This is a genomic window from Peribacillus simplex (assembly GCF_001542915.1).
In the GTDB taxonomy this organism is placed as follows: Bacteria; Bacillota; Bacilli; order Bacillales; family DSM-1321; genus Peribacillus; species Peribacillus simplex_B.
Genome location: NZ_LNNH01000051.1, coordinates 1 through 57671, shown reverse-complemented (window position 1 = coordinate 57671; position 57671 = coordinate 1). Strand labels below are relative to the sequence as shown.

The 57671-nt window shown below is 42.9% G+C and carries 63 protein-coding genes and 2 other annotated features (1 of these 65 running past the window's edge); of the genes, 46 read left to right on the top strand and 17 right to left on the bottom strand.

The genetic code is table 11. The annotated features are described in order from the left end of the window. The 4 genes from AS888_RS21395 to AS888_RS21375 form a co-directional block, all read left to right on the top strand. On the top strand, positions 1-595 hold the 3' portion of the coding sequence (locus AS888_RS21395; RefSeq protein WP_061144111.1) for an alpha-ketoacid dehydrogenase subunit beta. The gene continues 383 nt to the left of window position 1, outside the view; the window shows 595 of its 978 coding nt (coding positions 384-978); the start codon falls outside the window, past its left edge; its stop codon occupies positions 593-595. Between the two features lie 121 nt (positions 596-716). After that, a complete protein-coding gene (locus AS888_RS21390; RefSeq protein WP_061144110.1) occupies positions 717-2078 on the top strand; it encodes a dihydrolipoamide acetyltransferase family protein in 1362 nt (453 codons plus the stop codon). 3 nt (positions 2079-2081) lie between these two features. Next, positions 2082-3494: a dihydrolipoyl dehydrogenase gene (gene lpdA / locus AS888_RS21385; RefSeq protein ID WP_061144109.1), complete on the top strand. Its 1413-nt coding sequence runs from the start codon at positions 2082-2084 to the stop codon at positions 3492-3494. A 574-nt stretch (positions 3495-4068) separates the two neighbouring features. Further along, the gene (locus AS888_RS21375) at positions 4069-4896 is read left to right on the top strand and encodes a polysaccharide deacetylase family protein (protein ID WP_061144108.1); all 828 of its coding nucleotides are present in this window, start codon (positions 4069-4071) and stop codon (positions 4894-4896) included. Positions 4897-4923: 27 nt separating this feature from the next. On the opposite strand, the gene AS888_RS21370 is transcribed toward AS888_RS21375, so the two are convergent. Continuing rightward, positions 4924-5358, bottom strand: a complete 435-nt coding sequence (locus AS888_RS21370) for a DUF1885 family protein (RefSeq protein ID WP_061144107.1) — start codon at positions 5356-5358, stop codon at positions 4924-4926. 335 nt (positions 5359-5693) lie between these two features. Here AS888_RS21370 and AS888_RS25330 point away from each other — a divergent pair, with 335 nt between their 5' ends. After that, positions 5694-5819 carry a GapA-binding peptide SR1P gene (locus tag AS888_RS25330; protein WP_081092558.1) on the top strand — a complete coding sequence of 42 codons (126 nt, stop codon included), beginning with the start codon at positions 5694-5696 and terminating at the stop codon, positions 5817-5819. A 159-nt stretch (positions 5820-5978) separates the two neighbouring features. Here the strand turns inward: AS888_RS25330 and AS888_RS21365 are convergent, their stop codons facing one another. Then, a complete protein-coding gene (locus tag AS888_RS21365; protein WP_061144106.1) occupies positions 5979-7436 on the bottom strand; it encodes an aminotransferase class I/II-fold pyridoxal phosphate-dependent enzyme in 1458 nt (485 codons plus the stop codon). A 363-nt stretch (positions 7437-7799) separates the two neighbouring features. Between AS888_RS21365 and AS888_RS21360 the strand changes: the two genes are divergently transcribed. The 9 genes from AS888_RS21360 (at position 7800) to trpA (ending at position 16220) form a co-directional block, all read left to right on the top strand. Continuing rightward, positions 7800-8759 carry an NAD(P)H-dependent flavin oxidoreductase gene (locus tag AS888_RS21360; RefSeq protein ID WP_061144105.1) on the top strand — a complete coding sequence of 320 codons (960 nt, stop codon included), beginning with the start codon at positions 7800-7802 and terminating at the stop codon, positions 8757-8759. Positions 8760-8818: 59 nt separating this feature from the next. Beyond that, a complete protein-coding gene (locus AS888_RS21355; RefSeq protein ID WP_061144104.1) occupies positions 8819-9091 on the top strand; it encodes a UPF0223 family protein in 273 nt (90 codons plus the stop codon). A gap of 61 nt (positions 9092-9152) precedes the next feature. Beyond that, positions 9153-9389 (top strand) — a binding site (T-box leader). Positions 9390-9426: 37 nt separating this feature from the next. Then, positions 9427-9659 (top strand) — a binding site (T-box leader). Between the two features lie 130 nt (positions 9660-9789). Further along, the gene (gene trpE / locus AS888_RS21350; RefSeq protein ID WP_081092557.1) at positions 9790-11184 is read left to right on the top strand and encodes an anthranilate synthase component I; all 1395 of its coding nucleotides are present in this window, start codon (positions 9790-9792) and stop codon (positions 11182-11184) included. Further along, on the top strand, positions 11181-11786 hold the full coding sequence (locus AS888_RS21345; protein ID WP_061144103.1) for an anthranilate synthase component II: 606 nt from the start codon (positions 11181-11183) through the stop codon (positions 11784-11786). The genes trpE and AS888_RS21345 overlap by 4 nt, the downstream gene beginning before the upstream one ends. Positions 11787-11814: 28 nt before the next feature. After that, the gene (gene trpD, locus AS888_RS21340) at positions 11815-12837 is read left to right on the top strand and encodes an anthranilate phosphoribosyltransferase (protein ID WP_061144102.1); all 1023 of its coding nucleotides are present in this window, start codon (positions 11815-11817) and stop codon (positions 12835-12837) included. Next, entirely contained in the window at positions 12837-13613 is a 777-nt protein-coding gene (gene trpC / locus AS888_RS26010) for an indole-3-glycerol phosphate synthase TrpC (RefSeq protein WP_061144101.1), read from the top strand. The genes trpD and trpC overlap by 1 nt, the downstream gene beginning before the upstream one ends. A gap of 10 nt (positions 13614-13623) precedes the next feature. Then, positions 13624-14238, top strand: a complete 615-nt coding sequence (locus AS888_RS26005) for a phosphoribosylanthranilate isomerase (RefSeq protein ID WP_061144100.1) — start codon at positions 13624-13626, stop codon at positions 14236-14238. Positions 14239-14242: 4 nt separating this feature from the next. Beyond that, positions 14243-15448 (top strand): tryptophan synthase subunit beta, encoded by a 1206-nt coding sequence (gene trpB / locus AS888_RS21325; protein WP_061144099.1) that lies wholly within the window; start codon positions 14243-14245, stop codon positions 15446-15448. Then, on the top strand, positions 15435-16220 hold the full coding sequence (gene trpA, locus AS888_RS21320; protein WP_397252321.1) for a tryptophan synthase subunit alpha: 786 nt from the start codon (positions 15435-15437) through the stop codon (positions 16218-16220). The genes trpB and trpA overlap by 14 nt, the downstream gene beginning before the upstream one ends. Before the next feature lie 321 nt (positions 16221-16541). On the opposite strand, the gene AS888_RS21315 is transcribed toward trpA, so the two are convergent. Then, positions 16542-17162, bottom strand: a complete 621-nt coding sequence (locus AS888_RS21315) for a YktB family protein (protein ID WP_061144097.1) — start codon at positions 17160-17162, stop codon at positions 16542-16544. A 198-nt stretch (positions 17163-17360) separates the two neighbouring features. Between AS888_RS21315 and AS888_RS21310 the strand changes: the two genes are divergently transcribed. Together AS888_RS21310 and AS888_RS21305 are read left to right on the top strand one after the other, a co-directional pair. Beyond that, positions 17361-17558: a hypothetical protein gene (locus AS888_RS21310; protein ID WP_061144096.1), complete on the top strand. Its 198-nt coding sequence runs from the start codon at positions 17361-17363 to the stop codon at positions 17556-17558. 292 nt (positions 17559-17850) lie between these two features. Beyond that, entirely contained in the window at positions 17851-18654 is an 804-nt protein-coding gene (locus tag AS888_RS21305) for an inositol monophosphatase family protein (RefSeq protein WP_061144095.1), read from the top strand. Positions 18655-18718: 64 nt separating this feature from the next. Here AS888_RS21305 and AS888_RS21300 read toward each other — a convergent pair whose 3' ends face one another. Further along, entirely contained in the window at positions 18719-18901 is a 183-nt protein-coding gene (locus AS888_RS21300; protein WP_061144094.1) for a YlaF family protein, read from the bottom strand. 123 nt (positions 18902-19024) lie between these two features. Between AS888_RS21300 and typA the strand changes: the two genes are divergently transcribed. From typA to AS888_RS21285, 3 genes are read left to right on the top strand one after another with little or no spacing between them, the layout of a single operon-like run. Then, the gene (gene typA / locus AS888_RS21295) at positions 19025-20872 is read left to right on the top strand and encodes a translational GTPase TypA (RefSeq protein WP_061144093.1); all 1848 of its coding nucleotides are present in this window, start codon (positions 19025-19027) and stop codon (positions 20870-20872) included. Between the two features lie 22 nt (positions 20873-20894). Continuing rightward, positions 20895-21203 carry a YlaH-like family protein gene (locus AS888_RS21290; protein WP_061144092.1) on the top strand — a complete coding sequence of 103 codons (309 nt, stop codon included), beginning with the start codon at positions 20895-20897 and terminating at the stop codon, positions 21201-21203. A gap of 4 nt (positions 21204-21207) precedes the next feature. Further along, entirely contained in the window at positions 21208-21492 is a 285-nt protein-coding gene (locus AS888_RS21285; protein WP_061144091.1) for a hypothetical protein, read from the top strand. Between the two features lie 37 nt (positions 21493-21529). Here the strand turns inward: AS888_RS21285 and AS888_RS21280 are convergent, their stop codons facing one another. The 3 genes from AS888_RS21280 to AS888_RS21275 all read right to left on the bottom strand — a co-directional run bounded on the left by AS888_RS21280 (position 21530) and on the right by AS888_RS21275 (position 22906). Then, complete coding sequence (locus tag AS888_RS21280) at positions 21530-22009, bottom strand: hypothetical protein (protein ID WP_061144090.1); 480 nt, start codon at positions 22007-22009, stop codon at positions 21530-21532. After that, positions 21945-22145 (bottom strand): YlaI family protein, encoded by a 201-nt coding sequence (locus tag AS888_RS25320; RefSeq protein ID WP_081092555.1) that lies wholly within the window; start codon positions 22143-22145, stop codon positions 21945-21947. The genes AS888_RS21280 and AS888_RS25320 overlap by 65 nt, the downstream gene beginning before the upstream one ends. A 161-nt stretch (positions 22146-22306) precedes the next feature. Next, complete coding sequence (locus AS888_RS21275; RefSeq protein ID WP_081092554.1) at positions 22307-22906, bottom strand: YhcN/YlaJ family sporulation lipoprotein; 600 nt, start codon at positions 22904-22906, stop codon at positions 22307-22309. Between the two features lie 267 nt (positions 22907-23173). Here AS888_RS21275 and AS888_RS21270 point away from each other — a divergent pair, with 267 nt between their 5' ends. Further along, on the top strand, positions 23174-24505 hold the full coding sequence (locus AS888_RS21270) for a PhoH family protein (RefSeq protein ID WP_061144089.1): 1332 nt from the start codon (positions 23174-23176) through the stop codon (positions 24503-24505). A 66-nt stretch (positions 24506-24571) separates the two neighbouring features. Here the strand turns inward: AS888_RS21270 and AS888_RS21265 are convergent, their stop codons facing one another. After that, entirely contained in the window at positions 24572-25075 is a 504-nt protein-coding gene (locus AS888_RS21265; protein ID WP_155645580.1) for a peptidyl-prolyl cis-trans isomerase, read from the bottom strand. A gap of 222 nt (positions 25076-25297) precedes the next feature. Here AS888_RS21265 and AS888_RS21260 point away from each other — a divergent pair, with 222 nt between their 5' ends. Then, positions 25298-25579: an Fpa/YlaN family protein gene (locus AS888_RS21260; RefSeq protein ID WP_061144087.1), complete on the top strand. Its 282-nt coding sequence runs from the start codon at positions 25298-25300 to the stop codon at positions 25577-25579. A gap of 592 nt (positions 25580-26171) precedes the next feature. Next, the gene (gene pyc / locus AS888_RS21255; RefSeq protein WP_061144086.1) at positions 26172-29609 is read left to right on the top strand and encodes a pyruvate carboxylase; all 3438 of its coding nucleotides are present in this window, start codon (positions 26172-26174) and stop codon (positions 29607-29609) included. 429 nt (positions 29610-30038) lie between these two features. On the opposite strand, the gene AS888_RS21250 is transcribed toward pyc, so the two are convergent. Further along, a complete protein-coding gene (locus AS888_RS21250) occupies positions 30039-31025 on the bottom strand; it encodes a COX15/CtaA family protein (protein WP_081092553.1) in 987 nt (328 codons plus the stop codon). 618 nt (positions 31026-31643) lie between these two features. On the opposite strand from AS888_RS21250, the gene cyoE reads away from it, so the two are divergent. From cyoE to AS888_RS21215, 7 genes are all read left to right on the top strand, one after another. Further along, positions 31644-32582, top strand: coding sequence for a heme o synthase (gene cyoE, locus AS888_RS21245; RefSeq protein ID WP_061144084.1), 939 nt, complete (start codon positions 31644-31646; stop codon positions 32580-32582). 258 nt (positions 32583-32840) lie between these two features. Then, positions 32841-33923, top strand: a complete 1083-nt coding sequence (gene coxB, locus AS888_RS21240) for a cytochrome c oxidase subunit II (protein WP_061144083.1) — start codon at positions 32841-32843, stop codon at positions 33921-33923. A 24-nt stretch (positions 33924-33947) separates the two neighbouring features. Further along, on the top strand, positions 33948-35819 hold the full coding sequence (gene ctaD, locus AS888_RS21235; protein WP_061144082.1) for a cytochrome c oxidase subunit I: 1872 nt from the start codon (positions 33948-33950) through the stop codon (positions 35817-35819). Further along, a complete protein-coding gene (locus AS888_RS21230; RefSeq protein ID WP_061144081.1) occupies positions 35819-36448 on the top strand; it encodes a cytochrome (ubi)quinol oxidase subunit III in 630 nt (209 codons plus the stop codon). Before ctaD ends, AS888_RS21230 begins: the two co-directional genes overlap by 1 nt. A 3-nt stretch (positions 36449-36451) precedes the next feature. Next, complete coding sequence (ctaF, locus tag AS888_RS21225; protein ID WP_061144080.1) at positions 36452-36787, top strand: cytochrome c oxidase subunit IVB; 336 nt, start codon at positions 36452-36454, stop codon at positions 36785-36787. Positions 36788-36938: 151 nt separating this feature from the next. Continuing rightward, complete coding sequence (gene ctaG, locus AS888_RS21220; RefSeq protein WP_061144158.1) at positions 36939-37841, top strand: cytochrome c oxidase assembly factor CtaG; 903 nt, start codon at positions 36939-36941, stop codon at positions 37839-37841. Positions 37842-38074: 233 nt separating this feature from the next. Beyond that, a complete protein-coding gene (locus AS888_RS21215) occupies positions 38075-38536 on the top strand; it encodes a DUF420 domain-containing protein (protein WP_061144079.1) in 462 nt (153 codons plus the stop codon). A gap of 90 nt (positions 38537-38626) precedes the next feature. Here AS888_RS21215 and AS888_RS21210 read toward each other — a convergent pair whose 3' ends face one another. Next, positions 38627-38989, bottom strand: a complete 363-nt coding sequence (locus tag AS888_RS21210; protein WP_061144078.1) for a YugN family protein — start codon at positions 38987-38989, stop codon at positions 38627-38629. 350 nt (positions 38990-39339) lie between these two features. On the opposite strand from AS888_RS21210, the gene AS888_RS21205 reads away from it, so the two are divergent. Beyond that, on the top strand, positions 39340-40374 hold the full coding sequence (locus AS888_RS21205) for a CAP domain-containing protein (RefSeq protein WP_260320326.1): 1035 nt from the start codon (positions 39340-39342) through the stop codon (positions 40372-40374). Between the two features lie 28 nt (positions 40375-40402). Here AS888_RS21205 and AS888_RS21200 read toward each other — a convergent pair whose 3' ends face one another. Then, the gene (locus AS888_RS21200; RefSeq protein ID WP_061144077.1) at positions 40403-40912 is read right to left on the bottom strand and encodes a PaaI family thioesterase; all 510 of its coding nucleotides are present in this window, start codon (positions 40910-40912) and stop codon (positions 40403-40405) included. Between the two features lie 136 nt (positions 40913-41048). On the opposite strand from AS888_RS21200, the gene AS888_RS21195 reads away from it, so the two are divergent. The 4 genes from AS888_RS21195 to AS888_RS21180 are packed head-to-tail and all read left to right on the top strand — an operon-like array spanning position 41049 to position 42731. Continuing rightward, positions 41049-41480: a YlbD family protein gene (locus AS888_RS21195; protein WP_061144076.1), complete on the top strand. Its 432-nt coding sequence runs from the start codon at positions 41049-41051 to the stop codon at positions 41478-41480. Positions 41481-41492: 12 nt separating this feature from the next. Beyond that, positions 41493-41735: a YlbE-like family protein gene (locus tag AS888_RS21190; RefSeq protein WP_061144075.1), complete on the top strand. Its 243-nt coding sequence runs from the start codon at positions 41493-41495 to the stop codon at positions 41733-41735. Positions 41736-41795: 60 nt separating this feature from the next. Further along, positions 41796-42221 carry a hypothetical protein gene (locus AS888_RS21185; protein WP_061144074.1) on the top strand — a complete coding sequence of 142 codons (426 nt, stop codon included), beginning with the start codon at positions 41796-41798 and terminating at the stop codon, positions 42219-42221. 60 nt (positions 42222-42281) lie between these two features. Beyond that, positions 42282-42731 carry a YlbF/YmcA family competence regulator gene (locus tag AS888_RS21180; protein WP_061144156.1) on the top strand — a complete coding sequence of 150 codons (450 nt, stop codon included), beginning with the start codon at positions 42282-42284 and terminating at the stop codon, positions 42729-42731. A 121-nt stretch (positions 42732-42852) separates the two neighbouring features. Here the strand turns inward: AS888_RS21180 and AS888_RS21175 are convergent, their stop codons facing one another. After that, positions 42853-43176, bottom strand: coding sequence for a hypothetical protein (locus AS888_RS21175; RefSeq protein WP_061144073.1), 324 nt, complete (start codon positions 43174-43176; stop codon positions 42853-42855). A gap of 136 nt (positions 43177-43312) precedes the next feature. Between AS888_RS21175 and AS888_RS21170 the strand changes: the two genes are divergently transcribed. After that, entirely contained in the window at positions 43313-43588 is a 276-nt protein-coding gene (locus tag AS888_RS21170; protein ID WP_034313951.1) for a YlbG family protein, read from the top strand. Positions 43589-43619: 31 nt separating this feature from the next. On the opposite strand, the gene AS888_RS21165 is transcribed toward AS888_RS21170, so the two are convergent. Next, complete coding sequence (locus AS888_RS21165) at positions 43620-44009, bottom strand: DUF7147 family protein (protein ID WP_061144072.1); 390 nt, start codon at positions 44007-44009, stop codon at positions 43620-43622. Positions 44010-44456: 447 nt separating this feature from the next. Here AS888_RS21165 and rsmD point away from each other — a divergent pair, with 447 nt between their 5' ends. Beyond that, positions 44457-45032: a 16S rRNA (guanine(966)-N(2))-methyltransferase RsmD gene (gene rsmD / locus AS888_RS21155; protein ID WP_061144070.1), complete on the top strand. Its 576-nt coding sequence runs from the start codon at positions 44457-44459 to the stop codon at positions 45030-45032. After that, positions 45033-45518, top strand: a complete 486-nt coding sequence (gene coaD / locus AS888_RS21150) for a pantetheine-phosphate adenylyltransferase (protein WP_061144069.1) — start codon at positions 45033-45035, stop codon at positions 45516-45518. Between the two features lie 48 nt (positions 45519-45566). Here coaD and ylbJ read toward each other — a convergent pair whose 3' ends face one another. Continuing rightward, positions 45567-46784 carry a sporulation integral membrane protein YlbJ gene (gene ylbJ, locus AS888_RS21145; RefSeq protein ID WP_061144068.1) on the bottom strand — a complete coding sequence of 406 codons (1218 nt, stop codon included), beginning with the start codon at positions 46782-46784 and terminating at the stop codon, positions 45567-45569. Positions 46785-47080: 296 nt separating this feature from the next. On the opposite strand from ylbJ, the gene AS888_RS21140 reads away from it, so the two are divergent. Then, positions 47081-47878, top strand: a complete 798-nt coding sequence (locus AS888_RS21140) for a patatin-like phospholipase family protein (RefSeq protein ID WP_061144067.1) — start codon at positions 47081-47083, stop codon at positions 47876-47878. After that, positions 47868-48887, top strand: a complete 1020-nt coding sequence (locus tag AS888_RS21135; protein WP_061144066.1) for a SepM family pheromone-processing serine protease — start codon at positions 47868-47870, stop codon at positions 48885-48887. Before AS888_RS21140 ends, AS888_RS21135 begins: the two co-directional genes overlap by 11 nt. 79 nt (positions 48888-48966) lie before the next feature. Here the strand turns inward: AS888_RS21135 and AS888_RS21130 are convergent, their stop codons facing one another. After that, positions 48967-50178: a nucleotidyltransferase gene (locus tag AS888_RS21130; RefSeq protein WP_061144065.1), complete on the bottom strand. Its 1212-nt coding sequence runs from the start codon at positions 50176-50178 to the stop codon at positions 48967-48969. A 218-nt stretch (positions 50179-50396) separates the two neighbouring features. On the opposite strand from AS888_RS21130, the gene AS888_RS21125 reads away from it, so the two are divergent. The 4 genes from AS888_RS21125 to AS888_RS21110 all read left to right on the top strand — a co-directional run bounded on the left by AS888_RS21125 (position 50397) and on the right by AS888_RS21110 (position 52766). Continuing rightward, a complete protein-coding gene (locus AS888_RS21125) occupies positions 50397-50918 on the top strand; it encodes a YceD family protein (RefSeq protein ID WP_048684570.1) in 522 nt (173 codons plus the stop codon). Between the two features lie 65 nt (positions 50919-50983). Next, positions 50984-51157, top strand: a complete 174-nt coding sequence (gene rpmF, locus AS888_RS21120) for a 50S ribosomal protein L32 (protein ID WP_034313929.1) — start codon at positions 50984-50986, stop codon at positions 51155-51157. Positions 51158-51306: 149 nt separating this feature from the next. After that, the gene (locus AS888_RS21115) at positions 51307-52065 is read left to right on the top strand and encodes an enoyl-CoA hydratase/isomerase family protein (protein WP_061144064.1); all 759 of its coding nucleotides are present in this window, start codon (positions 51307-51309) and stop codon (positions 52063-52065) included. 80 nt (positions 52066-52145) lie between these two features. Continuing rightward, positions 52146-52766 (top strand): RsfA family transcriptional regulator, encoded by a 621-nt coding sequence (locus AS888_RS21110; RefSeq protein ID WP_061144063.1) that lies wholly within the window; start codon positions 52146-52148, stop codon positions 52764-52766. 33 nt (positions 52767-52799) lie between these two features. Here the strand turns inward: AS888_RS21110 and AS888_RS21105 are convergent, their stop codons facing one another. Further along, positions 52800-53288, bottom strand: a complete 489-nt coding sequence (locus AS888_RS21105) for an N-acetyltransferase (RefSeq protein ID WP_061144062.1) — start codon at positions 53286-53288, stop codon at positions 52800-52802. A gap of 463 nt (positions 53289-53751) precedes the next feature. Here AS888_RS21105 and AS888_RS21100 point away from each other — a divergent pair, with 463 nt between their 5' ends. From AS888_RS21100 to bshC, 3 genes are all read left to right on the top strand, one after another. After that, complete coding sequence (locus tag AS888_RS21100) at positions 53752-54636, top strand: 2-dehydropantoate 2-reductase (RefSeq protein ID WP_061144061.1); 885 nt, start codon at positions 53752-53754, stop codon at positions 54634-54636. Positions 54637-54640: 4 nt separating this feature from the next. Continuing rightward, on the top strand, positions 54641-55033 hold the full coding sequence (locus tag AS888_RS21095; RefSeq protein ID WP_061144060.1) for a DUF3397 domain-containing protein: 393 nt from the start codon (positions 54641-54643) through the stop codon (positions 55031-55033). A 109-nt stretch (positions 55034-55142) separates the two neighbouring features. Continuing rightward, positions 55143-56771 carry a bacillithiol biosynthesis cysteine-adding enzyme BshC gene (gene bshC / locus AS888_RS21090; protein WP_061144059.1) on the top strand — a complete coding sequence of 543 codons (1629 nt, stop codon included), beginning with the start codon at positions 55143-55145 and terminating at the stop codon, positions 56769-56771. 743 nt (positions 56772-57514) lie between these two features. On the opposite strand, the gene AS888_RS25315 is transcribed toward bshC, so the two are convergent. Further along, the coding region (locus AS888_RS25315; RefSeq protein WP_081092552.1) for a transposase at positions 57515-57671 on the bottom strand (157 nt) is incomplete at its 5' end.

Sequence of the window (57671 nt, the reverse complement as noted above, 5' to 3'; positions counted from 1 at the left end):
GCATGCGGATAGCTTAGAAGGTTTAATGGCCCAGCAACCAGGGTTAAAGGTAGTTATCCCTTCAACTCCTTACGATGCAAAAGGCTTATTGATTTCGGCAATTCGTGATAACGATCCTGTCATTTTCCTTGAGCACATGAAATTGTACCGCTCGTTCCGTCAGGAAGTGCCTGAAGAAGAGTATACAATTCCGTTAGGAAAAGCGGATGTGAAAAGAGAAGGAACGGATTTATCCATCATAACTTACGGTGCGATGGTACAAGAATCCATCAAGGCAGCGGAAGAATTGGCCAAGGATGGTCATTCTGTCGAGGTTGTCGACTTAAGGACTGTATCTCCACTTGATATTGACACGATCATTGCTTCTGTAGAAAAAACGGGACGCGCCATCGTTGTTCAAGAAGCACAAAAACAAGCTGGTATAGCAGCGAATGTTGTTGCAGAGATTAACGAACGTGCCATCTTAAGCTTGGATGCTCCTGTATTGCGAGTGGCAGCTGCTGATACGGTATTCCCGTTCTCTCAAGCTGAAACAGTATGGCTCCCTAATTATAAAGACATTATGGAAACGGCGACTAAAGTCTTAACGTTTTAACTTAATCTTGAGTAACGCGAATGAAAGTGCTTGCTTGAGAAAGAATTAGCATGAATGAAATGCAAGATAAAGGACTTTATTCGAAGCACTAAGTATGATTTAATATAGGAGGTTGAACTCAGTGGCATTCCAATTTAGACTCCCAGATATCGGAGAAGGTATACACGAAGGTGAAATAGTGAAATGGTTTGTAAAACCAGGAGATAAGATTCAAGAAGATGACGTGCTTTGCGAGGTTCAAAACGATAAAGCCGTTGTAGAAATTCCATCACCTGTTGAAGGTACCGTGGAAGAAATCCTTGTTGAAGAAGGAACGGTTGCCGTTGTTGGTGATGTTCTTGTAAAATTCGATGCTCCAGGATATGAAAATCTTCAGTTCAAAGGGGATCATGGAGACGAAGAGAAGGCTGAAGGCGATAAGGATACGGAGGCTCAGGTTCAAGCTACTGCTGAAGCTGGACAAGAAGTCAAGAAAGAGGCTGCACCGGATCAAGCCAATAGTGCAGAAACGGGCGCAGGAGCACAGCCACAGGTTGAGGTGGATCCTTCACGTCGTATCATCGCCATGCCTTCTGTTAGGAAATATGCACGCGAACAAGGGGTAAACATTCGTGAGGTTGCTGGTTCCGGGGATAACGGCCGTATCATGAAAGAAGACATCGATGCGTTCAAAAATGGCAAATCCGCTCCACAGCAGCCAGCAGCTGAAAGTGAAGCTTCACAACAACAAGGTGAAAAGGAAACGACTGAAAAAGCTAAAGTGTCCATTCCAGAAGGTCAATATCCTGAAACTCGCGAGAAAATGAGCGGCATGAGAAAAGCGATCGCTAAAGCGATGGTTAAATCCAAGCAGACAGCTCCACATGTAACATTGATGGATGAAGTCGATGTGACGTTACTCGTCGCTCACCGCAAGAAATTCAAGGATGTTGCCGCTGCAAAAGGAATTAAGCTTACATTCCTTCCTTATGTTGTTAAAGCGTTAACAAGTGCATTGCGTGAATTCCCTATGCTTAACACATCATTTGATGATGAGGCTAGTGAGATTATCCATAAACACTATTACAATATCGGAATTGCGGCAGATACAGACAAAGGCTTGCTCGTTCCGGTTGTTAAAGATGCAGATCGTAAATCACCTTTTGCTATTTCACAAGAAATCAATGAATTAGCCACAAAAGCTCGTGATGGAAAATTGGCACCTAACGAAATGAAAGGTGCATCATGCTCGATCACGAATATCGGTTCAGCAGGCGGCCAATGGTTCACACCTGTAATCAATCACCCAGAAGTTGCCATTCTAGGTATTGGACGCATTGCCGAAAAAGCAATTGTACGCGACGGGGAAATTATCGCCGCTCCAGTTCTGGCATTATCACTGAGCTTTGATCACCGCATGATTGATGGAGCAACTGCTCAAAATGCATTGAATCATATCAAAAAGTTATTGAACGACCCAGAATTATTGTTAATGGAGGCGTAAATAATGGTTGTAGGAGATTTTCCAATCGAAACAGATACTTTAGTGATCGGTTCAGGCCCAGGGGGATATGTTGCAGCAATTCGTGCAGCACAGCTTGGACAAAAAGTTACGGTCGTTGAAAAAGGAACAATCGGCGGAGTTTGTTTGAATGTAGGCTGTATTCCATCGAAAGCTTTAATTTCGGCGGGACACCGTTTCCATGAAGCTCAGCATTCAGAAGACATGGGGATCTTTGCAGAAAAAGTTTCTGTTGATTTTTCTAAAGTACAAGCTTGGAAAGGTACTGTTGTCAAAAAATTAACGGGCGGCGTCAGCGGCCTGCTAAAAGGAAATAACGTGGAAGTTGTAACAGGCGAAGCGTATTTCGTTGATGAAAACAGCATCCGTGTTATGAATGAAGACTCAGCCCAAACATATACATTTAAAAACGCGATCATCGCCACTGGTTCATCACCAATCGAGATTCCGTCATTTAAATATACGAAACGCGTAATTAACTCTACTGGTGCCCTTGCTTTGGATGAAGTTCCAAAATCAATGGTAGTAATCGGCGGAGGTTACATCGGTACGGAGCTTGGCGGAGCATTCGCAAGCTTTGGCACTAAAGTGACGATTCTTGAAGGCACGGAAGAAATTCTTTCAGCTGGTTTCGAAAAACAAATGGCAGCACTTGTTAAACGTAACCTTAAAAACAAAGGTGCTGAAATTGTTACGAAAGCAAATGCCAAAGGCGTGGAAGAAACCGAAACAGGCGTAACCGTTACTTATGAAGCAAAAGGCGAAGAGAAAAAAGTCGAAGCTGATTACGTATTGGTTACTGTGGGACGTCGTCCTAATACTGCCGAAATCGGTCTTGAGCAAGTCGGAATCAAAATGACGGATCGCGGTTTGATCGAAACGGATAAACAATGCCGTACAAGCGTGAAAAACATCTATGCGATCGGTGATATCGTTTCTGGACCTCAATTGGCTCATAAAGCTTCTTATGAAGGTAAAATTGCAGCCGAAGCCATTGCTGGACATTCATCAGAAATCGACTACCTTGCCATTCCGGCTGTTGTATTCTCTGAACCGGAACTTGCATCTGTCGGCTATAATGAAAAAGAAGCGAAGGAAGCTGGAATTGAAGCGCTTGCTTCCAAGTTCCCATTCGCTGCAAATGGACGTGCTCTATCTTTAAACAATACTGATGGATTTGTGAAGCTTATCACTCGCAAAGAAGATGGATTGGTTATTGGAGCACAAATCGCAGGGCCGAACGCATCTGATATGATCGCGGAACTTGGCTTGGCCATCGAAGCAGGCATGACTGCCGAAGATATCGCGATGACGATCCACGCGCACCCAACTTTAGGGGAAATTACAATGGAAGCTGCGGAAGTGGCCCTTGGAACTCCTATTCATATCATTAAGTAATTTTATCCGATAGTAGCGTGCTGCCCTTGCAGCACGCTTTTTTCATTGGATTCGGCCATGAAAAAGGAATGTACCCGCCAATTCGAGATTTTCTTTACACTATTTAAATGAAAAGGACAAAATGGGCATAAGCTATATAAAGGGCTTTTTACTTTTTTTCTCCAAAAGGTTTGAATATGGTAAAAGAGGATAAAAAATAAGATGGGCAATGTGCGAATATAAAGTTATTGCTCATGACATGAGTAGGCCTGATGTATTCATTTGAAAATGGGGTGGATCACTTGAAAAATTATCTGGTAATCCTCTTTCAACTAATCGTATGGAGCGGCTATACACTGGTTGAATGGCTTTCTGTTAATGATCGGTTTGTCTTCAAGGTATTCATGTTTTTGGTCTTTTCATATTTGGCCATTTACATTGGTAAAATGATTTTGAAATCCAATAAGCGAACCATGCTTATAACTGTGATCAGCCTATTATGCTACGGGCTGTTACAAATCCTTTTGGAGACCTTAGTACCCGTTTATTGAATTTTCGCAGGGCCTGCAAAGACACAAAAAAACACGGAGGTATCATGTTCAACAAAGTTTTAGTTTTGTTAGCGAGTGTAGCCATTTTATTGATCGCTTGTACTGGCCAAGATCCCGATCACGCGGAAAAAGAAAAGAATAAAAGCGTGGAAACGGCAGCGTCCGTCCGAGATGAAAGCCAGCAAGAGAAAAAAGAACAAGAAGAAGCACCCAAGACGAATGCGGAAGAGAAAGTTAAGGCAGAATACCGGGTCAATAAAGATACTTGGTCATTTGAACCGATAGGGGACGCAGATCCGAAGGTTGTCTTGTTAACGTTTGATGATGCTCCTGATAAATATTCGCTAGAAATAGCCAAAACCCTTCATCGACTTAAGGTTCCAGCGATATTTTTCGTCAATGGCCATTTTCTTGAAAATGATCAAAATAAAGCGATGCTGAAAGAAATTCATGATCTAGGTTTTCCCATCGGCAACCATACATATTCCCATGTGAATTTGAAAGAATTGACCGAAAAGGAACAAGAGAGGGAAATCGTTAAACTGAATAATTTGGTTGAGGGCATTATCGGGGAACGCCCTAAGTATTTCAGGGCGCCGTTTGGTTCGAATACCGATCATTCAAGAAAAGTTGCTGAGGAAGAAAAAATGTTGGTGATGAATTGGACATATGGATATGATTGGGAAAAGGAATATCAGGACAAAAAGGCTTTAACAGAAATCATGTTGAATAGTCCTTATTTAGGAAATGGTGCGAACCTTCTAATGCATGACCGAAAATGGACGAGTGAAGCGATTGAGGAGATCGTGAAAGGTTTTCAAAAGAAAGGCTATAAGATGCTTGATCCTGACTCGATTGAGACACCTGCATGAGCTGGCTTTCAGCTTTTGCAGGTTTTTTCATTTTCTTGGATAGAAGTACATCACGCGATTATTAAAGAGGTGAAGCTGCGCCTTTAATTTTTTTGCGAGGAACTTGCATAATTCATTTGCTTTCCCTTTATCCCCGAAGGTTGCTGTTTCCGGAAGGGTGAATTGGATATAAGATTGGATTCGTTCCAGTCCGTCATCATCCTTAATCACTTCCTGGTCTACACCGATCAAGATCATATGGTAACGATCTTCTTTGGCTTGGAGATATATGGCTTTGTCTTTCATTTTTTCAGGTTCCCTCATTTCATAAGGAAAAGCTTTCTTATCGTAGTCCCAATCCAGTTGCTTTCCTGTTTTTGCCGTGATCATTTGATAATAGGTCAGCAATTCCTTTACATCCTCGATGGTAACGGTCGCTTTGACTGATTCGGGAACTAGCTTGATATACGCATTTTCTGCCATTTGGATCCCCCTTATTCGATCGGTTTTACTATTATATTAGCATTTTTTGGTTGATTTATATACTTATCTATATGTATATTTAAAAGTAAAATTACTTCCCCCCTTTTTTTGGAAAGAAAGGGAGGGCGAATCTTTCAATGGTATGAACTGCTGCTCATGCGATGCTCATTGCTTTACCAGCAGGATTGGCATACCCGTATAAACATTCCCTGATCCAATAAAATGATTAGGTCATACTTTTTAGCTTGATATTATAAATGTGTTATATTATAATTCATTTAAAGCGGTTACATTAATGGAATGTTGCATACAATATAGAGGAAGGGGTTGTAAAAATGGGAACTATCGTATGTCAAACTTGCAATAGCACGATTGAACATTTTGAAGATGAAAAAGTAAGTGTACTTTATACACACAATCACAACTGCCAAAGCTGTGATACAGCTGCCTCTCAGGAATAATACCGAAAACCTTCGATGAGATTAATAGAATTCAAGAGTGCTCCACGACTTTATGGTCTGGAGCACTTTTTTTGAACAACCGATAGGCTGCTGCGCCATTTTAATGCTGACTATATGAAAAAAACCAGGGCGGTCACCCGCTCTGGTTTGTGTATGCAATCAGTTCTTTATGATGCGTAAATATTTTATTTCTGGATCCTCTGGACCTTGAACAGGCAGGCCCGCCTCGATGTTTTTTTGGATATAACTGATATTATCTTCCGTAATCAGTTCACCAGGAATAAAGATCGGGATGCCCGGCGGATATACCATGATGAATTCAGCACTGATTTTTCCGACGGATTCCTCGATCGGCACCACTACGGTTTCGGCATAAAATGCCTCCCTTGGCGATAGGGCAAGCGGTGGTGTATCAGGAAGGAGCACTTCGATTTTTTCATGTTCAGCCGCCATTTCCTTAAACTCATCCGAAAGGTCCTTCAAGGCAGCGATCAGAAGATCCGCTTCCGTTTTGGAGTCTCCTGGTGTAATCAGGCAAAGGATATTATACAAATCGGAAAGCTCCACTTCGATATTATGCTTCTCACGCAGCCATTTCTCGACGTCGTATCCGGTAATGTTCAATTCCTTGATGGAAATGATCAGTTTTGTAGGGTCATAGCTAAAGGCAGCCTTGCTTCCGAGAATTTCGCTGCCGACACAGTATAGATAAGGGATCTCATTTACGGCCTCCCTGATGTACCCTGCAAGATTGATGGCCTCTTCGATCATTTGCCTGCCTACGGTCGCCAGCTGCCTCCTAGCCGTGTCCAGGGAAGCTAGAAGGATGTAGGAGGTTGAGGTGGTAGTGAGCATGCTTAAAATCGCTTGAACCCGATTTGCTGAAACCAATCCATCTCTCACATTTAAAATCGAACTTCCTGTCAGCGAGCCACCAAGTTTATGGACACTCGTTGCGGCCATATCCGCTCCAGCCTGCATGGCTGACATGGGCAAGTCCTCATGGAAGTGGATATGGACTCCGTGTGCTTCATCAACGAGGACAGGGATTTCGTAGGAATGGGCGATTTCGACGATTTTTTGCAAGTCAGCTGAAATGCCGAAATAGGTAGGATTGATTACAAGCAATCCTTTTGCATCACTATGCTCTTTTAACGTTTTTTCAACGGCATCGAGGGTGATACCGTGTGAAATGCCCAGATCTTTATCTATTTCAGGGTTGATGAAAACGGGAACGGCTCCGGAAAAGACAATCGCAGACATGACGGATTTATGTACGTTCCTTGGTACGATGATTTTATCCCCAGGGCCGCATACCGTCATGACCATCGTCATGATAGCTCCGCTTGTTCCTTGAACGGAAAAGAACGTATGATCGGCCCCGAAAGCTTGGGCAGCCAGATCTTGTGCTTGTTTAATGATCCCTTTTGGCTGATGGAGATCATCGAGCGGAGCGATATTGATTAAATCTATGGATAATGCATTTTCTCCAATGAATTCACGGAAATCGGCGTCCATTCCTTTTCCTTTTTTATGACCTGGAATATGGAATTGAACGGGATTTTTTTTGGCATGCTGCAATAAGGCAGTGTATAAGGGTGTTTCATTCTGTGACAAATCTTTGTGGCCCCTTTTCAATATAGTAGGTACAAATATGGGGGAGAAAGACTCCCTGTCTATAATGATCGAATGTTTCTCCGATTTTGCAACCATATGAATGGTCAGGTAGCTATGGAAAAACATAAAACAAATGAATTATAGCACGTCTTATAATAATTGCCTAGCATGAGTTTACCGTTCTGACATGAAAAATCATCTTGTTCCTCGAATGACCGGGGAAGAAATAATGGCGAATATCGTTAATGAACCAGTCTTTCCCATGAAGCTGGATTGTGTCGAATGTAAAAATTGAATGGTTAAACAATATTTGCCATAATGAACATGTACGTTCATATCATACATAAAAAGGGAGTGGGGAGTTTGAATTGGAAGACGCGTGTGACAGATTTGCTAGGAATACAATACCCGATTGTACAAGGAGGGTTGGCTCATTTAGCTTATGCGGAACTGGCAGCGGCCGTTTCAAATGCAGGGGGGCTGGGGCAGGTAACGGCGATGTCCTTGGACAGCCCAAAGCAATTGGTCGATGAAATAAGGAGAACGAAGGAATTGACCGATAAACCGTTTGGCGTGAATTTTGCAATTGGGCAGCATGGAAGACCTTATGAGCATATGCTTGAAGCAGCCATGGAGCAAGGAATTGCAGCTGTTTCCGTAACGGGCGGCAACCCTGGGCCCTTTCTTGATTGCGTCAAGGACACTTCGGTGAAAAAACTTGTGCTTGTTGCAGCGACAAGGCAAGCGGTGAAGGCGGAACAGCTTGGTGCAGATGCAGTTATGGTGGTTGGCCAGGAGGGGGGCGGACATTTAGGACGGACGGATATCGGTACCGCTGTTTTGATTCCTCAAGTTGTGGATGCCGTGAAGATTCCGGTCATTGCTTCTGGCGGCTTTGGTGATGGACGAGGTTTGATGGCAGCGATGGCACTTGGGGCGGAAGGGATCGAGATGGGAACCAGGTTCATTGCAGTCAAGGAGTGTATACATGCACATGAATTATATAAAAAAGCCTTGGTTTCCGGTACGGAAAATGATACCGTTGTCATTAAGCGGTCCATCGGTGCACCGGCCCGGGTGATAGCAAATGGTTGGACGAGTAAAATTCTTGAAATTGAAAAAGAAAACGGTGGATATGAGCAATTGAAGGATTACATAAGCGGAAAAGCGAATCAGCGCTATATCCATGATGGTATGGAAGAAGAAGGATATGCTTGGGCAGGACAAGTGATGGGTCTGATCCATGATGTTCCGGCGACAGCTGAGCTGTTCAGCCGGATCATCGGCCAAGCTGAGGAAATTCGCTCGAAATGGGCATACTGAAGGTGGATGGTCTCCCCCGACAACATGAAAAAACGATCTAGAAGGAGCGTGTTTAAGGTATGGATTATCAGTATCCAATGGACCTTGATTGGTCAACGGACGAAATCGTCGATGTAATTAAATTTTTCGAAGCGGTGGAAAAAGCTTATGAGAGCAAAATCCAGAAGGAAGCGTTCATGAAGGCTTACCGAAGATTCAAGGAAATCGTTCCAGGTAAGGCGGATGAAAAGAACTATACGGATGAGTTCGAGGCGGTCAGTACCTATTCTGCGTATCAAGTCATTAAGAAGGCTAAGGGACTTGAGGACGGCGACTGGGTTAAAATGAAATAATAATTTGAAAACTTTATTGACTTACTGAAAAGATTGTTTTAACATAATAACCAAGAAAAAGATAAAGGCAGTGACGAAGAAAAGTACCTTAATGCAGTTCCGCAGAGAGCCAGTGGTTGCTGAAAACTGGTGAACGAATTTAAGCGAATGGACTTCCGAGCCCCAAACCGAAACGGATGGACGGAGTAGGCTTTGGCGATTATCTCATCGTTAATGGAGATAGGCATGGAATGAATCATGCCGTAAAGTGAGCTAATTTAGCTAATTAAGGTGGTACCACGGGTTCCTCGTCCTTTGGATGAAGGGCCTTTTTGCGTTTTTTCGAAAAAATGATACTTAAATCTATGATTAAGAGTAGTAATCTTTTTAGATTCGTCACAGAGAGCCGGCATAGGTGGAAACCGGTACGATATAAAAGGATGAATGGACTTATGAGTGGTTTCTTGAAATAAGTAGGGAAACCCGGCTTCCGCCGTTAAAGGGTTTGGCAGGAAATATTTCCTGCTTGAGAGGGAAAAATGATTTGTTTTTCCAACTTGAGGTGGCACCGCGGTATCCCGTCCTCTGCAGACACATTTTTGTGTTTGCAGGGGATTTTTTTGTGGATTTTAATTCGGTTGAGGCAGAAGCGCCCTATACCGAAAAGGTCACGGCAATCGAATTCACATGATCGAATAAGAATTTGGAGGGGATTTTTGATGAAAGATTTGAATGAAAAGAAGATGCTTCGCTTCAAAATGGAAACCATTGAAGGCGATATTCATACACCCATTGCCATATTTCAGAAATTAGCAGGGAAACAAAGGTTTTTATTGGAGAGTTCGAATTCCCATCATGATGATGGACGTTACTCGTACTTAGGCTCGAATCCATATTTGGAGGTAACGTCACTTGCTGGCCGCGTTCATGTGAACGATTTTGAGACGGGTGGTCAAAGCGTCAAGAACATCAACATCATCGAGTTTCTGAAAAGGGAATTGTTGGTGGAGATAGGGGACGCCCCGGTTAACATTCCGCCATTTAATGGGGGAGCGATCGGATATATGGGGTATGATGTCATTCGCCTATTTGAAAATATAGGTCCTGTGCCTCCCGATTCTCTGCAAATGCCGGATGCCCATTTTCTTTTTTATAAGGAATTATATATATTCGATCATGTGCTTCAGAAGATACACCTGTTGACTGCGGAGGAAGAAAGTGAAAAAAGTCTGTTGCGGATGAAGGATACAATCAACCAGGCAAACCTACCATCAAAGGAAATATCGTCGGAATATTTGGAATTCGACTCGAATTTCACCCAGGAAGAATTCGAGCAGATGGTACGCGAAGTGAAAGAGGCGATTGTGGCAGGTGAGGTGTTTCAAGTGGTTCTATCGCAAAGGTTTAAAGCGGACTTCGATGGAAAGCCTTTCGATGCATACCGCCGTCTGCGTTTAGCCAACCCCTCCCCATATATGTTTTATATAGAATTTGGTGATTATACCATCATAGGATCTTCTCCGGAAAGCTTGATCAGTGTTTCATCTGGAGTCGTCCATGTTAACCCGATTGCCGGCACACGTCCAAGAGGAAAAACGGATGAAGAAGATAAAGGCTTTGAAAGAAGCCTGCTGATGGATGAAAAGGAACTTGCCGAACATAGGATGCTTGTTGATTTGGGAAGGAATGATCTTGGGCGGGTATGTGAAATAGGATCGATCCACCTTACCGAGGAAATGGAAATTCAAAGATATCAGCACGTGATGCATATTGCTTCGAAGGTCAGCGGAAAGCTTAGAGAAGGATTTACGAGTTTGGATGCATTGTCTGTCTGCCTTCCTGCCGGGACTGTTTCAGGCGCCCCTAAGATTCGGGCAATGGAGCTGATCAATGAACTGGAGAATTGTAAACGCGGGGTGTATTCCGGCTCCATAGGTTACATGGGCTTCGGAGGGGATCTGGATATGGCTTTGGCGATTAGAACGATGATCATTAAAGGCGGTAAGGCCTATGTACAGGCAGGTGCAGGAATCGTCTATGATTCAGATCCAAAAACGGAATATGAAGAAACACAAAATAAGGCACGCGCGCTAATGGAGGTACATGGAAAATGATTTTACTAATTGATAACTACGACTCGTTCACCTATAACCTTTATCAATATTTAGGGGAAGTGGAGAAAGACATCATCGTAAAAAGGAATGACGAAATAACCATAGCCGAAATCGAGGAACTGAACCCAATGGCAATCGTTATTTCCCCTGGCCCTGGACGGCCGGAAGATGCAGGTATCAGCATCGAAATCATCCTTCATTTTTATAAGAAGGTTCCGCTTTTGGGTATTTGTCTCGGGCACCAGGCGATTGGTGCAGCTTTTGGTGCGAATGTGGTTGGGGCACAACATATCATGCACGGGAAAACATCGGTTATCGAGCATGATGGATCAGGGGTATTTGCCAATCAGGATGTGCATTTTCCGGTCATGCGTTACCACTCCCTAGTGGTGGAGAGAGGAAGCCTGCCAAAAGAATTGAACGTTACGGCAGCAGCACTGGATGATGGGGAGGTCATGGCATTGCAGCATGATGAGTTCCCATTATACGGTCTGCAGTTCCATCCTGAGTCCATCGGGACGAAAATCGGCAAGGAATTATTGCATGAATTTTACGAGATTGCCGGGAATTTTCAGTTGGAAAAGAAACAATCCATTTTATAAATTCAAAAAACGACTGGGGGAGTTAGCGGTGAAGGAATATTTAGCAAAGTTAGCAGAGCGTCAGACATTGACGGAAGATGAGATGAGCAGAGCAGCCCAAGCGTTATTTTCTAAAGATATCACCGAAAGCGAAATGGCAGCTTTCATCATTGCCCTGAAAGCGAAAGGGGAAACGGCAGGAGAAATAGCAAGCCTTGTTAAAGTCATGAGAAAGGAAGCAAGGAGCGTCCAAACAAGCTCGGCTAATGTAATGGATAATTGCGGTACTGGGGGGGATGGGTCTAAAAGCTTCAATATAAGTACGGCATCGGCCTTCGTAATTGCTGGAGCAGGAGTCAAGGTTGCCAAACATGGCAACCGCAGCATTTCAAGCAGAACGGGCAGTGCGGATGTACTGGAAGAGCTGGGAGTTAATTTGTCCTTGGAGCCTGAGATGCTGAAGGAGGTGTTGGAGGAAAACGGGATAGCGTTTCTGTTCGCTCCATCCGTCCACCCTAATATTGCACGGATCATGAAAGTGCGAAAAGAATTGAAAATCCCGACAATCTTCAATCTAATCGGGCCCTTGACCAATCCAGTCCAACTTGAAACCCAATTATTGGGGATCAATCGTCGCGATATGCTCGAGCTATTTGCAGATGTGCTCCATAAATTAGGCAGAACACGCGCTATTGTCATAAATGGCGCCGGATTCATGGATGAAGCAAGTCTTCAGGGAGAGAATTCGCTCGTGCTGTTGGAGCGAGGGGATATCATTCCGTTTACCCTTCATCCCGAGGAGGTGGATCTGCCCGTATACGATAACGAAAAGATCAGGGGCGGCGATGCCAAACAGAATGCCGATATCATGCTGCGCTTGTTGAAAGGGGAAAAAGGGGCCTACCGTGATACCGTTTTATTGAATGCCGGCCTGGGTTTATACGCACATGGCACGGCAGCAACGATCAAGAAAGGAATTTCCTTGGCCAAGGAAAGCCTGGATAGTGGCTCCGCTCTTTCGAAATTGGAAAATTTGATTGCTTACGGCAATAGAAATAAGGTGGTCTTGTAATGGAAAATATCTTAACGGAAATCATCGAACAGAAAAAAGTCGAAGTCGCAAAATTAAAGGAAACAGGTTTAGATGAATCAGTCATGATCGACGTGGTCAGGCCGTCTCTCGTGCAAACGTTGAAAACTGCGAAGACCATCGCTGTCATTGCCGAAATCAAACGGGCCTCCCCTTCGAAAGGGAATATTAAGATGGATGTAAATCCGATCGAGCAGGCGCTGTCCTATGAAAGTGGCGGTGCGGCAGCGATATCCGTATTAACGGATGAAGCATTCTTCAAAGGGTCGATCGCGGATTTAAGGTCGGTGAGCGAAGCCATAAAAATTCCAAGGCTGTGCAAAGATTTCATCATCGATGAGATTCAGATCGATCGTGCCTATCGGGCTGGTGCGACCATCATTCTATTAATTGTGGCAGCACTTTCCCAAGATCGGCTTCATGAGTTATATCAATATGCAAAAAATAAAGGGCTGGATGTGTTAACCGAAATTCATGATGAAGCTGAATTGGAACGAGCTCTTGAAATGAATGCAGAACTTATCGGGATCAACAATCGGAACTTGAAAACATTCAAAGTGGATTTGGCTGTCACGGAGCGATTGGCGAAACGGCTTGATCCAAAGCGCCACCTCATCATCAGCGAAAGTGGAATCAAGACAAAAGAAGACGTATTGCGAGTGAAGAAGGCTGGTGCGGTGGGGATTCTGGTCGGCGAAACACTGATGACCTCAGCGAATCTTCCCAATACCATGGCAGAACTGCAAATGAGCCTATAAGGAGATTGCTATGTTAGTAAAAATATGTGGGATAAAGACATTGGCTGCTGCCCAAGAAGCCGTAAAATACGGAGCGGATTTAATTGGGTTCATTTTTGCAGAAAGCAGCAGGAAAGTAGCTCCTGAATTGGTCGGTGAATTCGGATTGAAGCTGCCGGGTCATGTTAAAAAAGTCGGAGTGTTTGCCAACCAGACCGAGCAAGAAGTAATAAGGATTGCTGAAGTGGCAGGGTTGGATTTTATTCAGCTGCATGGCGATGAGTCGGCCAGCTTCGCTCGCAGGATGCCGCTCCCGGTAATCAAGGCTTTTGCCATCCGCTCAGAAACAGATCTTGAAAAGCTTCAGGAGTACCCAGCTGAATTTTTATTGGTGGATCTTCCTAAGGGATCTTCTGGCAAGGGTCTGACTTTGGATTGGGATATGATCGGCGAAGCGATGTTACCTCGCAGGAAACTGATCCTTGCAGGCGGTCTGACTCCTGAAAATGTGGGGAACGCAATTAGTGCCGTTTCACCAATCGCCGTGGATGTGGCAAGCGGAGTTGAAACAAATGGATTAAAAGATTCGCTGAAAATGAAAGCATTTATTAATGAGGCGAAATATACAGCCGGAAAAGGGGAATGAATAGATGACTACTTATACACAGCCTGATCGAACTGGGCATTTTGGAGCTTACGGGGGCAGGTTCGTTCCGGAAACGTTAATGGCCGCGATAACGGAACTTGAGGAAGTATATGATCGATCCAAAAAAGATCCCGAATTCCAAAAGCAGCTGAGCTATTACTTGAAGCAGTATATCGGTCGCGAAACTCCTCTCTATTATGCGGAGAATCTTACGAAACTGGCTGGCGGTGCCGATATTTATCTGAAGCGTGAGGACTTGAACCATACCGGAGCACACAAAATCAATAATACGATCGGCCAGGCGTTACTGACTCAGAAAATGGGCAAGAAAAAAGTGATTGCCGAGACGGGTGCAGGGCAGCATGGAGTGGCGACTGCGACAGTTTGCGCTTTGCTGAAGCTGGAGTGCATCATCTTCATGGGAGAAGAAGATATCAGGAGGCAGAAACTGAATGTGTTTCGGATGGAGCTATTAGGCGCCAAGGTCGTATCCGTATCACAAGGAAGCGGGACACTGAAGGATGCAGTTAATGAAGCCCTGCGTTATTGGGTAGCTAATGTGGACGACACCCATTACATAATGGGGTCCGTTCTTGGTCCGCACCCTTTTCCGGTAATTGTTCGCGATTTTCAAAGTGTGATAGGCAAGGAAACGAAGCGCCAATATTTGGAGGAAAACCACACCCTGCCAGATGCCGTAGTCGCATGCATAGGCGGGGGCAGCAATGCGATGGGAATGTTTTATCCGTTCATTGAAGATGAAACGGTCGAATTATATGGAGTGGAAGCGGCAGGTCATGGACTTGATACACATTTACATGCTTCCAGCCTGACGAAAGGGAAGCCAGGTGTGCTGCACGGTGCATTCATGTATGTTTTACAGAACGAAGACGGGCAGATCCAGGAGGCGCATTCGATTTCAGCAGGGCTGGATTATCCGGGAGTGGGTCCGGAACATAGTTTCCTAAAAGATACCAAGCGAGTGGAATATACCTCTGTTACAGATGATGAAGCCTTGGAAGCGCTGATGCTGCTATCAAGGGAAGAAGGGATAATTCCTGCTTTGGAAAGTTCACATGCCATTTCCTATGGTTTGAAACTTGCCAAGGAAATGGGTAAAGGTACAGGATTGGTGATTTGCTTATCTGGCCGTGGCGATAAGGATGTAGAAACGGTTCAATCGTTAATAGGGGGCAGTGAACATGAATAAATTAACAAAGGCGCTTGAAGAATGTAGGATTAAGCAGGAAAAAGCGTTCATTCCTTATATAATGGCAGGCGATGGCGGTCTAGAACGTTTGAAGAGCCAGCTTCTTTTCCTTGAAAATAGCGGAGCGACAGCCGTGGAGCTAGGTATACCATTCTCTGACCCTGTTGCGGATGGACCGGTCATCCAGCAGGCTGGCATCCGTTCCTTGGAGAATGGCACCACTTTAAGGGATGTACTGAAAAAAGTGAAGGAAATCAAAAATGAGGTGAAGATCCCCATCATCTTAATGGGCTATTCCAATTCGCTCATGGCCTATGGTCTTAAAGAATTTACCGAAGATTGCCTTAGTGCGGGAATTTCCGGATGTATCATTCCGGATGTGCCAATTGAAGAAGAAGCGGTGTTTTCCTCTATCAAAATGGCAGGAATCGTGCTTATCAGGCTCGTGACACTCACCTCCTCGAAAGAGCGCATCACAGAGATTACAGCAGGGGCAGAGGGCTTTATTTATGCAGTTACAGTCAAAGGCATCACTGGTACCCGTGACACTTTTGCAGGTGAACTGGGGGACTACCTCAAGAAGGTGAAGGAGCTTAGTCCCGTTCCTGTTCTTGCTGGTTTTGGCATTTCGACCCCAGAACATGTCCGGGATACGATCAAGTCCTGCGATGGGGTCATTGTCGGCAGCAAGATCATAGAATGCTTCGAATCAGGTAAGCAAGATCAAATTAATGAACTGATACAAGCGAGCAAAGATTTAGTTCGAAAATAAAGAAAAAGGGTTCCGGAATTAAAAATTTTGGAACCCTTTTGGATTTTCGAGAATAACCCTACGGCCCGCTATGTAAGGCCAAACAAGGACCGTGTGTTTGGGCTAGGGAGATGAATGCTTAGACTGTTGCTTTTCCAAAGCGGGCATAAAAAAAATACCCCCTTAATTGTTAGTTTGGTACCTAACAGTTACGGGGCAGTTCAACTCATTTTTCATCGGGTTCGCATACAGACTGGTGAAGCAAGCGACCGCTCTCCTTTTCATTTGCAGCAAGATTGGCGAGTGTTCCATAATCCCATGTCGAATGATGATTCATCGTGTTTAATTTAATTTATATAAGGGTAAAAGATGTTCAAACGCATCTTGAATGGTCTTCATGAAATCATCTTCATTCATTTTAATGGCATCATCACGTGAAATTCTTATGCCGCATAGGATTTCAGCTTTCTTTACAGTTTGCAGCCGGTGGAACATAGAGTTCAAATCTTCTATGTCTAAACCTTCATGAGGAATGACATCAGGTTTTGTATGATCCATCGACCAAACATAATGAGATGGAATGCTTTTGATCAAACGGTCCGCCTGTTGCTCCAGTTTCTTTCCGATTTCCATTTTATTCGGGGCTTCATAAATGACGGCGTACCAAATGAACATATGGGTTTCCCACAGCCCAATTTGAAAATGCGGCATCATTTTATATCCTCTGCTGTTTGCAGCGAAAGCTACCCATGTATCTTTAGGAGGATTCACAGTCCGTCTAGCATGCTTTGCCACATGAGGGTACATTTCATCCCCCGTCATCACGGAAAGCTGTTGGGAAAAATGCTCGCCAAGAGCTTGTAGTTTTGGTTGGATTCGATCTTTTAAAGCATCCATGCGTTGTTCCAATCCATCAATCGTGAAAACGTTAAAATCATCTGCCGTGAATCTTGCTCTATTCATTATCATCTCTCCTACTGTGTCATTTGCACATATTGTAGCATAATTAAAAGTGAAAATTAATTAATACGATTATGGGGCGTCACCGCAAAATTCCTTCTAGGTTAAAACACAAATTAGTTGCTATTTGTTGTAGGAAGACATATGATAAACTATAAATAAATTCAGAAAATTAGGTTAATTGAAGGGAGAATGTTAATTATGAAACAAGTCATGAACCAAGCATTAAAGGCTAAAGAAGTTGAAAGACATAGAGCTGCAGTGTTAAGAATGGAAATGGACTATGAATTAGCAACCCTTTTTGAAGCGATTGGTGAAGAGAATGATCAAATGCGGTCACAATGCAAGCAAAGGCTTGAACGGATCCGGTTGGAATTGTTGAAGTTAAAAGCATTGTAAGAAGCTTGTCCGCAAGGATCATGAAGGAGAATGACTGAAGGAAATGAATCAATTTCAATACAAGGAATTTCATTATAGATGAACGGACACTTATTTTATTTAAAAAATAATGTGTCCGTTTTTCATTCGAAGTCCAAACTAAAAAATGGGGGCGCCCGACGTTTCCCTGCTTTCGTTAGGATTATCAAAAATGTAAGATGTTAAAAACTTGAAGACAAACTATATTTGCTTTAATCTTTATAGGAGGATCATTCTAATGTAGTTTCTGATCATAAAGGACGGGGATATTATAATGGCATCGGTAAAGGAAATGGATACATATGCAAAATTATGGATGAAGGAAGCGGGAGCGAGGCTAAGGGCTTCCTTTAATACCAAATTGGATATTGAAATGAAAACGAACCCTAATGATTTGGTTACAAATATGGATAAGGGGATCGAAAAGTTTTTTTGCGACAAGATTGGTGAGGTCTTCCCTGATCACCGGATTTTTGGGGAAGAGGGAATGGGCAATGATATAAAGGATTTAAAGGGGACAGTGTGGATTATTGACCCGATTGACGGGACATTGAACTTCATTCATCAACAGAGGGATTTTGCCATTTCTCTTGGGGTTTATGTGGATGGCATCGGAAAAATCGGCATGGTCTATGACGTCGTTAGTGATGAATTATATCATGTGATCAAGGGACAGGGAGCATACATGGATGATCAACGCCTTCCTTCGCTCGAGCCGGCAACGGTAAATAGGTCCATAGTTTCCATTAATGCAAGCTGGGTGACGGAAAACCGCAGGATAGACCCGCGTCTTTTAGCGCCGCTCGTCCGGGATGCACGAGGAACCCGTTCGTATGGTTCGGCAGCATTGGAGCTTGCCTTCGTGGCTGCTGGAAGGATTGATGCCTATATAACGATGAGGCTCATGCCATGGGATTTTGCCGGAGGAGTGTTACTTATAGAGGAAGTGGGCGGAGAAGTAAGCAATATCAAGGGCGGCAAGTTGAATTATATAGAAGGTGATTCCCTTTTCGTTTCCAAGCCGGGACTGCACAAAGAAGTATTCGATAAATACTTATCAGGTAACTCCGGTCTTTGATGTCGGATTGGCCTTATTGTAATAATTAACAAAAAAAACTCGCTGTTTCAGCGAGTTTTTTATATTATAACTTTCCTGCTTCGCGTAATTTTTTCTTCTGAGTGAATCCAAACCCCATTAAACCGCAAAGGACAACGATTGCAGCCAATATCCCAATCAAGCTTTTTTCAGCAATGAAGATGCCGATGGAGCCAATACTGGATGTTGCCAATATCGCTAATATTAAGAAATTCCATTTAATATTCATACTATCACCCCTAATATGTCTATTGTACATAATTTCTGTATTTGTTTCTAGTATGTTTGTGATATAATATGTAAGTTAATACTAGTGATACGTTATACACAAACTTTTTTAGGAGTGAATTTTTTGAAATTAAGAGAAAATATTCGTAATATAGCCATCATTGCCCACGTTGACCATGGTAAAACAACGTTAGTGGATCAGTTGCTTAAGCAATCTGGTACTTTCCGTGAAAACGAACATGTGGAAGAGCGTGCGATGGACTCTAATGCGATTGAAAAAGAACGCGGAATTACGATTCTTGCGAAAAATACAGCAGTACAATACCAAGATACACGGATTAACATTTTGGATACACCGGGTCATGCCGACTTCGGCGGTGAAGTGGAACGGATCATGAAAATGGTCGATGGCGTTTTGCTTGTCGTTGACGCCTATGAAGGTTGCATGCCGCAAACTCGTTTTGTTTTGAAAAAAGCTTTGGAGCAAAAAATCACGCCAATCGTTGTCGTGAACAAAATCGATAAAGATTCTGCACGTCCAGATGAAGTGGTTGATGAAGTAATCGACTTATTCATTGAATTGGGAGCCGAAGAAGAACAGTTGGAATTCCCGGTTGTCTTCACTTCAGGTATTGCTGGTACAGCAAGCTTGGATTCCGATCCTGCCAAACAAGAAAAAGACATGACACCACTATTCGAAACGATCGTTGAAACGATCCCTGCACCAATCGATAACTCAGAGGAACCGCTTCAATTCCAAGTGGCTTTACTTGACTATAATGATTATGTAGGCCGTATCGGTGTTGGCCGTGTATTCCGCGGTAAAATGCATGTAGGACAGCAAGTTTCATTAATGAAGCTTGATGGGAAGGTTAAACAATTCCGTGTAACGAAAATCTTTGGTTATATCGGCTTGAAGAAAGTTGAGATCCAAGAAGCTGTTGCCGGTGACTTGATTGCCGTTTCTGGTATGGAAGATATTAACGTAGGGGAAACGGTTTGTCCGGTCGAACATCCTGACGCGCTTCCAATCCTACGTATTGACGAGCCAACATTACAAATGACATTCCTTGTCAATAACAGCCCATTCGCAGGACGCGAAGGGAAATTCGTTACAGCGCGTAAAATCGAAGAGCGCTTGAAAAGCCAATTGCAAACGGACGTCAGCTTAAGAGTCGAAAACACCGATTCTCCGGATGTTTGGGTTGTTTCAGGCCGTGGAGAGCTTCACCTTTCCATCTTGATTGAAAACATGAGACGTGAAGGATACGAGCTGCAAGTTTCTAAACCGGAAGTTATCGTTCGCTTGATTGATGGTGTCCGTTGTGAACCGGTTGAACGCGTTCAGATTGATGTACCTGAAGAACACACAGGTTCTATCATGGAATCCATGGGAGCACGTAAAGGTGAATTGTTGGATATGATCAATAGCGGAAGCGGTCAAGTCCGTTTACTGTTCACGATTCCAGCTCGCGGATTGATCGGTTATTCAACCGAGTTCTTAACGATCACTCGCGGATATGGCATCATGAACCACTCGTTTGACAGCTACCAGCCAATGGCACAAGGCCAAGTCGGCGGAAGACGTCAAGGTGTACTTGTTTCCATGGAATCAGGAAAAACTACACAATATGGTACGATGCAAGTAGAAGACCGCGGTGTTATTTTCGTTGAGCCGGGTACGGATATTTATGAAGGCATGATCGTCGGGGAACATAACCGTGATAGCGATTTGACTGTAAATATCGTTAAAGCGAAACAAATGACGAATATGCGTTCAGCGAATAAAGACCAAACTTCTTCCATGAAAAAACCGAGAATCCTGTCTCTTGAGGAAGCTTTGGAATACTTGAACGATGATGAGTACTGTGAGGTAACTCCGGAATCCATCCGCCTTCGTAAAAAGATCCTTGATAAAAACGAGCGTGAAAGAGCGGCTAAAAGGAAAAAAGTTGCTGTTGAAGAAAAATAAATAGCAAGAGGAGGAGAATAGATTGGATATCCAAGAGCGATTATCATTTTTTGCAGCATTGTACAGAGTGGATGAGAATCCTGAAGCAGGAATGTGGTATTTGTATTTAACGGTCTTAGGATTGTGCATCCTTGTCTATCAGTTAGGTTTTGCCAAAAAGTTACCTTTGCTAAAAAATGTGGTCATTTATGCAGTAATGGCACTTGGATGTACCCTTCTTTCTTTCTTTGCGGTGTTTCTTCCTATGGGGGAAGCCTTGGTCATCGCATCTCTTGTTCTTGGGATTTATAGAATCCGTCTTCATAATTCCAAAAAAGAAGAACGGGCATAACCTGATGAAATCATTACAGGATGCTTTATACAATTGGTTGACAATAAAAGTTGTCTGTGATGCAAGACCTGATGATACTGCTGCGCGCGAAACCGAAATGTTTTTCATGCAGTTGTTGAAAGACGATCATCGAGTGAACATTGATTCGGTTTCACGATCAGAGCCTTTTTACTTCGTCGAGTATACAATGGATGAAGAAACGAAAAAGCAGCGTTTCCCAATCGAATTGATTGATATCATGTTAGATCAAATTCAGCTCGAACCAGAAAAGTATAAAAATATCGAGTAATGATAAAAAGAACCGTGCGAATTTCGTACGGTTCTTTTTATATGGCTTTTGGGAGGGAAAGTGCGTAAAACAGGTGCAGGAATGCCCACAAACTGAAGGCGGTCATATCAGAAGGCAGGACAGCGCCTGTCAAGGACCATGCCGCTAATGGAAAGTACAGAATGACCGCAGGGATGATCGTCAGGAATGCAAGCAGGTATGTATTCCAGCCCCTGAAGAGTTTTAACGGAACGACGATTTGGACATAACCATAAGTAATCGCTAACGAGAATAGCAGATGGAATAAGAACAATGACTCCTCACCCCAGGGAACGGTGCCGATGACAGGAAGGAAATCCACATTCAGTAAAAGCGTATACACTTTTATTCCAGAAAGCATTTCAACCCACTTCATAACCAATCCAAGGACAATCCCATTAAGGAGACCGATCACAACGGTTCTATACCTGCGATTACCATTCATCTTCCGTTTTGATTGTACGGTAAAGCCTGAAGTTCCCCGTTGCAATCCGTTCATTCGTACGCTTTTCTATGCGTTGATTGCATGTATTGCACATATAGGTATGTATAGGCCGATTACGGAGTTTCTTTGCTTCTGGACTATCGTCAGGGATTGATTCGATTTGATCGCATATTACACATTTAACCTTCATATCATTTGAACCTCACTTCAATTCGAATATGCTTTTAAGTATACCAATATTTTAATGGTAAAACGAGGATAAAGTGCAAGCGTATCTTGAACGTGAAACGTTTTTTGGCGCAAGGCCAGCCATAAAACAAAAACCCGAAGAATTGCTTCGGGTTAGTAAACTCATTCCATATGGTGATTGGATTGATCATTTTGCTCTTTATCCAGCTCTTTTCTTTCCTGATTATCATTCAGCTTATTCTTTTCCCTGTCAATCGTTTTTGATGGTATGGGTGTCAAAATATCACCCGGAACCTCAGGGATTACTCTGCTTGTGATGTCAGCCAGTTCATTCAAGATCCCTCTTACTGGTTTACCGTTTTTAATATCCTTTGCTACTTCCCGGATCCGTTCGTTTAAATCCGGATCGGCGACGATGATGGCACTTGCACCGTCAGGATCATGCTTTAACGTTTCACCGACCGAATATTTAATCGACCCTACCTGTGAACGCTCAATGTCCTGATCAATATCTATCCCTACTATCGCATATTTGCCGAGAACCACTGCAGTGGCATCATTCACTTCAGGAATGGACTTAGCCAAACCAGTGAGCCTTTTTGCCGTTTGCTGCCCGGTATCTCTGTCCGCTTCCTGGATGGTCGAGTTATTGACTTTCGTTATATGGTTTTTTGCAGGATCTTCCGACGCTTGATTTTTATTATCCATTGAACACCCCGCCATCAAGAGCATGGCAGAAAGCGATAAAATGATTTTTTGCAAGATATGGCCCCCCTTAAAGTATTTCGTTAGTTACAGCCTGTCCACACCGGCTATTTCTAATGCATATAGGCATAAATTTCAGCAGACAATGATATGTTCCGCGTTATGTGATGATATCTTTACAGGAAGTTTTCTTTATAGTCTGTAAATGTTCTTCTATCTTTATGCAAAGGAACATATATTTTATCAACAGTCTCGTCCGCTACATAACTGCTGAGTGTAGTAAATGGTAAGGCATATCCTAAAGAGCAGGCAGGAGGCGTCATATTGGGAAATAAAATCTATGTTTTAGATACGAATGTCCTGTTGCAGGATCCGTATTCGATTTATTCATTTCAAGATAATGAAGTGGTCATTCCAGCAGTCGTCTTGGAAGAATTGGATTCGAAAAAAAGGTATATGGATGAAATAGGAAGAAATGCCAGACAAGTATCGAAGCTGATCGATAGCTTCCGCGAAAAAGGGAAGCTTCATCTGAGCATCCCCCTTCATAATGGAGGAAGCTTAAGAATTGAACTCAATCACCGATCATTCCATGAGCTTCAGGAAATTTTTGTCGAGAAAACGAACGATAACAGAATATTGGCCGTTGCCAAAAATTTATCATTGGAAGAGGAGACGAAAGAAGACGGCAAAACCGTCATCCTTGTAAGCAAAGATACCCTTGTAAGGGTGAAAGCCGATGCGATCGGGCTTGAAGCAGAGGATTTTTTAAATGATCGCGTCGTTGAATTGGACCATATATACGGTGGGCATAAAGAAGTGTTCGTCGCGATTGATAATCTGAATAAGTTTTATGAAAAAAGTTTTCTGCCACTTGAAGAACTGACAAAAGATACGTATCATCCCAATCAGTTCCTGTTGATGAAGGACACGCTGGGGAGTTCAGCTTCCGCGATTGGCATAGTGGATGAGAACTGCAGGTTCGTTAAGAAATTGGTATATGAAGGTGAGCATATTTGGGGAATCAAGCCAAGGAATGTCCAGCAGACGATGGCCCTTGATTTGTTGCTTCGTTCCGATATCCAGCTGGTGACGCTGATAGGGAAAGCGGGAACAGGGAAAACATTATTGGCATTGGCGACAGGCTTGATGCAGACGGAGGATCTGTCACAATATAAGAAACTTTTGGTTGCCAGGCCGATCGTCCCCGTAGGCAAGGATATTGGATATCTCCCTGGAGAAAAAGAAGAGAAGCTACGACCTTGGATGCAGCCTATTTTTGATAATCTGCAATATTTGTTCAATACGAAAAAACCGGGTGAATTGGATGCCATTTTAGCGGGCATGAGTTCGATTGAGGTCGAGGCATTGACGTATATAAGGGGGAGGAGCATCCCTGATCAATTCATCATCATCGATGAAGCGCAAAATCTAACGAAGCATGAGGTTAAGACAATCTTGACGAGAGTAGGGGAGCGGAGCAAAATTGTCTTGATGGGGGATCCCGAGCAAATAGATCATCCTTATTTAGATGAATACAATAATGGCTTGACCTATGTGGTGGAAAAATTCAAGACAGAGCGCATAGCCGGACATGTTAAATTAATTAAAGGGGAACGGTCAGGATTGGCCCAACTCGCCGCCACGCTATTATAAAGGAATAGGCAAGCGGGGGAAGCCCCCCCTTGCCTATTCCTTTAAGGCTTTATGACCATTCAGCCACTATTTTATGGTGAAAGACCGAACATTCTTAATCGGATCTTCGAGATTGGAGGCATCCCCAAAATAAATTTCCATCGGGCCGCCCTCTGTTACTTTAAGGGGCTTGCCATCCTTGGAAAAACCAAGGAAAAATTGAAGAGCCGTTTCCAGAGGGAACGTAAATTCTTTATCTGCAGTTGTAACCATGACTTCCGTTACCCCGTTTTCAGGTTCGGCATTTTTCAAAAAAGGTTCGAACGGGATGCCAAAAGTCCCTTCCATCAGTCTTTGCTTTTCGAATTTCCGTTCCGTCTTCAATGTAGGAGGCATGGTTGCTCCTTCTTGTATTTCTTTTTGCCAATGCTTGGAGGCATTGATCGTATACTCTTCCAATTCATTGACTTCTGCTCTGTCAGCGTGGAAATATGTATCGATTTCAACTTTACGGTCATCAAAAATCCAGACACCGGGATCTAGCGTTATAGGATATTTCACTTTTCCATTTATAAACACGATGGGTTCCAAATATCTCATTCCTTTCTGTTGCTCTTAAGTAATTATAATCAATATTAAATGAAATGTCACATCATCAAGGATGTCGATTATTATCGTTGGCTTCGTATAAGTAACGGAGAGATGGATGTGACGTTCAGGCGGGAAATTGTTTGTCAATGTCCTTGCTTTTTCACAAAACTAAAGGTAGAATTTAAAGATAAGATATAATCGCTCTGAGCGGGGGGATTTAACATGGCATCTGATATGCTTGTCAATCATCGAGAAAAAGCTTATGCTTTATTAAAAGCAGATGCTGACAAGATTCTAAAACTGATTAAAGTTCAAATGGAGAATCTCACTATGCCTCAATGTCCTTTATATGAAGAGGTACTGGATACTCAAATGTTCGGCCTATCACGGGAAATCGATTTTGCCGTCCGTTTGGGCTTGGTAGAGGATACCGAGGGTAAATCCCTTTTGGAAACACTCGAACAGGAATTGTCAGTTTTGCATGAAGCATCATTGAAAAAATAATAGATAAAACATACTAACTCAAACAAATCTCGATGATTGTTTGAGTTTTTTATTTGTGTACAATCGGGTTTAATAGTGCTGTACTTTTTTTGAATGTTACATACTAATTACCGAAATAGCTCAATAGGGGGGCTTTTTTTTACGACCAGAATACGTAGGTTACGTGCATTTTTATGTAAAGCAAAAATTCCCGATTGGCACTCCTTCGAAATGGCTTCCACGAAAAAAGCATGCTTAATTCCTTGTTTTTGCATATGAATATACATAATTTTTTATTTTTTTATTGTATTCAGTTTATTTTAGTATTATGGTTATATTAATTGATTCCAAGTCCAACTGATTCTTTTTGATAATATATTATAATAGCTTAATATTCTGTTACTAAATGCTAGGGGTTATTTATCATTTGTGATAAGATACGTGAAAATAAAATCTAAAAATATATCGAAATAATTACAACGGCGATAGAATAGGTGTTATCTGATCGTTCTCCCCGCAGTGAGGGAATAACTTTGTGAATAAAAAGTGGTGTATTCATCACGCTTTTTTTCTATATATTCTATAAAAATACATATTGATTAGGGTGGTAGCAATGGGTAAACGTATAGAAAAAGTACTGGCGGCAAACCGTGGAGAAATTGCGATTCGGATTTTCAGGGCATGTACGGAACTGGATATTCATACAGTTGCAATCTATTCAAAGGAAGATTATGGTTCTTATCACCGTTATAAAGCGGATGAAGCCTACCTGGTCGGAGAAGGCAAAAAGCCGATTGATGCATACTTGGATATTGAAGGCATCATCGAAATCGCCAAAATGAGCGGTGTCGACGCGATTCATCCTGGTTATGGTTTCCTGTCTGAAAATATTGAATTTGCCAAACGGTGTGAAGAAGAGGGCATAATCTTCATAGGGCCGGAATCAAGACATCTTGATATGTTTGGTGACAAAGTTAAAGCAAGAACACAAGCGGAACTAGCCAATATACCGGTCATTCCTGGCAGCGAGGGCCCAGTGTCCAGCGTGGAAGAAGTCAAGGCATTTGGTGAACAATACGGTTTTCCCATTATTATCAAAGCTTCTTTAGGCGGCGGCGGGCGCGGAATGCGGATTGTCGGGAAAATCGAAGAAGTGGAAGAAGCATATGATCGTGCAAAATCAGAAGCCAAGGCAGCCTTTGGCAATGATGAAGTGTATGTAGAACGATTCATCCAAAATCCAAAACACATCGAGGTTCAGATCCTCGCTGATACGCATGGAAATATCGTCCATCTATATGAACGTGACTGTTCGGTCCAGAGGAGGCATCAAAAAGTTGTCGAAGTGGCACCTTCCGTTTCCCTCACGGATCAATTAAGGGAAGAGATTTGCGAGGCAGCAGTCAAATTGGCGAAAAATATTGACTATGTGAATGCCGGTACGGTCGAATTTCTTGTCGCCAATGGAGAATTCTACTTCATTGAAGTGAATCCAAGGGTTCAGGTTGAACATACGATCACGGAAATGATTACCGGTATCGATATCGTCCAATCGCAAATCATGATTGCCGAAGGACATGATCTTCACGGCAAAAAGATCGGAATTCCCGAACAAGCAGGAATAAAAACTCATGGGTACGCCATCCAATCACGGGTGACGACTGAGGATCCTTTGAATAACTTCATGCCCGATACCGGCAAGATGATGGTATACCGTTCAGGTGGGGGCTTTGGTGTTCGACTGGATGCGGGGAATGGATTCCAGGGAGCGGTTATCACGCCTTACTACGATTCCCTTCTTGTTAAACTCTCAACACATGCGCTTTCATTCGAGCAGGCAGCCTCTAAAATGGTACGTAACCTTAAGGAGTTCAGGATCCGCGGGATTAAAACGAATATTCCCTTCCTTGAAAATGTTGTAAAACATGAAAAATTCATAACTGGCGAATACGATACATCCTTCATTGATTCAACTCCGGAGCTTTTCAGCTTCCCGGTCAGGAAAGACCGCGGGACAAAAATGCTTTCGTATATCGGAAATGTCACCGTAAATGGTTTCCCAGGCGTCGAGAAGAAGAAAAAGCCTGTTTTCGACCCAGCCCCAATTCCTAATGTTGCTGGTTTGCCGCTTCTTTCCGGCACAAAAAGCATCCTTGAACAAAAAGGCGCAGATGGGCTCGTTAACTGGATTAAAGAGCAAAATGAGGTATTGATCACTGATACCACGTTCCGTGATGCCCATCAATCCTTATTGGCGACGAGAGTCAGGTCGAAAGATATCCTTGATATCGCCGAACCAACAGCAAAACTCCTTCCCGAACTATTTTCAATGGAAATGTGGGGCGGGGCAACGTTTGATGTAGCCTATCGATTCCTGAAAGAAGATCCATGGGACAGGCTGTTAAGCTTCAGGAAAAAGGCGCCGAATGTCCTTTTGCAAATGCTATTGCGGGCTTCGAATGCAGTAGGTTATAAAAACTACCCTGATAATGTCATTCGTGAATTCGTGGAAAAATCAGCGGATGCAGGGATCGATGTTTTCCGGATCTTCGATAGCTTAAATTGGGTCAAGGGTATGGAAGTGGCGATCGATGCAGTCCGTCAATCAGGTAAAATTGCGGAAGCGGCCATTTGTTATACAGGTGATTTGAATGACCCATCGAGAAGTAAATACAATATCGACTACTATAAAAACATGGCAATGGAATTGGAGCATGCCGGTGCCCATATTCTTGCGATCAAGGACATGGCCGGTCTCCTGAAGCCGGATGCCGCGTACCGTCTTGTTTCGGAATTGAAAGCAACGACATCGCTGCCGATTCACCTTCACACACATGATACAAGCGGAAATGGGATATACATGTATGCCAAAGCGATTGAAGCGGGTGTGGATATCGTTGATACGGCGATTGGCTCTTTAGCCGGGCTGACATCACAGCCAAGCGTGCAAACCCTTCATTATGCACTGGAAGGATCAAGCAGGCAGCCTAAATTGGAAGTAGATGCACTAGAGCGTTTAGGAGAATACTGGGGAGAAGTCCGGAAATTCTATAATGACTTCGAGAGCGGCATGAATGCCCCTCATACGGAAGTGTACAAACACGAGATGCCAGGAGGCCAATACAGTAATCTGCAGCAACAGGCTAAAGCTGTGGGACTAGGAGAACGCTGGCATGAAGTGAAAGAGATGTATCAGCGAGTGAATGCGATGTTCGGTGATATCGTTAAAGTTACTCCTTCTTCCAAAGTGGTGGGGGACATGGCTTTATTCATGGTGCAAAATAACCTATCCGAAGAAGATGTCCTGACGAAAGGCAAATCCATTGATTTCCCTGATTCGGTTATCGAGTTATTCGAGGGTTACTTGGGGCAGCCGGTTGGCGGTTTTCCGAAAGAGCTTCAGGAAGTTATCCTAAAAGGTAAGAAACCGATAACCGTAAGACCTGGAGAATTGTTGGAGGAAGTGGACTTCGGTGCCCTTAAAGAAGAACTATTCAAGGAATTGGGCCGGGCTGTCACGGATTTCGACGTGCTCGCATATGCCTTATATCCAAAAGTGTTCTTGGATTATAATAAAACCATCGAGCTGTTTGGCGATGTTTCCAATCTTGATACCGCGACTTTCTTGTATGGAATGCGATTGGGAGAAGAAATCGAGGTCGAAATTGAAAAGGGAAAAACCCTTATCGTTAAATTGGTATCAATCGGCCAACCATTGGCTGATGGAACACGGGTTGTGTACTTCGAGTTGAACGGTCAATCGCGTGAAGTGATCATAAAGGATGAAAACATAAAATCATCCGTTATCTCAAAAATGAAGGCTGATCCAAAAAATAAAGAACAAATCGGTGCGACGATGCCAGGTACGGTCATTCGTGCCGTCGTAGAAAAAGGCGATCAAGTCAAGCAGGGTGATCACCTAATCATTACCGAAGCGATGAAAATGGAAACCACCGTCCAAGCACCATTCTCTGGAACCATTAAAAATATCTATGTGAAGGATGGAGAAGCGATCAGCACAGGGGATTTATTGATTGAAATAACCAGGTAGTACCGCTGGCTGTGGCTCTGCAAATGAATGGGGGCATTAATGGGTAGGCTTGAGCCTTCAAGCTTCCCTATGCCCCTATATAGGCAAATTAGGGCCATCATATGCATGGATGAAATAGAAAACCACCAATCTAAAATGATTGGTGGTTTTTAAGTCTGTAGATACTCTGGTGAATAATGGAGAGTATCTCTTTTTTTTGCTTTGCCTTTCGAACGCTCCCTTTACATTTCAGGCCTTGTTTTGAGCCAAGTTCGCCCCAATGCCTCCAATAGAACCACATACCCATTCCAATCTTAGGGGGAGCATGACTATGTATACGATGCACCTTCTTCTAATGCTTCAAATCCAATGAAAAAAGGAAGGCAATGATGTCGCATTCCCTTCCTTTTTTTGCTTTGCACACTATATTATTGATTGAACAATCAGATATTAACGAGCGGGTAACGTCGGCGTTATATCGTGTTCATTATGCACGTTGACTGTGTTTGGGGAGCTCCCTTTCAGCTTGGCTAAAGCATTTTTCTTGCTTCTGGATGTCAGCAGCATCAAATAGCTCATGACACCAAAAAAGCAGGCGATAAACAAGGCGTGCGATAATGCGATGTATAGGTTCTGCCTTGAGAAAATGATGAATGCACCGGCGGTAACTTGCAGAAAAACAAGAATGAATGCAGCAATCCATCCGCCGTATATCACTTTTTGATTTTTGTAATATTTATGTGCAATATAAGTCACATAAGATACCCACAGGAATATCGTGCCGGCAATTGCGCGGTGCCCCATTTGAACCCATTCATATAGATTGGAGGGGAGCGCGGGGCTGTCATTAATGCATAAAGGCCAATCCTTACAAATCAGGCTGGATTCCGTATGCCTTACAAGGGCCCCCGTATACACGACAAATAGACTGAAAGCCAATACTCCGGTGATATGAAATTTCATCCGTTTATCAACGATAAGTTTTTCGGCTTCGAACTTCTTGTCCACTTCAAAAATCAACAGCGTCAATAAAAAGACGGATGCGAAGGAAATCAGCGATATGCCAAAATGGAGGGCGAGAACAAAATCGGATTGCGACCAAAGGACGGCAGCGGCTCCTATCAACCCTTGCAGCAACAGGAAGCTAAAAGAAAGGACGGATAAAAAACGCGCTTCCCGAATATGGCCAATTTCCCGCCAAGACATATACGACAATAATAAAACCAAGAAACCTCCTGCACCTGAAACGAGGCGATGGGAAAGCTCAATGACCAATTCAAGCGTGATTTTGTCAGGAATCAGCTGGCCGTTGCACAATGGCCAGGACCTGCCGCATCCCATTCCGGAATCCGTCTTGGTGACTAGAGCTCCACCCAGTAAGATGAATAGCATTACAATCGTAGTTAAAACAGCAAACCATTTAAGAGACGATTTCACTAGTAGTCCCACCTTCTTCTCTGTAGCCAAGTTATTTTGTTCCATAGTATCAATAATAGCATAAAATATTTCACAAATATTTGTCGAACTTCCTCGATCTTACACAAAATAGTATGATTTTACAAGTTCGGTTAATATTATGGTCCGTGAATTAAAATGCCCGAAATAGTTGAAAGTTACATAAGACTTTGATAGAAATAAAGGGAGTGTAAACCTTCAAGTAGGTGCAAAATAGAGATAGAGCCTAGGGGATGATGATAATGACGTACGATCCAAGTTCTGATGGAAAATCTGGCAGCTGCTTACGAAAGCAGTGAAAGGTATGGAGACACAAATTGGTCAAAAAATATCCAAAAATTTTTCACAAAAGCTTCCAAAAATGTGTTTTAATATATTGGAGAAATGATTTTACTAAATTTTACTGTTGATAAGCATGATATGAAGAATAATAGCTCTCGATGCATTCCATTGACTACAGTCATTGGTAAATAATTTACTTTTTGTTTTACGCTTCCTTGGTTACAAATATCGAAAAGTATGAAATAATGTTCCTATAGCATATGTAAGTATTTTTTTTGCATTTGCGTCTGTGTTTAATGATTTAAAGGAGGAAAACAAATGTCAGAAACAAGGGGTTTGTCAGAAGCTGTCATGAAGGACAGTAAAGCCGCCCTTCAATCGGATATACCGGAAACAACAGCTTGGAAGGACTTTCTCGCTCTTATAAAAGTGGGGATTGTCAATTCAAATATAATAACAGCTTTTACCGGTGTATGGTTAGCCCTTCATTTTTCGGGGCTAAGCTTTTTAAGCAATCTTGATGTAGTATTTTATACACTTGCCGGATCCGCGCTCATCATGGCGGGATCGTGCAGTTTCAATAATTATTATGACCGGGATATAGATCATTTAATGGAAAGAACGAAAAACCGGCCAACGGTAACCGGAAAAGTTCAGCCTTCGAAGGTTTTGGCGTTAAGCTTCGGCTTAATCGCTGCAGGGTTGATTTTACTGGCCTTGACTAATATGACCACGGCCTTGCTTGGTGCATTTGGCGTCTTCGCCTATGTTGTTTTATATACCATGGTATTTAAACGGAGATTCGTATCCAATACGATCATAGGCAGCATATCGGGAGCGGTTCCTCCGCTTATTGGCTGGGCTGCCGTCGATCCGGGCCTTGATACGATCGCTTGGGTTTTGTTTGCGATCATGTTCCTATGGCAGCCGCCCCATTTCTATGCACTTGCGATGAGGCGTGTCGAAGAGTATCGTGCAGCGGGTGTTCCAATGCTTCCGGTCGTAAAGGGGTTCAAGGCTGCAAAACGATCAATTATGTTATGGATCATCTGTTTAATGTTCATTCCTTTCTTCCTGATTCCATTAGGAATTCCTCTAGTCATTTTGGCAGCTTTATTAAGTACAGGCTGGCTTATTTTGGGAATTAACGGGTATAGAAAGAAAGATGATGTTAAATGGGCAACATCCATGTTTGTATATTCTCTAAATTATATGACCATTTTATTTGTAGCGATGGTTATTGTCACACTTATCTAGTTTGGTTAAATGAGCTGTGGCCTGTTCCTATACAGGCCGCAGCTCACCAATACATATTGCATTAACCGCCATACATACATATTAACGGAAAAGTTTTTCAGCAGGGTCTTCATAAGAGCGGTTACATGAATCATCGTAAAAAAATCCTTAGATTAGGGATTCTTTCTTTTTTAGAAATTGACATAGAGAGAATATTCGCAATTGCGCCCATTTTTTATTTTGTTAGAAAATTTTGACGAAAGAGGGGGTTCTGAAGCTATGAAAAAAAGGCTGCACAAATGGCGCCTGTTTGCTCTGCTGGGTATTGTAGGGCTTGTCCTTTCGGGCTGCGGCGAACCATATCTATCCGCACTGAGGCCAGCTGGCGATGTTGCACAATCTCAGTTTGACTTACTGATATTGAGTACACTAATCATGGTATTGGTTATTATTGTAGTGATTGTTTTGTTCGTTGTAGTTTTACTGCGCTTCCGTCGGAAGAAAGGCGACGAAACAATACCGAAACAAATTGAAGGAAGTCATAAACTCGAAATCATCTGGACTGTCATTCCTATCCTTCTTTTAATTGTTCTGGCTGTACCAACCGTCGTCACGACCTTCGACCTGGCTGACACAAAGGCGATGGATAAGAAAGATAAGGATGGAAAAACGAAGGATGCGCTCGTGGTGAATGTTAGGGCTAACCTTTATTGGTGGGAGTTTGAATATCCAGACCTAGGCGTTGTAACAAGTCAGGATTTGGTTGTCCCAACCGATCAAAAAGTCTATTTCAATCTGACTGCTTCGGATGTCAAGCATTCATTCTGGATACCGGCCGCCGGCGGGAAAATGGATACGAATACGGATGGAGTCAATAAGTTTTACTTAGAATTCGATAGTAAAAAAGCAGAAGATTCGAATAATTTATTTTACGGGAAATGTGCTGAGCTTTGCGGTCCTTCCCACGCATTGATGGATTTCAAGGTTGTCCCGAAGTCAAAAAGCGACTTTGAAGCATGGGCAAAAGATATGAAATCCGTAAAGGAACCTGTCGTGGAAGGGGATGCAGCCAAGCAGGGAGAAGCTGTGTTCAACAAAAGCTGCATTGGTTGCCATGCAGTGACTCCAAATGATAGCAGACCTGAAGCTGCTCGTCAGGCACCTAATCTGGCTACGTTCGGTGAACGTCAAAAAATAGCGGGCGTTTTGGATCACACGGAAGCAAATGTGAAGAATTGGATCAAAGACCCTGAGAAGTATAAACCGGGCAACACGATGACCGGTACTTACGGTGAACTTTCAGATTCAGATATTGATGCGCTGGCAGCTTATCTATTACAGCTTAAGGTGGAAGAAAAATAGAAGTTTGATCAAGGAGGTTAAATCGTGAGTACGTACGCTAATAAAAAAGGATTTGGCGCTACGATTTGGGATTATTTGACGACGGTGGACCATAAGAAAATCGCCATATTATATCTTATCTCTGGCGGGCTATTCTTTGTAATCGGCGGTTTGGAAGCGATGTTTATCCGTATCCAGCTTGCAATCCCAAATAATGATTTCGTAAGTGCCGGTTTTTATAATGAAATTTTGACGATGCACGGTACTACCATGATATTTCTGGCGGCGATGCCATTGGTATTCGCTCTTATGAATGCGGTCGTACCGTTACAGATAGGGGCTCGTGATGTCGCGTTCCCATTTTTGAACTCGTTAGGCTTTTGGTTATTCTTCTTCGGAGGAGTCTTTTTGAACCTTTCCTGGTTTTTAGGAGGGGCGCCTGATGCAGGCTGGACGTCATATGCATCGCTATCCATGCACTCTGCGGGGCATGGCATTGATTTTTATGTCCTCGGGTTACAGTTATCGGGTTTTGGATCACTAATAGCGGGGATCAATTTCCTTGTTACCATCATTAACATGCGTACACCAGGTATGACCTATATGCGTATGCCGCTGTTTACGTGGTCAACTTTCGTCGTTTCTGCATTGATATTATTCGCTTTTCCTCCGCTTACAGTTGGATTGGTGCTAATGATGTTCGATCGGATGTTCGGCTCGAATTTCTTCGATGTCGCAGCAGGAGGAAATACCATCATTTGGGAGCATTTATTTTGGATATTCGGTCACCCTGAGGTATATATCCTGATCCTCCCTGCATTCGGGATTTTTTCGGAAATATTTGCCACGTTCTCCAGAAAAAGATTGTTCGGTTACTCTTCGATGGTATTTGCAACCGTTTTAATCGGCTTCCTTGGTTTCATGGTATGGGCCCACCATATGTTCACCACTGGTTTGGGACCTATCGCAAACGCGATCTTTGCTGTGGCTACCATGGCCATCGCGGTACCGACCGGTATCAAGATTTTCAACTGGATCTTTACGATGTGGGGCGGAAGTGTCAGGTTCACGGTACCGATGCTATATGCGGTTGCCTTTATTCCTACTTTCACAATGGGTGGCGTGACAGGTATCATGCTCGCATCAGCTCCAGCCGATTATCAATACCATGATAGCTATTTCGTTGTTGCCCATTTCCACTATGTCATTGTCGGTGGGGTAGTCTTGGGTTTACTGGCAGGAATCAATTTTTATTGGCCGAAAATGTTTGGAACGATGTTAAGTGAAAAATTGGGGCAAATCACATTTTGGACATTCTTGATCGGATTCCACTTAACATTCTTCATTCAACATTTCCTAGGTCTTATGGGTATGCCTCGTCGCGTATTTACGTTCTTGGACAATCAAGGCCTCAATACAGGCAATATGATCAGTACCGTCGGAGCCTTCTTGATGGCATTTGGTGTTTTGGTCATGGTCATCAATATCATCATCACCGCCGTGAAAAATGAAAAAGTTGGCAATGATCCTTGGGGAGATGGGCGGACGCTCGAGTGGGCGATTCCTTCACCGCCGCCGTTTTACAATTTCAAGCAACTGCCGCTTGTTCGCGGTTTAGATGCTTACTGGGTTGAAAAGATGGAAGGCAAAAAGGAAATGACACCTGCAGAACCTCTAGGGGATATCCATATGCCGAATTCGTCCTTTCTGCCGGTGACGATTGCATTCGGTTTATTTGTAGCCGCCTTCGGAGCTTTATATCATATGGATGACAAGTCTTGGACATTGCCGATTATCATTGTCGGACTTTTGATCACATTCGGTTCAATGTTGATCCGTTCCGTTAAAGATGATCATGGATACCATATTCATAAAGAAGACCTGATGGACGATTCTGACAAGGGAGGTAAGGCATAATGCACACAGATGAAAGATTCACGGATGCCACTTGGCCTGCCTCTCCCGAGAAAGCAACTCTCGAAGGGAAAAATAAGTATTTGGGATTCTGGTTGTTTCTCGGTGGAGAGACGGTGTTATTCGCCTCACTATTTGCAACTTACCTTGCCTTAAAGGATAAGGTACCGAATGGTGAAGCAGCCTTGGCAAAAGATTTGTTTGAATTGCCACTCACTTTTGTGGCGACGATGCTGCTATTGACCAGTTCGTTAACAAGTGTATATGCGATGTACCATATGAAAAACAACCATTTCAAACAAATGCAAGCCTGGCTTGTCATAACGATTGCGCTTGGTTTCGGCTTTCTAGGCCTTGAAATTTATGAATTTAATCACTATGTTCATGAGTTTCATCATACATTCACAAGTAGCGCATTCGGCTCGGCTTTCTATACGTTGGTCGGATTTCACGGGGGGCACGTTGCGTTTGGTCTGATGTGGTTCATAACCCTTATGGTGCGAAATGCAAGGAGGGGCCTTAATTTGTACAATGCCCCTAAATTTTATATTGCGAGTCTTTATTGGCATTTCATTGACGTGGTCTGGGTATTTATCTTTACAGTCGTATACTTAATGGGAATGGTGGGATAACTGATGGCGAATGAACAATCAAATTCAGCGAACCCGAATGTCGATTTAAAATATCGCCGAAAGAAAAACGCTGAAGAGATGAAACATCAAGTGATTACATTTGTATTAATGATTTTCTTTACAGTCATTGCCTTCATCGCAGTGGGAATGGAAGAGTTTTCACATTGGTTCATCAAACCGGTCATTTTACTGCTAGCGGTCATCCAAGTGGTGTTCCAATTGTATTATTTCATGCATATGAAGCACAAAGGTCATGGGACGATCTCTTTGTTTTTATTCTCTGGCCTGGCGGTCGGCTTAATTACGGTCCTCGTTTTCACAACGATCGTTTGGTTATAAACCTTAAAGGGAATCGGCTATTGCAAGATAGCCGGTTTTTCTTTTTGTGCCGATCATCAAGAATGAAAATCCAGGATTATCTATATTTGTTACTATGTTTCATTTTAGGTATAATGAAAGCAAGGAAAAAGTTGATGAACGAGGTGATATTTTGTCTATTGATATTTTTGGATTTCGTGCATTATGGAGTCCTTACTATTTTGCGGCCCTCGTACTTATAACCGTAGGCTATTTTTGGCTGATGACAAAGAAAAGGGGACGGTTTTCGGGCGGTACATCGCTTACCGGCAGGCAAATCACCTATTTTTTAGTGGCCATGATTCTTTTATATGCTGTGAAGGGGTCGCCGCTAGATTTGTTGAGCCATATCATGTTCAGCGCCCATATGTTCCAGATGGCTTTGCTCTATCTTGTGATTCCCCCTTTATTCATCATTGCAATCCCGGATTGGGTTTGGAGATCTTTCATAGATTCAAGGGGAGTGCATGGGTTTTTTCATTTTTTTACTAGGCCTCTATTTGCCCTTTTACTATTCAATGTTCTGTTCTCGTTATACCATATTCCATTAGTGTTCGATTTCATTAAAACGGGAATGTGGATACATGCGGGGTACACGGTGCTTTTGTTTGCGACTGCCATTCTGATGTGGTTCCCGCTTGTCAATCAATTAGCAGAACACGAGAGCCTCTCAGGTGTGAAAAAGGTGGCTTATATTTTCGGGAGTGGGATCTTAATGACCCCGGCTTGTGCATTGATCATTTTTGCTAACGCACCTTTGTATGATACGTTTACGAACGCGGAATCTTGGGCGAGCGCGATGGAGCTTTGCGTACCTGCATCAGCACTGTCCAACTTAACGCTCAGTGGTCCGGAAATGTTCAATGGATTGCCCTTGCTTGAGGATCAGCAGCTTGGCGGAGTTCTGATGAAGGTGATTCAGGAAATCGTGTTGGGCTATGTTTTAGGTGTCATTTTCTTTGCTTGGTTCAAAAAAGAGAATGGCGGGCAAAACGATATCGATCCGATCCCGGTGGATTTTCAGACGGTCAAATAGCTGCTTCATAAAGAACTTGTCTAAAGACAGACAAGTTTTTTATCTGTTTGCCGCCCCATCCCCATACGAATATAAAGAGATGAATAAAGATTCAGCCTAAATAGCCAGTGATTTGTCTTGGTTTTTCTGTAAAAGTGAGCATTCTGTTAATAATGCTTGATTTTATTGAATTTTATGATTGCCTCTTATAAAATGAAAGGTGATTAATAAATATAGAGAGGAATACAATTCTTATGTCTTTACCAATCCTTCCAACGATAAGTACAGCCTTCATTGTATTAAGTGCCATCACTGTTGCAATAGGCTGGTATCAAATTAAACAACGTAAAATCGAGACCCATAAAAAAACGATGATGGTAGCTGCCGTCTTTGCGGTGATCTTTTTCGCCATCTATCTCTCTAGAACGGTGTTCATCGGCAGTACGTCATTTGGCGGACCGGATGACATTAAAATTTACTATACGATCTTTTTGATCTTTCACATCACGCTTGCCACAACCGGAGCTGTCTTGGGAATCATCATGCTTACCACTGGATTTAAAGGGAATTTTGCCATTCATAAAAAAATTGGGCCTACGACAAGCATCATCTGGTTTTTCACCGGGATTACGGGAGTGGCCGTTTACATCCTGCTTTATGTCATTTATCATGGCGGAGAGACGACCTCTTTAATAAAGGCGATCCTAGGATTTTAAAATCATCAAAAAGCCTGGTGCAAAAAGCATCAGGCTTTCGTATTAAATTGCTCGAACCTCTTATTTGCAACGCGCTTTTGTTGAAGGCTATTACAGGCCGTTGAATTGTGTAAGTTCCTCTTTCACCTGTGCGAGGATTTTTTCACATTGTTTAACTAGAGATGCAGGGAAATCCTCACCTTCGCCATATTCTACTCCATGTGGATAATAGTGTTTTCCCAATAGCGGAACCATCAGTTTGATGACCGCCCTGTGGGCCCCGACATCGCCTTCTGTGGCATAGCCAAGTATTCGCAAGTAAAAGGTGCCTTCTTTCAATTCGAATTTACGATCGTAACTGACTCTTTCATAATCCCATTGTTCGGCACGAATCAACCCATATTGCGGCATTAGGTCATCTAATCGGTTTAGGTCGGCTGAGATATTTTCAATTTCAAAGCTTTCAAATTTCACGAGTAGTACCCCCTATGTTCAGTATTTAAGAATGAAAATGACATACCGGAAAATATTATGTACAAGAATATATTAAAAATCTCCAAGTATGTTTATAATATACCATTTTATCCTATATTTTATAATAGTACGAATTGCTGGAAGTTGCAATGAACTAAAACCACCGTATTTTAATCATTCGCAAAAGTATCGCTAGTGAATAAATTTATTGAAGCGGCAGTTTATCGTAAATTAGAAAATTATGATTGAACAATGATATAATCAGGTAAGGTAAGCAAGGCTTTTGCATTGGATACATAAAATAGATAGAGAGAGGGTGTGTTCCTCTGCGCAGATTAGGTAAGGTTTTCGTGTTGATCATTATTTTTTTCGTTATTGGTATTTATCTTAATATCGGCAATGAAGATGAAGGGAACCCTCTTATTGATGGTAATAAAGGTGTTAATCCCAATGAACATATAAATGAAAAGTCCAATTCCCCCGAAAAGGGAAGGGCGCCTAAAGCAACGGAAGGGTTGGCCGTGACAATCGGGAAAAATGCAAAAGAGATCGAAGAGGAGTTCGGTGAGCCAGATCGGATTGATCTGTCGGCCTACGGATATGAATGGTGGGTTTATAAAAAGGACTATAGCCACTACATTCAACTAGCCATTGAATCTGGAAAAGTGGTATCGGCTTACGGAATCGGTGAGAAGGTTAATGTCGCGCCATTCAAGATCGGGCAAACCCTTGATGGCATCTATTCCAGCTTATATGTAGAACCTACGGTCGATATTGAGGTTGACGATAGTTCCTATCGTTTTGAATTGTCTGAGGAAGATATGAATATGAGGCCGTTGATCAAACTTGGGAACATTCATGTTCAGCTGTATTTGGATAAATTCACAGGGACCGTATCAAGCATCCGATTTTTAAATGATTCCGCCCTTTTGAAGCAACAGCCCTATGAGTTGACCTATCATGGTAAACTTCCGAGCGCTGAGACTTTATCCGAAGAGGACTTGAAGAAGGTGGATGATGGGAATGAACAGCAAATTTTTGATATCACCAATATCATGCGCAGCAGGTTCGATTTGAAGCCTCTGGAATGGGAAGGTCCTACAGCGGAGGTTGCTTATCTTCATAGCAGGGAAATGACCGACTCGATTGAAGGAACACATGTTTCCGAAGCGAAAGGCGACTTGGAAAAACGGCTTGATGCTGGTCATGTTACATACAAGGCAGCAGGTGAGAATATTGCCGCTAAATATGTAGACGCAGCAGCGGTGATGGAAGGCTGGCTTAATAGCAAGGGTCATCGTGATACGATGCTGAGTGAGGAATTCACCGGTCTAGGGGTCGGCGTTTATAACAAATATTACACCCAGAATTTCATAAAAAAATAACAAAACGGATCCGCAATGGGTCCGTTTTTCATTTTCTGGCATCTTGCATTTTCAAGATGAAAAAATTTCCCGTGGATACAGCACACAGTTCCCCATCATCACGGTGGACCTTCCCCACGATGATGATCGTTTTGCTTCCGGTATGGATTAATTCGCATGTGCATGTCAATGAATCACCGATGGCTGGTTTAACATATCTGACCTGGATATCCGTAGTCACCGTTGCATGGCCTTTTGGAACGGTCGAGCTTGCCAGCGTCCCCATGGCCGTATCAATAAGAGTGGCTATCATGCCTCCATGGGTAATGTTCAATTCATTATGTACAAGAGGCGTGTTGGGCATGGTCATCGTAAGTCTCGTCCCGTCGGTGCATATATTCTTATTTAACTGGAGCAGGCTGGAAATATAGGAATATTTCCTTTGCTCCCTTCTTGCTTTTAGTCCGGAGATTAATCCGGATAAAATGGATAACTCTGTTGCATCCGCTGACTCTGCCAGCTTTTGAAATTCTCTGATCACATCACCTGAATCCATCATGGAATTCCCTCCTTCATTCCTTTACCTATATTATACTATAAAGAAAATGAATGACAGTAGAAAAGGGAGCGATGCACTTTTTATTTCCCTGTTGCATATGGTGAAATAGGCGATGTCTAAGTGTGAGGTGAGAGTAATGGCAAAAAAAAAGCGCCCCTCCGTGGATGGATTTAGGGAGTTTGTCAAGAAGCACCCTTATTTAGTGAATGAAGTGAGAAACAAGCAAGCAACATGGCAGGAACTTTTTGAGGAATGGTATTTACTCGGTGAGGATCATCCGCGCTGGCAGGCTGAAGTCGGCATGAATCAACCTGTTGTGAATGCAGGATCTCCAACACAGCCGGTGGAAAAGGAAGAAAGTACGGAGTTGATCGGTACGATAATGAGTGCAGTCAAAAATATGGATATGGGGCAGATTCAACAATATATTGTGAATGCCAACCAGGCGATCGGAGCCATCCAAGGAGTTCTATCTGCTTTTCAGGGAAATAAATCAGGGGGTGAATCGAGCCCTCCTGCAAAAGAAAAAGAGCAGAGAACCAACCCTTTTTTATTCACAAAAGATTAAGGAGGGATTTTGATGCGTCAAAATATATATGAATTCATTCAAACGAATGAAGATATGCGAAATTACTTGAGAGTTCAACCTGCTTGGTACAAAAGATTAATGCGTAATCCTCATGAAGTGGATGTTTTCGAAACTGAGGCTAAATATTATTTCGAGAAGTCGATTCCTCATCGTGTTTCTAAATTTTCCGAAAGCGTTCAGGTTGCCTCGATGATGCTTCATATGTTTCAAGCCATGAACGCTCCCGGTGAATGAAGAAAAAAAGAGTAATTTACTCCGTTTTGCTAACAATAAAGGCAAAAGGGGGACGATGGTATGAGAAAATTGATTGTCGGTCTAGCAGTGTTGATGGCAGTGGCGGGTTGTGGCAAGAAAATACCCGAACCTGAAAATGCAAAAATGGCTATACAGGATGTATCAACCCTAAAAGCTGCCACCACTGTATCAAGCATTCGAAATTCAGATGAGGATTTTCGGGTGAAAACGTTTGTAAAGGGCAACGCCGTTTATGTAGAGTGCTACTTGAAAAACTATGGTTTTTCAAACGAGAATGGTGAAAATGCGGCAACGGTGTCCGTATATATTGATAATGATAAAAAAGTCGATATGAAAACGGCAGCATTTATTGTAAAGGATGTCCCGAGTGGCAGGCATAAAATGAAGCTTGAGATATTGAATGGTTCTGGAAAGAAAACGGGACTGCAAAAAGAGTTTGAGGTACATATCACTTCTTCGCTCTAATTAAACCATTAGCATCTGTAAGGGAGTAATGGTAAAATGAAGGTGGAGGTGAGCTTGTTAATGCTTGCTACTATGGAAATCATCGACATTCTGCAACAGGCTGATGGATTAGCTGAAATGATCCTTCATTCTGAAATAGGAGAAGAATATCTCCTTAGTTTATATAAATTACAGAGCGACAAAGAGGCACAGCAAAAAATCTCGAAGTTCACTTCTTTGAAGGATCTATTCGAGGATGTCCAAAGGTTCGGTAAATATCATCCGGATTATAAACGCATCAACTTAGAAACGAGAGAGGCAAAACGGGATATGGATATGCACTCTACCGTTGCCGATTTCAAAAGGGCGGAGACCGAACTGCAATCCGTTCTTGATGAAATCAGCGGAAGGATCGGCCGCGCGGTTTCGGAGCAAGTCAAAACGCCTGCGGGCAATCCATTTTTTGTCTCTTCGGGTGGGTGTTCAACCGGAAGCTGTGGCACTGGAGGAAGCTGCGGGTGCTCTGCCTAACTAGTCGAACCTAAAGGTTTGCTGGTTGGCCGGCTTTGACGCAGTGCATTAAAGCCATCGGAATTCGCTAGTTTTCTCGGAGTCCGGTGGCTTTTCCATGTGCAGAACCTTAGGGAAGCGGTCAACTGCGAAAAAGGATACAATCCGGACAAAGATTTCCGCAGCAAAACATCTTTTTCTGCGGGACAAAAAAACGATGGCGGAATACATATACCTGCTCTTCCTGCCTGACGAAAATGGTTTCACAATGGAGCTGCTTGCCGCGCATCGAATGGCTCGCAGCCTTTTTTATGAGGAAAAAAAGCAACCCTTCATCCTTTTCCGGTGATTGGTAATGGATATATATAAAGGGGATGCCGGTGAACTTCTTTACCGACGCTTCGGTAATTTCATCATTAGCCAGAAGGTGAACGATAAATTGATGCCAAATTTGATCTAAATCCATTTTTTTTGAGCTCCCTTCCAGTAATTATATTCATAATAGTGAGAGAATTTCGTTTATAATCTTTTTCTTGGTTGAAAGTAAAGATTCTGCTATGCTACACTTAGTTAAAACCTTTATAAAAGGGAGTTATTGAGATATGCTTGGAGCGAGACAAGGAATCATCGTCTATTTACATACATTAAAACAAGCGAAAATGCTTAGGAAATTTGGAAATATCCATTATGTTTCGAAAAAACTGAAATATGTGGTCCTATATACGAATATGGATGAGGTGGAGCCCTTAGTGGAAAAGCTGAACAATTATTCGTTCGTAAAAAAAGTGGACCTCTCTTATAAGCCATTCTTGAAGGTGGAATACGAAAACTCCAAACCGGATAAGGCGAAGGAATATGATTATAAGATGGGGATTTGAAAAAAACTGACTCAAAAAGAGTCAGTTTTTTTTAGCCCAATGGAGGAAGGTATCTATTCATTCGCAAAATGCCGATTAAGTGCTGGTAGTAGAGCTCGGTTTCTGCAAAAAGCACCGAGGATTTCACATCGATTTCGATGATCGGTTTATCGAGCTCCTCAGCCAAGTTCTCAAAAAGCTCATAGCGTTTATTTTTGGTGATATGCGGATTCGGTATACCTTCACGGCAAATATAAAGCGGTTGGAATTTACCGGGATCCGTAGGCTGCATAACGATGACCATGGAGGTTACCTGTTTATCGTTTATGGTTGTATGCAGCGCCAAAAGCCTGATGACACGATGTTTTTGGTTGCGCCCTACCTCGAGCAATTCATATATATCAGAATGTCCTTGTCCAAGTTCAATAAAACGTTGAATCAATTAAACCTCTCCTAACTTGCTTATTATTCATTACTTTATCATTTTCCTCCTTAAAAGAGAAGGACAACTTATGTTGAATCATGACAAGAGATGATTGGTTTAATCGGTACATAAAAAAAGCCCTGCAAAAAATTTGCAGGGTCCTTCTATGTCTAACTATGGACCAGAAGGCAAAGGGAGAGGAGAAACCGGAGGAAGAACTTATGGGGAAACGTAAGCCTTCTCCGCGGTTGGCAACAACACCTAAAAAGGAATGTTGTTATTCTTATTATGACCAAAATTTGTTATCTTATTCAAAATGAATGAGATTTGTAAATTTGTCCTCCAGAGGAAACCAAAAGGGAAGCCCATCGCGCCATGAGGAATCGTATTAAATATTGGCTTGCTTTTTCGAATATGTTAGGATAGGAAAGTAACAGAAATTTGTCATAAAATGTGGTGAGAATGATGAGGGTCGTTTCCGGTATTTGTAAAGGAAGACCACTTAAGGCTGTACCGGGTACAGGAACCCGGCCGACTACGGATAAAGTGAAGGAATCCATCTTTAATATGATTGGACCTTATTTCGAAGGAGGTTTAGTCCTCGATTTGTTTGCAGGTAGCGGCGGCCTTGGAATTGAAGCGTTAAGCAGGGGCATGGATAAAGCCATATTTGTCGATCGCGACTTTAAAGCAAATCAAACGGTTAAATCCAATTTGGAGCTATGTAAGTTTACAGACCGTGCAGAAGTTTATAAAAATGATTCAGAGCGTGCTTTGAAAGCCTTGGTCAAGAGGGAAATGGCGTTTGAGTTAATTTTTCTTGATCCGCCGTATAAGAAACAAAAGCTAGTGGAAATTTTGGAAGAAATACATAAATACCGATTACTGAGCGATATGGGGTATATCGTTTGTGAACATGGACATGACGTTACGTTGCCGGAAAGTGTTGCCGGCTTTACCGTTAAGCGGAAAGAAGTGTATGGCGTCATTGCTGTTACGATATATCACTGGGGAAACGTACACGAACAGGGGGAACTATGAATGTCCAAAATAGCGATTTGTCCAGGGAGTTTTGATCCAATAACATTCGGTCATCTTGATATCATTCAAAGGGGAGCCAATGTTTTCGATGAGGTATATGTCGTCATCGTGAATAATTCAGCGAAGAATTCCCTTTTTTCAGTGGAAGAAAGGCTGGAATTGATTACGGAAGCTACGAAACATATGCCTAATGTTAAAGTGGATTTCTATCAAGGATTGACGGTCGACTATGCTGAAAGCGTTTCCGCCAACGCCATTATCAGGGGATTACGGGCGACTTCCGACTTTGAATACGAAATGCAGGGAACTTCCATGAACCGCTTCCTTAACAATAAAATTGAGTCATTCTTTATCATGACTAAAAATCAATATTCTTTCTTGAGTTCAAGTATCGTGAAAGAGGTCGCGAAATATGGAGGAGATATCTCCGAACTAGTTCCGCCTGTTGTCCAGGAAGCCCTTGCCAAAAAGTACGCACAACAGTAAAAACAGAAAAAAAGAGCATTGCCAGCCGCGCAATGCTCTTTTTTCTGTTTATGATAGTCCTTTGAATAACCTTTTCGTGAAAATGATGATATAAAGGACGAGAAAAAGCAGGGTAAGGATCGGACCGAAATCAATCATATATTGATATAGGGAGCTTGCCTGTTCCCCTGTATTGCTGACTGGGAAGGCATGCACCGGGCTGCCGCTATCCATATTGCCTCTATAGAATGGTACCCAAAGCAAGACGGTGATCATCGATGCCAAAAAACCATGTGCTACTCTGGCAAGGAAAAACGGCAAGAAACGAATGTCGGTCGATGCTATGATGCTGGCAACCTGTGCCTGTATGCTGAACCCGTTGAAAGCTAGGATGAAGCTTGTCATAACTGTCTGTTGGAAAAGACTCGCATTTCCGACGGCGCTGGTCAACTTTGAACCGAGCGTCATTTCAAACATTCCTGAAATGAACGGGAGGCTTAAGGAATCCGGAAAATGAACAATATGTAATACCCCTCCGACCCATGTTGCGAGCAGTACGGTAATATTCATGTGAAACAGAAGCTTGTTGACTACCGAAAAGAGAATGATGAAACCTCCGATCATTAATAAGGTTTGAATCGATGAGAGTACGGCGTCTCCGAGCAAACTGCCAAAGGGTCTTGTTTCCTTAATTCGTGTCCGGTGCATCTCGCTAAAGGCTTGTCTAATGGAGGGGAGCTTGGTCATGGATTTCGGATGGGATTTTTCCTCTTTCCGCCGGTAAAAACGCATGATGATGCCTACACAAAAATTCCCCAGGTAGTGGGAGAGTGCAAGGATGATCCCCAAATGAGGATTGTGGAAAAAGCCTACGGCAACGGCAACGAACAAAAACAAAGGATTGGATGAATTAGTGAAACAAACGAGTCTTTCAGCTTCAATGCGGGTCAATTGTTCCTCCTGGCGAAGCCTTACCGTGAATTTTGCACCAGCAGGGAACCCTGATGCAAGTCCCATGGCCCAGACGAACCCGCCCACTCCGGGTACACGGAATAAGGGCCGCATGAATGGTTCGAGCATGACACCGATAAACTTCACTACTCCAAAACTGATCAATAGCTCCGATAAAATCAAAAATGGTAAAAGGGAAGGGAAAACGATTTTCCACCACATATTCAGCCCGCCTGTGGAAGCTTCAAAGGATTCTTGGGGGAAGGTGATCAAGCCGACGGCCAGCATCGTGACGAAGGCGGCCAACAGTATTGTTTTCGATTTTGATTTAAGCAAAATTCAGCCTCCTTTTGAAGGTTACTAAATAGGGGCAGTCCATTTTGTATATAATAAAATATGAACTTTCTTTTCTAGAAAAGAAAAGTGCAGGATGCCATGTGATCTGCATGCACATGGCTACATGGGCAACATCGTACATTGTAAATTCAATGACCACATAAACCACACGGGACATGCATTCTCCGCCAAGCTTGTTTCACTGTCAATATAAATAATATGCTTCTATAAATCCGTTTAAGACCATAACTTTGAATGAGTTGTATTTTCAATATTTTTCAACAGGGGGGATATCTTTGTCGGAACCAAAGGTCGGGCTAGCTCTTGGATCGGGAGGAGCGAGGGGGTTTGCACATATTGGAGTGATAAAGGTATTGGAGCAAGAAGGAATTCCAATCGATATGATTGCCGGGAGCAGCATGGGGGCAATGGTGGCGGCCTTTTATGGAGCAGGTTCGGACATCGAACGCCTATATAAGCTGTCTCGTGCATTCAAACGAAAGTACTATTTGGATTTCACGATTCCTAAAATGGGCTTCATTTCTGGGAAACGAACAAAGGATCTGATCAGGGTATTTACATATGGAAAGAATTTTGAAGAACTCGATATTCCTGTGGCTGTTGTCGCTACTGATATAAAAACGGGAGATAAGGTCATTTTTCAAGAAGGTCCCATCGCCCCTGCAGTCAGGGCGAGCATTTCGATTCCCGGAATATTCATTCCCGAAAGAATTGGCAAGAGGCTGCTTGTCGATGGCGGGGTCGTTGACAGGGTTCCTGTTTCTGTCGTGAAGGAGATGGGGGCCGACATCATAATCGGAGTGGATGTCGCCCATGTGAAACAGGACATGGAGATAAACTCCATCTACGATGTAATCATGCAAAGCTTGGATATCCTGCAGATGGAGCTTGTTAAAAGCAGGGAATTTGCTTCAGATATCATGATACGTCCAAGGGTCGAGAAATACAGTTCTAAATCATTTACAAACGTACAGGAAATAATTAGTATTGGAGAAGAAGCAGCAAGAGGAAAGATCGATCAAATTAAACAAAGCATTGTTACTTGGAAGGAGTCCTTTGAAGATGAACCGTAAAATGTATGTACGCACTTTCCTGGTGGTTGCTATACTTCTCATAGCATCAGCACTTTATTCTTTACCTTTTTATGTATCCAAACCAGGGATGGCTAAGGAATTGGAGCCTATTATAGAGGTTTCAGGCGGGGATGAAGCGAAAGGGAGCTTTATGTTGACTACGGTAAGGATGGGCAGGGCGAATATTTATTCCTATTTGCTGGCGAAATGGAGCAAATATCAGGAGCTTTATCCGGAAACGTCGATCAGGAGCGCAGATGAAACGGATGAAGAATATAACATTAGGCAATTGCACTTAATGGATGGTTCTAAAAATAATGCCATTCAGATAGCATATGAAAAAGCTGGGAAAGAAGTAGATTATCAGTATTTAGGTGTGTATGTTTTGGACGTGCTTAAGGGAATGCCGGCTGCCAAGGAACTGAAAGCGGGCGACCAAATCATTCAGGTCGATAACCTTAAATTCAAATCTGCGCAAGAATTCATGGGCTACATTAACGGAAAGAAAGCCGGTGATAAGGTAGAATTGGTGTATAAGCGGGAAGAGACGGAGAAAAAAGCCGTATTATCCTTGGAGCCTTTTAAAGATGATCCGAACAGGGTTGGCATAGGCATTTCACTCGATGACAACCGAAAAGTGACAACAAAGCCGGCGATCGCCATCGATTCTGAACAAATAGGCGGTCCTTCTGCAGGATTGATGTTTTCCTTGGAAATTTATAATCAATTGACGGAAGGAGATCTTACGAAAGGTTACGATATAGCCGGTACAGGAACGATGTCGGATGATGGGACAGTCGGCCCGATTGGCGGAATCCAGCAAAAAATAGTGGCTGCCGATAAGTCTGGAGCGGAAATTTTCTTTGCCCCAAACGAAAACGGAGCAGACGGCTCGAATTATGAAGATGCACTTATAGCAGCGAAGGATATTGGTACGGAGATGAAAATTGTCCCGGTCGATAACTTTGATGATGCTTTAGCCTATTTAAACAAGTTAAAGGAAAAATGAAAAAAAGCGCAGGCAGGTTAACTGTTTGCGCTTTTTTGTTCAGGAAATCCCTTTTAATGGGCCATGCCGGAATCGTTCTTCATGTAAGGATGAGGGGAGCTTCGTATTCCCGTTTCATCAGGGCAGCTTGAGACGGACCGGATAAGCCAAGTGCGTATACCTGCGCTGCCCGGACATCCATTTCGATATCCTGCTTTTGATAGGCAGACAATTTGGATATGAGCGGTAGCGGCAAGTCCTTCTTGACGTTGTGCAAATATTCCCGTCCCTTGCCATTCATGCCAAGGAGCCTGAAATAGGTTGGGAGGTGAGTATGTGCCATATCCTCCTTTGAAGTATGGGTCAATATATGGACACACATACGTTGGAGCCGTGTCCATGTGTAGCGTTTTGTTTTCAGCCCCGTCATGAACTGTGAAAAGGTAGCGGCAGTTTGAGCCATCTGTTTGATCCGATGCTCTATCCCTTCCTCGATTTCATAAACCTCTGCCAATTCGCTTAAAGAAGAAGAGAGGATCCGATATTTCAACAAAGGCCAATACATTTCCCAATCATGCAAGGCGCGGTAGCTCGATAGGTAATGCTCAAGACCTGTTCTTGTCGGTCGGGGAACATAGTTTGAAACGGAATCCAAGCCTTTGCCCCCTTCTTCCTGGATGGCTTTGCGTATCCCTGTCGCGCTGGCAATGGAATCATTGGACAAATCAGTATCATGGTATCCGGCAGCAACTCGTCGGATCGTATAGGGGCGGATTGAAAAACCGTTAGTAAGGGCAGCACTTACATATTCCTTTCCAAGAATATTATTGGGCTTCGTCAAATCCAAGGCCCCCTCGTCCTTGACGATCGTTTGATAAGCTTTGGCCGCACTTGCTGGATAGCTGTTTCCGGCATCCATGGCCAGTTTGACGGCGGCATCGAAAGGAACCGATCGATCCGACATGACTTTATGCGCGGTGATGAAAGGTTCAATCCTGCCATCTTCGCTCCCGAAACAAAAAGAGTCGCAGCCAAGATACTCCAAAAGGGAGATGGAGCCTCTTGCGAAGATCTCCGCCTTCTGCGTTGCAAAAGCGTAAGGAAGCTCGAGGACCAGATCGATGCCTCCTTGCAGGGCCATGGCGGCACGGGTCCATTTGCTGACTAAAGCAGGCTCTCCCCGCTGTAAAAAGGGGCCGCTCATCACTGCCACCACGATATCTGCCCCGCTTTCTTCCCTGCTTTTTCTTGCATGTAAAACATGTCCATTGTGAAAAGGGTTATATTCGACTACTAAACCGCAAGCCTTCATTCGTTCACCTCAGAGAAAAACTTTGTATTTTTTCAACTTAGTGCTAAAATAGTATTTCAAGTTAAATTCTATAATGTTTCATCGTGATTTCTTGTTCGAAAAGAATCTCAAACTTTCGATAATCAGTTAGGATGACTACATTATAGTGTAAAGAAAAAATATTGACAAACTTATAATTGAAAGCTATAATTATTTTTGTTGCCTTGAGGTGATTTCATTTGAAATGGACGATTAGTCAACTTCAAAAAATTCGGGACAAAGATTTACGGTTTGATGAACTGGTGGATGTCTTAGACATTAGAGAAAGAGACCCGCAAATTCGCGATGTTTCTCCGATCAGAGTAGCAGGAAGAGCTGATATCAGCTCGACCGAGATTACTTTTCACTTGCATCTTTCAGGTGAATTGACATTACCTTGCTCCCGTACACTGGTAGACGTTAAATATCCGATTGATATTGATACAAAGGAAACCTTTCTATTAAAGGCAGATGGCACTGATTTCTACGGAGATGATGTCACTGTTGTAGAAGGCGATGTTGTAGACCTTATACCGGTAATTAAAGAAAATTTATTGCTAGAAATTCCGATGCAGGTTTTTTGTGAGGATGTCGATTCCAATGAAGCTGCTCCTCAATCCGGTAAAGACTGGGCCGTTATTTCTGAAGAGGAAAATGAGCATAAGGTTGATCCGCGATTTGCAAAGCTTGCCGACTTTTTTGACAACAATAAAGAATCTTGATTGGAACGGAAAATCGTTAATCCGATTTTTCCAGCTTTTTTATATTTTTTAAGGAGGTGGGAATAATGGCTGTACCTTTTAGAAGAACGTCGAAAACTGTAAAAAGAAAACGTCGTACACACTTCAAGCTTCAAGTACCTGGTATGGTAGAATGCCCAAGCTGTGGTGGAATGACTCTTTCACATCACGTTTGTAAAGAATGTGGAACATACAAAGGAAAAGAAGTTGTCGCAAAATAATTTCTTTTTCTACTTGAAAGCTTTGCTTTCTTGATGCAACACGCTAATCAAAGCGCAGAGATTTTCTCTGGGCTTTTTTTATAAGTTCATTTGGCGGAATATTCGGGAAACGCAACAACTTAAATGAAGAATATGGCGGAGGTGCTTACGTGAATCGGGTGATTAAGGTTGAAAAGGATTTGCGCGGTTTCATGAAGGTCATATTTAATAGACCGGAGAAAAGGAATGCCGTTAATTATCAACTTATGGACGAACTCGAATCGATATTGGCGGAAGCGGCCCGCGATGACGAGGTTAAAATGCTTGTCCTAACAGGGGCGGGTACCAAGGCCTTCTGCTCAGGCGGGGATTTGAGTGAGTTTCAAGATTTATATACCGAAGAAGAGGCCTTTACGATGTTATCGCGAATGGGTGAGATTCTGTATACACTAGCAGTTTTTCCAAAACCGACCCTGGCCTATATTAATGGCAGCGCTATTGGCGGTGGATGCGAAATAGCGACTGCCTGTGATTTCCGTTTAGCGAAAAGCGGAGTCAAGCTAGGATTTGTACAAGGGACGCTAGGGATCACTACGGGCTGGGGCGGCGCATCGATTTTACTTGAAAAAATACCAGGGCAAAAGGCGTTAAAGCTATTGATGGATGCAAGCATACATAAGGCGGAAGAGGCTCAAGGATTCGGTTTCGTAGATGAAATAGTCGGCGAGGAAGGATGGGAAGGTTTCGCGGAAAAATTACTCCGCCATGAGACAGGGGTATTGGCGGCTTATAAAAAGGTGCTGGTCAATAAGTGGCAGGCGAGTGGCCTTAAAGGGAGAATGGAGGCTGAAATCCATGAGTGTGCCAAACTTTGGGCAAGTGATGCACATCATGCTGCTGTCCGCCGTTTCTTAAGCATGAAAAAATAAAAAATTACTGCCTCTATATTTCTTCTATCTTTCCTAGCATGTGCATATTATGAATTAAAACTTGCTAAGGAGGTAGAGGGATGTCGATTGCGAGACAAGATGCATGGACCCATGATGAGGATTTGCTGTTGGCTGAAGTGGTGCTAAGGCATATAAGAGAGGGCAGTACACAATTGAAGGCCTTTGAAGAAGTGGGGAAGCAATTATCAAGAACATCGGCGGCTTGTGGGTTTCGGTGGAATTCTTTTGTAAGGAAGCAATATAAATCGGGGATCGAGCTGGCAAAGAGACAAAGGAAGGAACAGGCCGTCCTTGAGCCTGATGCGGAGCAGAATCCTGTTGCAGCAGTGGAACATAGCAAGTTTGAACAAGAGGAGTCCCAAGAGGAAGTACAAGATTCTATTACGCTTCAGAAGGTAATATTATATTTAACCAAAATGGATGAGTTCTTCCAGGTTGATAATAGGGAGAAGGAACGGATATCCGCGCACTCCCTACTTATTGAACAGGAAAATTGCCGTTTGCAGGAAGAGAATGCCCTGTTGAGAGAAAACTTGAATGCTGTGGAGGAAGATTATCGTGCACTGATGCAAATCATGGAGCGTGCCAGGAAGCTTAGTGTACAAGAGGATGAAAAAACGAACCCGAAAGTGAGTTTTCAGATGGATAAAAACGGTAATTTGGAAAGAGTCAACAAATAAAAAAGGCGGGTGGAAAAATCCGCCCGCATTTCGTTATTCTTCTGTATCTGTTTCTGTCTTCGTTTGGTTGTCGAATGGGCTCCAAATCAGCGGGTTTTCTCCGAGGTCCCGGTCCATGTCATAGGAAACGGCAGAAAAGCCCATCTTTTTCCAAAAATCTTGTGAGTGAACCCTTGGATTGGTTTTAATAGGCATGTTCAGGCTTTTGGCGAATTCGACCAAAGCTTTTCCATACCCTTTTTTCTGATAGTTAGGGAGGACTTCAAGTTTCCAAAGAACAAGGAAGTCCCTTGAATTGTCAAAATACTGATCAAATTTAGCGCTTCTTTTGTACAGGCTCATCCTGGCTACAAGTTTGTCGCCGTAAAAGATTCCATAAAAAGGTGATTGGCTGTCATTTTCGATGATGTTACCTTCCAAATCATCTAGCATTGACAGTTCCTGAATCCCGTATTCTTTGAATTTTTTGAATTCCTCAAGCGTTTTAAAATTTACAAGTAAACGTTCCACCTTGTATTCCATAAAAAAGCTCCCCCTTAATTCTGATAAACCTCTTCGATAGTGACCTTCGAAAGTCATCCCGCTGCCAGGTACCTTTCCGAAACCCGGCAAAAGGCTAAATCTAGCATGACATCGACCCATCCTGCTGACTTATGCTTATAGCCATTGCCAACCATCTCCGCCCCTAGCCTTCGATTGCTCGCCGCTTTTAGGTTGGAGGTATTTTCTATCCCTTAAAGAGTGAAGATTGGCTAAGCTTTTCGTATCTAATATACCATTAATTCAATGTTTAAAGAAGAAAATAAATCTCCGGCATCTCATTTATGGCACTTTTAATTGGAATGTTTTTCGAGTCGTGCGCATCGGATCTTCCTAACGCTGGGTCGCGGAATTTTTCAAAGGGGATGGTATGAAATTAGATGCAGGATAAAAAAGATTATGTGTTAAAATAGTAAATATATCTAGAAAAGTAAGGATTGGTAATATGCGCATTGGAATCATTGGAGGAGGGGCGATCGGCCTGATGTTTGCATCTCGTTTGAGCGGCAAACATCTTGTGACGCTCTATACTCGCACAGAACAGCAGGCCTCAATCATCAATCATGACGGGCTCCGGCTAATCGAAGAAGGTGAAAGCCGGTTACTGGACAGCGTCATGTCGAAAAGCTTGGACGAAGGGATAACCGATCACGACCTCCTTATTACGGCAGTTAAACAATACCACCTTCCACACATCCTTCCTGCGATCAATAGCCTTGATGTACCGTTGCTGTTCTTGCAGAATGGCTACGGGCATATTGCTCATTTAAGGAAGCTGAAATCTCCTGCCGTCTATGTGGGAGTCGTGGAGCATGGGGCCTTGAGACATGATGCGAATACAGTGGAGCATACCGGGCTTGGCCTTACCAGGATCGCTTCCTTTAAAGGGGAGCTGGATCGGCTCTCGTTAGTGAATGAGAAGATAGATGGTTTTCCTTTTATTAAGAGCGGGGACTATCGATCGATGCTCCTCGATAAACTTGTCGTCAATGCAGTGATCAATCCATTAACAGCGATCCTGCAAGTGAAAAATGGCAGCTTGATCACCAATGCTTTTTATTATCAATTGTTTCAGGAACTTTTTGATGAGATCTCCGGGATTTTGGAATTGGAGAATAAAGCAGAGTCATTTGAACATGTCAAATCCGTTTGCATGGCGACTGCAGGGAATCGATCGTCCATGCTCAAGGATTTGGAAAAGGGCAGCCAAACGGAAATTGATGCTATATTGGGTCATATACTTTCCATGGCAGAGGGTAAGGGGAAAACTGTTGGCCTGGCGTCTTCTCTATATAAGATGATCAAGGGGAAAGAGACTCAGGGGGGATGAGTGTGTGCCGAACGTTGTTTCTAGTCTAGTCGCGATATTCATTACATTGCCTTTTGTAGGGTATATACTTTTTTTTATAGGCGCCAAACAATTCACGGGAAACCATAGGCGCTCCGTTCAGTTCGCGATGGACATGAGTGCGCTGCTTTTCGTAATATCCGTCCATTATTTAATCATTGCCATTTGGGATAAGCATATCCTTTGGGTGATCATGCTGATCATGATCGTCAACGCATCCGTGGTGGTCATGGTCCATTACAAGGTGAAAGAGGAAATCATCTTCCATAAGGTGGTAAAGGGTTTTTGGAGAGTGAACTTCGCCTTCTTTTTCGTTGCGTACATTCTATTATTTTCCATCGGATTAATTACAAGTATTACAAAGATATTTACTACATAAAATAGAACACCACATCAATTTTCTGCTGCTGGGCAACTTCTTTTGTTTTCTTAAACCGGAATGTTATACTCTAAAAAGAATTGTAGTTGCAGAGAAAGGGAGAACAGAAATGGAGATGAAAGATCTCGCGTTACCATCTTTAAACCGTTTTGCATCGGACTATTTACAAAACCATCTTGAAGCGGAGGATTATTTTCATTATGACTTGTCCAAGCCGGCTATATATCGCGATAGATATAATGAATTGATGAACCGTGCTTTTTCCCGTCGTGAATTATCCGATTACATACAACGATACATGTCCCGTTTTTCGAGCAGTGAGGGAGTTAAAGGAAATATCGAAAGGTTGCGCAGGGATGATTCCGTTGTCGTGATCGGAGGACAGCAGGCTGGGTTGCTATCAGGTCCGCTTTATACCATCCATAAAGTGATTTCGATCATAAAACTTGCGGAAGAACAGGAGAAAGAACTTGGACGCCCTGTCATACCGGTTTTTTGGATAGCCGGGGAAGATCATGATTTGGCTGAGGTCAATCATGTGTATGTTATGAAAAACGGAAAGCCGCACAAAAAAACGTATCCTTCCTATCAGCCTTATAAAACGATGGTATCGGATGTGGAGCTTGAAACGGAAAAGGCAGAGAAGTGGTTCGAAGAAATCATCGAAACCTATGGAGAAACGGCCTTTACGAATAAACTCCTGATCAATATGAAAGAAACGATTAAGGAATCGAAAACCTTTGTCGACTTTTTTGCCCGCCTGATACATGAGTGGTTCCATGAATATGGTCTATTACTCGTGGATGCAGCAGATCCCGACTTAAGGCAAATCGAGAAGGGTCACTTTGTATCGATGATCCAAAAAAGTGAGCGGATCGCTGAAGTGGTCGAGGATCAACAAGCATTCATGCAGGCAAAAGGTTATCCGAAAATGATCGAAATGGATAGACACGCCGCGAATTTATTTTATTATGATCCAGAAAAGAAAGATCGATGTTTACTGGAGCGTGTAGAGGGCGGCTTCAGCGGTAAAACCGCGGAGGCATCGTTTTCGGAGGCGGAACTGCTGATGATAGCCCAGAATCATCCTGAACGGCTAAGCAACAATGTCATCACACGTCCGCTTATGCAGGAAATGCTATTTCCGGTATTGGCCTTCATTTCCGGTCCGGGGGAGATTGCCTATTGGGCCGAATTAAAACGTGCCTTTGAGTTATTTTCGATGAAAATGCCGCCAATCATCCCTAGGTTAAACATCACGATTGTAGAACGGGGTGTCCTAACCGATTTAGAAGAAATGGAACTTACTTTGGAAACTGTTTTGACTGAAGGAACCGCCAATGCTGTAAAACGGTACTTGGAAGCAGTGGAAGATGAGAAAACGGCTGATCTCTTCGGGAAACTGAAATCACAGCTTGAAGAGAATCATAAAAAACTCTCAGACCATGCTGTTTCTTTAGATAAAGGGATTGAGCCGATGCTGAACAAAAATATGGAATTCATCCAAAAGCAATTGGATTTCATATACGGGAAAATCGGTGACCGAACAAAGGAACGTCATGCGGTTACATTGAAAAAATATGAACGGATCGCCCATTCGCTTTATCCGCTGGAATCGCCTCAAGAGCGGATCTGGAATGCTTTTTATTACCTGAATCAATATGGAACGGAATTCATTAGCGATATCATGAAGCTGGATTACCAATTCAATAATCAGCATAAACTGATTTTCATTTAGAAAACGAGCCGTTTTGGGAATGGTGGCGGATTAAATTTCGTGCTTCATAGCGTTGCTGAATGCCAACCCCTGTCGGAGGTTAATAAGTGGAAAAAAGGGCGAATGCTATAGCCTGTCTAGGTTTGTAGTTTAAGGGGGTTCGGATTGAAAAATTCCGAACCCCCTTTTTTGTTCAGAGATTGGCTCTGCAAACCACTTTGGGTCAGCCATTTTCAGGTGCTTTCATGTAATTGCCCTTACAGTTTTGGAAGTGAAATTGGGCCTCGAACCCGCATGAAGTGGTCCAACACACTTGCTCTTCTTGCGAAAGAAACCTTCTTTTATTCGGGCGTGTGCATAGGGTAAGGAGGTGGGATTTCTTTGTTGAAAATAGTGTTCAATCACTTGTAAGTTGCCGATGCAAAAACGTTACGGTCTGCGGTCGCTTAGAATGAAAGGGTAAAAGTGCAACAAAGCGGTTTGGGACGGAAGGTGCGAGACTCCTGTTGCAAAGGTTACGTGATGCCCCCCCAGGCACCCGGACCGACCGTTGAAAACGAGTGCCTTTCATTAAAATCCTTCGAATGTTGCACACGTAAACTTCGCAGGTATTCATCGAGTTTGTCCACAGGATGAAAGACAGGTGCTAATCTTTCAGTTTGTAGACAAAAGGGGTTCGGAATTAAAAAATTCCGAACCCCTTTTGAAATTCCTTTGAAATTTTGATCAAAGGTTACGAGATTTGGGCTCTTCGAGCCACTATGTTAAGCCGTTTTAGGACCTTGCCATGTCCAAGTGGCCATCTTCTTTACATTCATGGTAGCGAAAGTAAGCATCGCCTGCATCGACAATTTTTTAAGTCCCCTTAAAGTAGTCCAACGCATACCATGCTTTTCTTTTGCATCTGCGAATACACGCTCA

Bases quoted from the DNA above. Each gene is read 5' to 3' on its own strand.
- AS888_RS21190 (WP_061144075.1), top strand. From the start codon at position 41,493: ATGCGTCAAAATATATATGAATTCATTCAAACGAATGAAGATATGCGA.
- AS888_RS21305 (WP_061144095.1), top strand. From the start codon at position 17,851: ATGGCATCGGTAAAGGAAATGGATACATATGCAAAATTATGGATGAAG.
- AS888_RS21215 (WP_061144079.1), top strand. From the start codon at position 38,075: ATGTCTTTACCAATCCTTCCAACGATAAGTACAGCCTTCATTGTATTA.
- AS888_RS21300 (WP_061144094.1), bottom strand. From the start codon at position 18,901: ATGAATATTAAATGGAATTTCTTAATATTAGCGATATTGGCAACATCC.
- coxB (WP_061144083.1), top strand. From the start codon at position 32,841: ATGAAAAAAAGGCTGCACAAATGGCGCCTGTTTGCTCTGCTGGGTATT.
- AS888_RS25320 (WP_081092555.1), bottom strand. From the start codon at position 22,145: ATGAAGGTTAAATGTGTAATATGCGATCAAATCGAATCAATCCCTGAC.
- AS888_RS21355 (WP_061144104.1), top strand. From the start codon at position 8,819: ATGGATTATCAGTATCCAATGGACCTTGATTGGTCAACGGACGAAATC.
- AS888_RS21200 (WP_061144077.1), bottom strand. From the start codon at position 40,912: ATGATGGATTCAGGTGATGTGATCAGAGAATTTCAAAAGCTGGCAGAG.
- trpE (WP_081092557.1), top strand. From the start codon at position 9,790: ATGAAAGATTTGAATGAAAAGAAGATGCTTCGCTTCAAAATGGAAACC.
- cyoE (WP_061144084.1), top strand. From the start codon at position 31,644: ATGTCAGAAACAAGGGGTTTGTCAGAAGCTGTCATGAAGGACAGTAAA.
- AS888_RS21280 (WP_061144090.1), bottom strand. From the start codon at position 22,009: ATGAACGGATTGCAACGGGGAACTTCAGGCTTTACCGTACAATCAAAA.
- pyc (WP_061144086.1), top strand. From the start codon at position 26,172: ATGGGTAAACGTATAGAAAAAGTACTGGCGGCAAACCGTGGAGAAATT.
- lpdA (WP_061144109.1), top strand. From the start codon at position 2,082: ATGGTTGTAGGAGATTTTCCAATCGAAACAGATACTTTAGTGATCGGT.
- AS888_RS21135 (WP_061144066.1), top strand. From the start codon at position 47,868: ATGAACCGTAAAATGTATGTACGCACTTTCCTGGTGGTTGCTATACTT.
- AS888_RS21180 (WP_061144156.1), top strand. From the start codon at position 42,282: ATGCTTGCTACTATGGAAATCATCGACATTCTGCAACAGGCTGATGGA.
- AS888_RS21315 (WP_061144097.1), bottom strand. From the start codon at position 17,162: ATGAATAGAGCAAGATTCACGGCAGATGATTTTAACGTTTTCACGATT.
- AS888_RS21260 (WP_061144087.1), top strand. From the start codon at position 25,298: ATGGCATCTGATATGCTTGTCAATCATCGAGAAAAAGCTTATGCTTTA.
- AS888_RS26005 (WP_061144100.1), top strand. From the start codon at position 13,624: ATGTTAGTAAAAATATGTGGGATAAAGACATTGGCTGCTGCCCAAGAA.
- trpB (WP_061144099.1), top strand. From the start codon at position 14,243: ATGACTACTTATACACAGCCTGATCGAACTGGGCATTTTGGAGCTTAC.
- AS888_RS21195 (WP_061144076.1), top strand. From the start codon at position 41,049: ATGGCAAAAAAAAAGCGCCCCTCCGTGGATGGATTTAGGGAGTTTGTC.
- AS888_RS21175 (WP_061144073.1), bottom strand. From the start codon at position 43,176: ATGGATTTAGATCAAATTTGGCATCAATTTATCGTTCACCTTCTGGCT.
- AS888_RS21375 (WP_061144108.1), top strand. From the start codon at position 4,069: ATGTTCAACAAAGTTTTAGTTTTGTTAGCGAGTGTAGCCATTTTATTG.
- AS888_RS21105 (WP_061144062.1), bottom strand. From the start codon at position 53,288: ATGGAATACAAGGTGGAACGTTTACTTGTAAATTTTAAAACGCTTGAG.
- rpmF (WP_034313929.1), top strand. From the start codon at position 50,984: ATGGCTGTACCTTTTAGAAGAACGTCGAAAACTGTAAAAAGAAAACGT.
- coaD (WP_061144069.1), top strand. From the start codon at position 45,033: ATGTCCAAAATAGCGATTTGTCCAGGGAGTTTTGATCCAATAACATTC.
- AS888_RS21185 (WP_061144074.1), top strand. From the start codon at position 41,796: ATGAGAAAATTGATTGTCGGTCTAGCAGTGTTGATGGCAGTGGCGGGT.
- AS888_RS21345 (WP_061144103.1), top strand. From the start codon at position 11,181: ATGATTTTACTAATTGATAACTACGACTCGTTCACCTATAACCTTTAT.
- ctaF (WP_061144080.1), top strand. From the start codon at position 36,452: ATGGCGAATGAACAATCAAATTCAGCGAACCCGAATGTCGATTTAAAA.
- AS888_RS21170 (WP_034313951.1), top strand. From the start codon at position 43,313: ATGCTTGGAGCGAGACAAGGAATCATCGTCTATTTACATACATTAAAA.
- AS888_RS21285 (WP_061144091.1), top strand. From the start codon at position 21,208: ATGAAATCATTACAGGATGCTTTATACAATTGGTTGACAATAAAAGTT.
- rsmD (WP_061144070.1), top strand. From the start codon at position 44,457: ATGAGGGTCGTTTCCGGTATTTGTAAAGGAAGACCACTTAAGGCTGTA.
- AS888_RS21230 (WP_061144081.1), top strand. From the start codon at position 35,819: ATGCACACAGATGAAAGATTCACGGATGCCACTTGGCCTGCCTCTCCC.
- AS888_RS21100 (WP_061144061.1), top strand. From the start codon at position 53,752: ATGCGCATTGGAATCATTGGAGGAGGGGCGATCGGCCTGATGTTTGCA.
- AS888_RS21310 (WP_061144096.1), top strand. From the start codon at position 17,361: ATGAAACAAGTCATGAACCAAGCATTAAAGGCTAAAGAAGTTGAAAGA.
- AS888_RS25330 (WP_081092558.1), top strand. From the start codon at position 5,694: ATGGGAACTATCGTATGTCAAACTTGCAATAGCACGATTGAACATTTT.
- bshC (WP_061144059.1), top strand. From the start codon at position 55,143: ATGGAGATGAAAGATCTCGCGTTACCATCTTTAAACCGTTTTGCATCG.
- AS888_RS21110 (WP_061144063.1), top strand. From the start codon at position 52,146: ATGTCGATTGCGAGACAAGATGCATGGACCCATGATGAGGATTTGCTG.
- AS888_RS21370 (WP_061144107.1), bottom strand. From the start codon at position 5,358: ATGGCAGAAAATGCGTATATCAAGCTAGTTCCCGAATCAGTCAAAGCG.
- AS888_RS21130 (WP_061144065.1), bottom strand. From the start codon at position 50,178: ATGAAGGCTTGCGGTTTAGTAGTCGAATATAACCCTTTTCACAATGGA.
- trpC (WP_061144101.1), top strand. From the start codon at position 12,837: ATGGAAAATATCTTAACGGAAATCATCGAACAGAAAAAAGTCGAAGTC.